Source organism: Sinorhizobium sp. NFACC03 (assembly GCF_900103435.1).
GTDB lineage: Bacteria > Pseudomonadota > Alphaproteobacteria > Rhizobiales > Rhizobiaceae > Ensifer.
Genome location: NZ_FMXF01000046.1, coordinates 1 through 40408, shown reverse-complemented (window position 1 = coordinate 40408; position 40408 = coordinate 1). Strand labels below are relative to the sequence as shown.

Annotated in this window: 38 protein-coding genes and 2 pseudogenes; 20 read left to right on the top strand and 20 right to left on the bottom strand. The window is 62.9% G+C overall.

The window, feature by feature from the left end; translation table 11 throughout:
• Positions 1-403 (bottom strand): annotated as a pseudogene (locus tag BLU35_RS32290) (hypothetical protein); the annotation flags it as partial.
• Entirely contained in the window at positions 400-1053 is a 654-nt protein-coding gene (locus tag BLU35_RS32285; RefSeq protein WP_093236166.1) for a N5-glutamine methyltransferase family protein, read from the bottom strand. The gene BLU35_RS32285 and the pseudogene BLU35_RS32290, both read right to left, overlap by 4 nt.
• Positions 1054-1324: 271 nt before the next feature.
• Here BLU35_RS32285 and BLU35_RS32280 point away from each other — a divergent pair, with 271 nt between their 5' ends.
• From BLU35_RS32280 to BLU35_RS32230, 11 genes are all read left to right on the top strand, one after another.
• On the top strand, positions 1325-2647 hold the full coding sequence (locus tag BLU35_RS32280; RefSeq protein WP_093236161.1) for a lipopolysaccharide biosynthesis protein: 1323 nt from the start codon (positions 1325-1327) through the stop codon (positions 2645-2647).
• Positions 2637-3785 carry a GNAT family N-acetyltransferase gene (locus tag BLU35_RS32275; RefSeq protein WP_093236160.1) on the top strand — a complete coding sequence of 383 codons (1149 nt, stop codon included), beginning with the start codon at positions 2637-2639 and terminating at the stop codon, positions 3783-3785. Before BLU35_RS32280 ends, BLU35_RS32275 begins: the two co-directional genes overlap by 11 nt.
• A gap of 209 nt (positions 3786-3994) precedes the next feature.
• The gene (locus BLU35_RS32270) at positions 3995-5530 is read left to right on the top strand and encodes a GumC family protein (RefSeq protein ID WP_502688199.1); all 1536 of its coding nucleotides are present in this window, start codon (positions 3995-3997) and stop codon (positions 5528-5530) included.
• Between the two features lie 13 nt (positions 5531-5543).
• The gene (locus tag BLU35_RS32265; RefSeq protein ID WP_093236158.1) at positions 5544-6872 is read left to right on the top strand and encodes an O-antigen ligase family protein; all 1329 of its coding nucleotides are present in this window, start codon (positions 5544-5546) and stop codon (positions 6870-6872) included.
• Positions 6865-7626, top strand: a complete 762-nt coding sequence (locus tag BLU35_RS32260) for a polysaccharide deacetylase family protein (RefSeq protein ID WP_093236157.1) — start codon at positions 6865-6867, stop codon at positions 7624-7626. Before BLU35_RS32265 ends, BLU35_RS32260 begins: the two co-directional genes overlap by 8 nt.
• Before the next feature lie 9 nt (positions 7627-7635).
• Entirely contained in the window at positions 7636-8895 is a 1260-nt protein-coding gene (locus BLU35_RS32255) for a glycosyltransferase family 4 protein (RefSeq protein WP_093236156.1), read from the top strand.
• A 325-nt stretch (positions 8896-9220) separates the two neighbouring features.
• Positions 9221-10321, top strand: coding sequence for a glycosyltransferase family 4 protein (locus BLU35_RS32250; protein ID WP_286161699.1), 1101 nt, complete (start codon positions 9221-9223; stop codon positions 10319-10321).
• A gap of 139 nt (positions 10322-10460) precedes the next feature.
• Positions 10461-10823 (top strand): VanZ family protein, encoded by a 363-nt coding sequence (locus BLU35_RS32245; protein ID WP_093236154.1) that lies wholly within the window; start codon positions 10461-10463, stop codon positions 10821-10823.
• Between the two features lie 81 nt (positions 10824-10904).
• Positions 10905-11903, top strand: coding sequence for a glycosyltransferase family 2 protein (locus BLU35_RS32240; RefSeq protein WP_093236165.1), 999 nt, complete (start codon positions 10905-10907; stop codon positions 11901-11903).
• Positions 11904-11932: 29 nt separating this feature from the next.
• Positions 11933-14068, top strand: a complete 2136-nt coding sequence (locus BLU35_RS32235; RefSeq protein ID WP_093236164.1) for a glycoside hydrolase — start codon at positions 11933-11935, stop codon at positions 14066-14068.
• 80 nt (positions 14069-14148) lie between these two features.
• On the top strand, positions 14149-14568 hold the full coding sequence (locus BLU35_RS32230) for a CBS domain-containing protein (protein WP_093236153.1): 420 nt from the start codon (positions 14149-14151) through the stop codon (positions 14566-14568).
• Between the two features lie 71 nt (positions 14569-14639).
• Here BLU35_RS32230 and BLU35_RS32225 read toward each other — a convergent pair whose 3' ends face one another.
• The 6 genes from BLU35_RS32225 to BLU35_RS32200 form a co-directional block, all read right to left on the bottom strand.
• A complete protein-coding gene (locus tag BLU35_RS32225; RefSeq protein WP_093236152.1) occupies positions 14640-15347 on the bottom strand; it encodes an OmpW/AlkL family protein in 708 nt (235 codons plus the stop codon).
• A gap of 192 nt (positions 15348-15539) precedes the next feature.
• Entirely contained in the window at positions 15540-16286 is a 747-nt protein-coding gene (locus tag BLU35_RS32220; RefSeq protein ID WP_093236151.1) for an ABC transporter ATP-binding protein, read from the bottom strand.
• Positions 16280-17092, bottom strand: a complete 813-nt coding sequence (locus BLU35_RS32215) for an ATP-binding cassette domain-containing protein (protein ID WP_093236150.1) — start codon at positions 17090-17092, stop codon at positions 16280-16282. Before BLU35_RS32215 ends, BLU35_RS32220 begins: the two co-directional genes overlap by 7 nt.
• Positions 17089-17940: an ABC transporter permease gene (locus BLU35_RS32210; RefSeq protein ID WP_093236149.1), complete on the bottom strand. Its 852-nt coding sequence runs from the start codon at positions 17938-17940 to the stop codon at positions 17089-17091. Before BLU35_RS32210 ends, BLU35_RS32215 begins: the two co-directional genes overlap by 4 nt.
• Positions 17937-18902, bottom strand: a complete 966-nt coding sequence (locus BLU35_RS32205; protein WP_093236148.1) for an ABC transporter permease — start codon at positions 18900-18902, stop codon at positions 17937-17939. Before BLU35_RS32205 ends, BLU35_RS32210 begins: the two co-directional genes overlap by 4 nt.
• Before the next feature lie 217 nt (positions 18903-19119).
• Positions 19120-20664 (bottom strand): ABC transporter substrate-binding protein, encoded by a 1545-nt coding sequence (locus BLU35_RS32200; RefSeq protein ID WP_093236163.1) that lies wholly within the window; start codon positions 20662-20664, stop codon positions 19120-19122.
• Between the two features lie 469 nt (positions 20665-21133).
• Here BLU35_RS32200 and BLU35_RS32195 point away from each other — a divergent pair, with 469 nt between their 5' ends.
• From BLU35_RS32195 to BLU35_RS35400, 7 genes are all read left to right on the top strand, one after another.
• Complete coding sequence (locus BLU35_RS32195; protein WP_093236147.1) at positions 21134-22213, top strand: LacI family DNA-binding transcriptional regulator; 1080 nt, start codon at positions 21134-21136, stop codon at positions 22211-22213.
• Positions 22210-23232, top strand: a complete 1023-nt coding sequence (locus tag BLU35_RS32190) for an ABC transporter substrate-binding protein (RefSeq protein ID WP_093236146.1) — start codon at positions 22210-22212, stop codon at positions 23230-23232. The genes BLU35_RS32195 and BLU35_RS32190 overlap by 4 nt, the downstream gene beginning before the upstream one ends.
• A 102-nt stretch (positions 23233-23334) precedes the next feature.
• On the top strand, positions 23335-24162 hold the full coding sequence (locus BLU35_RS32185; RefSeq protein ID WP_093236145.1) for an ABC transporter permease: 828 nt from the start codon (positions 23335-23337) through the stop codon (positions 24160-24162).
• On the top strand, positions 24159-24938 hold the full coding sequence (locus BLU35_RS32180; protein WP_093236144.1) for an ABC transporter permease: 780 nt from the start codon (positions 24159-24161) through the stop codon (positions 24936-24938). The genes BLU35_RS32185 and BLU35_RS32180 overlap by 4 nt, the downstream gene beginning before the upstream one ends.
• On the top strand, positions 24931-25959 hold the full coding sequence (locus BLU35_RS32175) for an ABC transporter ATP-binding protein (protein ID WP_093236143.1): 1029 nt from the start codon (positions 24931-24933) through the stop codon (positions 25957-25959). Before BLU35_RS32180 ends, BLU35_RS32175 begins: the two co-directional genes overlap by 8 nt.
• Before the next feature lie 6 nt (positions 25960-25965).
• Positions 25966-26886, top strand: a complete 921-nt coding sequence (locus BLU35_RS32170; protein ID WP_093236142.1) for a nucleoside hydrolase — start codon at positions 25966-25968, stop codon at positions 26884-26886.
• A gap of 26 nt (positions 26887-26912) precedes the next feature.
• Positions 26913-28670, top strand: a complete 1758-nt coding sequence (locus BLU35_RS35400; protein WP_176907529.1) for an adenine deaminase — start codon at positions 26913-26915, stop codon at positions 28668-28670.
• Positions 28671-28805: 135 nt separating this feature from the next.
• On the opposite strand, the gene BLU35_RS32160 is transcribed toward BLU35_RS35400, so the two are convergent.
• Complete coding sequence (locus tag BLU35_RS32160; RefSeq protein WP_093236162.1) at positions 28806-29981, bottom strand: M20 aminoacylase family protein; 1176 nt, start codon at positions 29979-29981, stop codon at positions 28806-28808.
• A 172-nt stretch (positions 29982-30153) separates the two neighbouring features.
• Between BLU35_RS32160 and BLU35_RS32155 the strand changes: the two genes are divergently transcribed.
• Both BLU35_RS32155 and BLU35_RS32150 read left to right on the top strand, forming a co-directional pair.
• Positions 30154-30855 (top strand): phosphoribosyltransferase, encoded by a 702-nt coding sequence (locus BLU35_RS32155; protein ID WP_286161698.1) that lies wholly within the window; start codon positions 30154-30156, stop codon positions 30853-30855.
• A 145-nt stretch (positions 30856-31000) separates the two neighbouring features.
• Positions 31001-31402 (top strand): VOC family protein, encoded by a 402-nt coding sequence (locus BLU35_RS32150; RefSeq protein WP_093236139.1) that lies wholly within the window; start codon positions 31001-31003, stop codon positions 31400-31402.
• A gap of 119 nt (positions 31403-31521) precedes the next feature.
• On the opposite strand, the gene BLU35_RS32145 is transcribed toward BLU35_RS32150, so the two are convergent.
• The 11 genes and pseudogenes from BLU35_RS32145 to BLU35_RS32095 form a co-directional block, all read right to left on the bottom strand.
• The gene (locus BLU35_RS32145) at positions 31522-31980 is read right to left on the bottom strand and encodes a DUF411 domain-containing protein (RefSeq protein WP_502688200.1); all 459 of its coding nucleotides are present in this window, start codon (positions 31978-31980) and stop codon (positions 31522-31524) included.
• A 90-nt stretch (positions 31981-32070) separates the two neighbouring features.
• On the bottom strand, positions 32071-32364 hold the full coding sequence (locus BLU35_RS32140; RefSeq protein WP_093236137.1) for a copper-binding protein: 294 nt from the start codon (positions 32362-32364) through the stop codon (positions 32071-32073).
• Between the two features lie 27 nt (positions 32365-32391).
• Positions 32392-32877 (bottom strand): cupredoxin domain-containing protein, encoded by a 486-nt coding sequence (locus BLU35_RS32135; RefSeq protein ID WP_093236136.1) that lies wholly within the window; start codon positions 32875-32877, stop codon positions 32392-32394.
• A 50-nt stretch (positions 32878-32927) separates the two neighbouring features.
• Positions 32928-34265, bottom strand: a complete 1338-nt coding sequence (locus BLU35_RS32130; protein WP_093236135.1) for a multicopper oxidase family protein — start codon at positions 34263-34265, stop codon at positions 32928-32930.
• A 14-nt stretch (positions 34266-34279) separates the two neighbouring features.
• Positions 34280-35743: a TolC family protein gene (locus BLU35_RS32125; protein ID WP_093236134.1), complete on the bottom strand. Its 1464-nt coding sequence runs from the start codon at positions 35741-35743 to the stop codon at positions 34280-34282.
• Entirely contained in the window at positions 35740-35970 is a 231-nt protein-coding gene (locus BLU35_RS32120) for a hypothetical protein (protein WP_093236133.1), read from the bottom strand. Before BLU35_RS32120 ends, BLU35_RS32125 begins: the two co-directional genes overlap by 4 nt.
• A 199-nt stretch (positions 35971-36169) precedes the next feature.
• Positions 36170-36562 (bottom strand): hypothetical protein, encoded by a 393-nt coding sequence (locus BLU35_RS32115; protein WP_112948611.1) that lies wholly within the window; start codon positions 36560-36562, stop codon positions 36170-36172.
• Between the two features lie 96 nt (positions 36563-36658).
• Positions 36659-37129, bottom strand: a complete 471-nt coding sequence (gene cueR / locus BLU35_RS32110; protein ID WP_058323520.1) for a Cu(I)-responsive transcriptional regulator — start codon at positions 37127-37129, stop codon at positions 36659-36661.
• A 102-nt stretch (positions 37130-37231) separates the two neighbouring features.
• Positions 37232-39748 (bottom strand): heavy metal translocating P-type ATPase, encoded by a 2517-nt coding sequence (locus tag BLU35_RS32105; protein ID WP_093236131.1) that lies wholly within the window; start codon positions 39746-39748, stop codon positions 37232-37234.
• 95 nt (positions 39749-39843) lie between these two features.
• A pseudogene (locus tag BLU35_RS32100) lies at positions 39844-40095 on the bottom strand (IS110 family transposase); the annotation flags it as partial.
• A gap of 17 nt (positions 40096-40112) precedes the next feature.
• On the bottom strand, positions 40113-40408 hold a 296-nt coding region (locus BLU35_RS32095), incomplete at its 5' end, for a transposase (RefSeq protein ID WP_176907527.1).

Sequence of the window (40408 nt, the reverse complement as noted above, 5' to 3'; positions counted from 1 at the left end):
CCCGAAGCCGTGTCCACATCTGCATCGAGACGTCGCTTGCGGTTTCGCTGAAGGAAAGATCCTGTGGTCCGGCCAGAAAGGCCTTGAGGATGCGCGCTCCGGCCAGGGGATCGTTCTCGCGTTCCTCGACCATCAGCGAGCCGCAGATGGCCGCGCGCAGCCGGCGGCCATTCAGCACCATTGGCAGGACGTTGACGCCGACAAATCCGGAAATGACGCCCTTGTCGTTCACGTGTACGAGGGGGCGTATCTGCGGATCGCAGCCGGGCGCATCGAGGTAAAGCTGCTGCATGTAATCGGCAAGTGCCGGCGGCGGTGTGCCCTGGTCGTTGCGGAACACCCGCTGGAACATGCCTGCGATCGCTGGGATGTCCGCGCGTTCGAGCGAACGGATTTCGCTCATTTGGGTAAGCTTCCGGCCCGGTCGTCGACTTTCCTGACGATCGCGACGCGCGGCTTGCCGTCGCGGTCGGTTGCGAACGTCACCGGCTCATAGGTCTTGATGCGCGACAGAAGGGCGGCCGCCTGTCGATCCTGGCCCTCGCCAAACTCGAACAGCAGCCAGCCACCCGGCTTCAGAAAGGCAACGGCGTCGCGGATCAGCCGCTGGTGAATGGATATGCCATAGGGGCCGCCATCAAAGGCTTCACGCGGCTCGCTTTCAAGCAGGTGCGCCCGGTCTCCCTCCAGACGTCCGGTCGAGATGTAAGGCGGATTGCAGACGATCATATCGACCGCGCCTTCGAGATTATCGCCTTCGAAGGCGGCGAAGAGATCACCTTGCCGGATGGAGACACGTGCGCCGGTCTCGAGCCGGTTGACGTTGCGGCGCGCCAGCGCAACGGTGCTGTCCGTGAGGTCGGCGCCCCAGACGCGGGCAGACGGGACATCGTTGGCGATACCGAGTGCGAGATTTCCAGAGCCGCAGCACATGTCGATGACGGTCGGTGCCGAAGGGCCATCCGCGAGGATCGACACGGCTTTTCTTCCGAGGAGTTCCGTTTCCTCGCGCGGGACGAGAACGTCGGGTGCCAGTTCAAGCTCCACGCCCATGAAGCGATGCAGACGGATATGATTGTCGTTGTGCGGCACGGCCACCCCCTCGTGTCCTCGGTCGAATTGTTCCTGGATAAATCTGTAGACGCGCAGTGCTGCAGACTATTGTAATCGGGTAAATGAAGCTCAAATGCAATTGCGGCGCATGTGTTAACCGCGCAATCATCTCTACCTGCTACCTTGCGCAGCGATCAAAGGCGATTGCTCGCTGTCATTGAGTGCACTTTGCGCAATGAACGGTGCGGGTTGGTGTCAAGGGCAGATCGGAATGGCTTCGGAAGGTGTGAAGGAACGCGCGCACAGACCGTTCCTCTCGATGATCATGTCCTATGCTGCATCCGGCGGCAGCCTCGTCATCGGGGCCGCCGCCCAGCTTCTGACGTTTGCTATCCTGGCGCGCTGGCTCGGTGTGCATGAATTCAGTGTTTTCGTCGCAATTACCGCTGTCGCCAACATCGCCGTGCACCTGTGCGGTCTTGGCGCGATGGAGTGCCTGGTGCGCCGCGTGGCGCGCGATCGCAGCATGTACGCGCGCATGCTCGGGCACAATATTCTGCTGACCGCCGTGACAGGCGTGATCCTGGTTCTGCTCGGCGCTGCCGTCCTGCCATTCTTCTTCACGTTGTCACCGAATCCCGCGACCAATGTCGCGGTGATCACGCTGATGCTCATCACCAACATCGTCTTCGTTCGCATCATCGTGCTGGCGGAGCAGATCTTCCTCGCGCATTCGAATTTTGCCTCGGCAAACAAGGTGGTCGTCGGCTTTGCCGTGGCGCGCACCATTGCCGCCGCGCTCGCCTGTATCGCGTTCGGAGTAGCGACGGTCGCCTCCTGGGCGGTGTGGCAGTTCATCTGTCATGTGCTCGTGGCTGTCGGGTGCTGGCGCGCCGTCAAGGGGCTGGGGCGTCCGACCTACGGCATGGTCCGTGAAGAGCTGCCGCTGGGCCTCTATTTCAGCATCCCGTTCATCCTGCGTGCCGTCAGGCAGAATGCCGACCTACTGGTTTTGAGCCTGGTGGCGACTGCCGAGGTCATGTCGAGCTACAGCGTCGCGCGGCGTATGCTGGAGAGCAGCTATCTGTCGGTCGAAGCGCTGAACCGGTTGATCTATCCCGGCTCCGCGAAGGCGACTGCAACCGGGCTGCATCATGCGTTCGAACGTGTGCGCAAGGTGCTAATTGCCGCCACCTCGATCAGCATCGCTGCCGCTATTGCGGTCTTTGTACTCGCTCCAGTCCTGCCTTATCTTTTCGGCAAGGATTACGTGTCGCTCGTTTCCTTCGCCCGCATCCTCTGCTGGGTCGTGGTGCCGCTTGCCATGTGGACGGTTGCAATGGAGGCACTCGGCGCATCGGGTCACCATCCGGCGCGCGCCTCGGTCATGGGCCTCGGCAGCGTGCTCGGCGCCGCGCTGACTGCCTGGGCCACCTGGTATGCGCCGCCGACCGGAACCTTCGTCTCCTTCTATGTCATCGAAATTGCGATGGTCATCGTGTCCTGGACCGTCTTTTTGCGCTTCGTGCGGAATGATCGGGAGCAGGCCGCTGGCGGTGCGTCTCTGGCAACGAGGATGGCCCATGAAACTTGAGGCCGAAAACATCCAGGCCGCAAGGCCGCTCGGGCGGGAAATGCCGCGCCTGGGCAACGTAAGGGCCATGGAGCCGCGGGATATTCCCATCGTCAGCAGCATGTTCACCCGGATCTTTCGCAAGCGCCAACAGGCGGCGAGCGAAGAGCTTCAGCGGTATCTTGAGACCACCTTCTTCGGCAGCCCGCTCTATACCCCGGAAACCGGTAGCATCGTCTATGACGACGGGACCGGCGGCATCGGCAGCGCCATACTGGCGCTCCCGATGGAGTTCACGGTCAATGGCCGACATACGGTGGCGAAACTGCTTTGCGCCTTCATGTCCGAAGGCAAGGCCGGCGCAGTCGGCGCGGCCTGCCTTGCCCGCGCCATGCGCGCCGCAAAACAGGACATGTGCTTTTCGGACAATTCGTCGCCGGTCAGTGCGGACCACTGGGTGGCAGGCGGGGGCGTCGTGCTTCCGATACAGAGCCTCGATTGGCGCCGTTCCTTCCGGCCGCTCAAAGCCTGGGCTCTGACGATTGGCCGACAGGCACCGCTCCTCCGGTCGCGCGTCGTCCTGGGGCCGCTTGCGGTTGCCGATCGAATCTTGCGCCGCCGTCGCCCCCGGACGAAGCCGGATGCGCGAGCCGGTTGCGCGACGCGCGCCATTGATCCCGCGGCCTTTGTCGAATGCGCCGAGCCGATGCTCCAGCGTTTTGCCGTCAGGCCCGTCTGGTCCCGCAGTGAATTCGACTGGCTGACGGCCGTCGCCAGTTTGAACAGCACTCTGGGGGAACTCCTGAGCCGTGAGGTCGTGGATGAGGGCGGGCGTGTGATCGGCGCCTATCTCTATTTCGGCAAGGCCGGTGAGACGGCGACGGTGCTCAACATCGTCTGCGAGGCAGGCCGTGAGTTCGACGTCGCCGCGCAAATGTTCCATTCGCTTGATGCGGAGGGCTACGCGCTTGCCACCGGCAGCGCGCAGCCTTTCCTGATGAACGCGATCTCTCGCCAGAGATGGCTCTCCTTCCATCATCGCGGCTACTTCTGCATGGTGACCCGGCACGCGGATCTCAAGGATGCCGCGCAGCGCAACGATATCTATGTCGGCGGACTGGCGTCGGAGAGCTGGAGCCGGTTGCTGACCGACTTCTGAACCCGCGCGTTAAGCGGCAAGCCCTGCCGTTTAACGGAATATTCACCCTACAACCTTAATTCTGCGTTAGAAGGCGGCTCGCGGGGTCACGATCTTCGCGTCTTGATGGGCGTGCGTGAGGGATGCTTATGTACAGGCCGGATGAGGCCGAAAAACGGAGGCCCAGCCAGCCGGCGCACGATCAGCGTGCACCGGCCGCGAGAGGCTCGTTGCTCGATCTGCTGTCGTCTGACTTGCCCGAAGCGGAGCAGGTGGCCGAGGAGCCCGCGAATGCGCGCTTGCAACTCGACGAGCCCTTGGAAACGTCGCGGCTGCAGCCCAGGGCCGCTGTGGCTACTCCACCGGTGCGTCGCGAAAGTTACTTCCCCGGGTTGAATGAACTCGGCAACGTCGGCGTCGATGATATCATCGGCTGGCTGCGCGACGGGCTCTTCTGGATTGTCGTTGCAGTGATGCTCTGTGTGGCCGCCGCGCTCGCCTATGCGGTGACGGCGACGCCGCGCTACAATGTCTACACCGACATCGTTGTCGACCCCTCCAATCTCAATGTCGTCAGCGACGACGTTTTCACCTCCAACCCGCAGCGCGACGCGCAACTGCTGGAGGTCGAAAGCAAGCTTCGCATTCTTACATCGCGCAACGTGCTGTCGCGCGTGATCGACCAGTTGCGCCTTGCCGAGGATCCGGAGTTCGTGAAGCCCTCGGCCTTCGGTTCGCTGAAGAACCTCTTTTCGACGAAGGCGGAGCAGCAGGCAGGAAATGAACTTGCCGCGATGCGGGCGCTATCGGAGCGCGTCGAAGCCCGGCGCGAGGAGCGCTCCTTCGTCGTGGTCATGAAGGTCTGGAGCGAGGAGGCGGCAAAGGCGGTGACACTGTCCAACACGATCGTCGCGGCCTTTGAGCAGGAACTGTTTCAATCTGCCGCCGAGAGCGCCGGCCGTGTTGCCCAGAACCTCAATGCACGGCTCGACGAATTGCGCCACAATGTCACCGAGGCTGAACGCGCCGTCGAGGATTTCCGCCGCAAGAATGGTCTGCAGTCCACCAATGACGGCCAGCTCGTCAGCAATCAACTTTCGAACGAATTGAACACGCAGGTTCTCGACGCCCAACAGCGCTTCATCCAGGCGGATACGCGCTACCGGCAGATGAACGATGCCATCGCTCAGGGCCGAACCGCGAGCGCCTCGGAGTTCGAATCCGTCAACATGACGAACCTGCGCGAGCAATACAACGTGCTGCAACAGCAGATCGCCTCGATGCAGCGCACCTATGGTGAGCGTCATCCGCGTCTCGTCAATGCCCGCTCCGAGCGCACGACGCTGGAAGGGGCGATGACCGACGAAGCGCGCCGCATTCTCGATCGTGCTAAGGCGGACATGGATCGCGAGCAGCAGGCGTTTGCTGCTCTGCGGGCCAAGGCGAGCGACGAGAAGTCCAACGTGTTTTCCGATAACGAGGCCCAGGTTCAGCTTCGAGACCTCGAACGCGATGCCCGCGCCAAGGCCACCATTTACGAGACCCACCTGGCGCGCGCCCAGCAGATCACCGAGCGCCAGCAGATCGACACGACCAATGTCCGCGTGATCTCGCGCGCGCTGCCGCCGAATGCGCGGAGCTGGCCGCCACGGACATTGATCCTGCTCGCGGGCGGCGCGATCTTCGGTCTCGCACTTGGTATCGGCCTGGCCCTGACGCTGGGGCTCTGGCGTTTCCTGCGCGGACGCCGGCCCGCAGTGGCCTGAGAGAGGGGACGGCATGACGAGCGCCGTCTATCGCGAGGAGAGCCCGGCGGACCTGATCCGCGTCCGCGTCGGGACCATGCTCTTCATGGCGACGTTCCTGTTTTTCTGGATAACGACCACGCCCTTTATCGACCTGACCGGGGCGGCAGTGCTGGATCCTTCGGCCGGCAACTCCAACCGCTTGAACCAGATCGTATCGCTTGCACTCTTCGCGGGCATGTTCGCCTATGGGCTGGCGCATCCGATGCGGGGCACCATCCTGCAGCCGCGGCCATTGCTGGTTGTGCTCTACATCTGGTTCATGTTCGTCTCGGCTATATCGGCCTATCCGATGTTCGGCATCAAGGGGACCGTGCTCGCCGTAATGGTGACGATCAACGCCAGCATTTACCTGCTGCTGCCGGCTTCGGAGCGACATTTCGCCAAGATGCTCGGTATCGGCACCCTTTTCATGCTGGCCGTCGCCTACTACGGTATTCTCTTCAAGCCGACCCTGGCGATCCACCAGGCCTCCGAGCTGCGCGAACCGATGAACGCCGGCCTTTGGCGTGGTCATTTCCCCCACAAGAACAGCGCCGCAGCGGCCATGGTGATTGCCGCCTTCTTCGGCCTCTTCGTCATGAACGTCTGGTCTCGCTTGGCCGGGCTGGTTATCGTCGTTCTGTCGTTCAACTTCCTGCTCCACACCGGCGGCAAGACTTCGACCGCCATGCTGCCGGCGATCGTGCTGCTTGCCTGGGTTTTCGAGCGGTTCCGCTTCCTGCGCATCCCGATCGTTATCGGCGGGGTCGGTCTGTTCAATCTCTTCGCCGTCGGCTCCGCGGTGTTCAAGCCACTCAGCGATTTCGTCACCGAGCTTGGCATCGATGCGACCTTTACCAATCGCGCCGATATCTGGCGCTTCGCCTTCACGGCGCTCGCCGAACAACCGATCACCGGCTACGGCTTCAAGGCTTTCTGGCAGACGTCCGAACTGGTCAACAGCGGCGGCTCGATCGAGACCTGGGCTGTGGCGGCCGCAAATGGTCACAACTCCTATCTCGATATCGCCCTGACGACGGGTTTTCCCGGATTGTTGCTGACGGTGATCTGGCTTTTGGTTCTGCCTCTCCGCAACATAGCGCGCCTGGCACCGGCCGTGGAGCATTCGCATCTGACCCGGCTTTACATCCGCGTCTGGCTCTACACGATCTTCAACGCCGGCCTCGAAAGCCTGTTTTTCGAGGGCGGCAACCTGCTGTGGTTCACATTCCTCTTTTCCCTTTACGGCCTGCACCTACAATCGCGCGCGGTTCTTTCAGTGGCCCCGCAGCAGGTAAAATCCGGAGCCGTCTATGCCTGATCTCCTGCAAACCGTCGACGGCCTTGTCGATCGCGCCGCCAACCGGTTGATCTGGCGCTTCGCGGCCAAGCCGCGCGACGTTGTGACCGATGTTCCACTCGTTTCCTTCACCTTCGATGACGTGCCGGATACTGCGCTTCATAACGGTGCCGCGATCCTCGAACGCCACGGTGCGCGGGGGACATTCTACATCGCCGGCGGATTGGCCGATCGCGTCGAGGTTGATCGCACTCTGATCTCAGCGCAGGGATGCGCCGATCTCGCCGACCGCGGCCACGAAGTCGGCTGCCATACCTTTTCACATAGCAAGATCAGGCGCCTGGGTGCTGCCGGTCTTGCTCGGGATCTCGACCGCAATGCCGATTATCTGAAGCGCAGCGGTGTCGGGCCGGCAGCGACGAATTTCGCCTTTCCCTACAATGCCGCCTGGCCGCTGTCGCGCCGGGAACTGGGTCGGCGCTACCGCACCTGCCGCGCCGCTGGCGAAAGCATCAATCGCACCGCCGTCGACCCGTTGATGCTGAAGGCAGTGGAGATCCGTCAGCCGGAAGCGGATGCGCGCGCACTGAGCGGTTGGATCGACGATGTGGTCGCCCGCCCCGGCTGGCTCGTGTTTTTTACCCACGACATCGCCGCGCGTCCGACGCCCTATGGCTGCACGCCGGAAACCTTCGAACACCTCGTTCAATACGCGGTCGCAAAGAGATGCGTGGTCGTGCCCGTCGAGCGGGTGCTCGACAGGCTCGGCTGGTAGGAGAGCGCCATGTCTGGCCAACGAAACGGCAACAACAGGCTGCTCGCCATCAACAACTACTTCTATCGCCGCGGCGGCGCCGAAGCGGTTTTTTTCGACCATATGAAGATGTTCGGCGACATCGGCTGGGACGTGGTGCCCTTCGCCATGGAGCATGAGGACAACGAGCCTTCGCCATGGTCCGACTATTTCGTCTCCGAGATCGAATACGGGCGGCGCACCAATCTGCTGCGCAAGGTCGTGCAGGCGGCGAGCGTGATCTATTCGCGCGAGGCGCAGCGCAATGTCGACCGGCTGATCCGGAGTGCCCGGCCCTCGATCGCCCATGCGCACAATGTCTACCATCATCTGTCGCCGGCGATCTTCTCGACGCTGAAGCAAGCCGGCATCCCTGTCGTCATGACGGCGCACGACCTGAAGCTTGCCTGCCCCTCCTACAAGATGCTGCGTGACGGAGCCGTCTGCGAGGACTGTCGCGGCGGGCACGTCTACAACGTGTTGCGCCACCGCTGCATCAAGGGAGAGGTGACGCTGAGCGCGGTGGTGCTTGCGGAAACGCTGGTCCACCGCGCGCTCGGTCTCTACCGCAACCAGGTGGACCGCATCGTCGTGCCGAGCAAGTTCTACGTCGACAAGTTGGTCGAGTGGGGATGGCCGCGGGAGCGCATGGTCCACATTCCGAACTTCGTCGACGTCGAGGACTATTCCGACCACTGGACAGAGGGCGACTACTTCGTCTTCGCCGGACGTCTGGCGCCGGAGAAGGGGTTGGGGACGTTGATACGAGCGGCGGCATCGTCGCGCCAGCGCCTGGTGATTGCCGGAACCGGGCCCGAAGAAGCGATGCTTCGCGCGCTCGTCGAGCAGACGGGGGCCGATGTCACATTCGCCGGTTATCTCTCGGGCCAGGCCCTGCACCGTCTGATTGGGGAAGCACGCGCCCTGGTCCTGCCGTCTGAATGGTACGAGAACGCACCGATCAGCGTGCTTGAAGCCTATGCGTTGGGACGACCCGTCATCGGCGCATCGATCGGCGGTATTCCCGAAATGATCCGGGAAGGTGAGACCGGGATGACGGCAAAACCCGGTGATGCCGACGATCTCGCGCGTGCATTGACGCGGATGGCGGCGCTCCCTTCCTCCGAACGTGCGGCCATGGGGGCATCGGGCCGGCGCTGGGTCGCCAGTGAATTCTCGGCTGCCGCCTATCGCGACAGAACCCTGGACCTCTATGCATCGCTCGGGGCGGGGGAGGGCCGGCGCCGTTAACCGTCGCGCGCAATTTGTAGTAAAGTGGGCTCGCCGTATGGTTTCTGGTCAGTTATATAAGTGGCCAATGAAATATTTACTTGGTTGATAAGTATTTCGCCGTGAAATCCTGTACGGACAACTTTCGAGGCGACGCATGAGCAGTAACTCTGATGTCTCGCGAAGTCACCGCCAGCAGCCGGTGATTGCACAGGAGATGGCACAATCCGGGCTGTCCGAGGGACGCGCGCAGATGCCCCGGCGCGGCGCGGCTCTGTCTGGGAGGCAGCGGGCTCTGGCCGTCCAGAGTGGAGCTGTTGCCGCCAGAGGCGAGCGCAAGCGCGTGATGATGCTGGGCTTGCGCGGTATTCCGAACGTCCAGGGCGGTGTCGAGAAACACGTTGAAATGCTCGCCAGCAAACTCCTGGGCTACGGCTGGGATGTCGAGGTCGTCGGGCGTCGGCGCTATCTTCAAGAAAGCGACTGCTACGCCTGGAACGAGGTCGAGGTCATCCCTCTCTGGTCGCCGCGCCGCATGGCGCTGGAGGCGCTGGTTCACACGTTCCTCGGCGTATGTCTTGCCGCCTGGCGGCGGCCGGACGTATTGCATATCCACGCCATCGGCCCGGCATTGATGACGCCGCTTGCACGCGTTTTCGGATTGAAGGTTGTCGTCACCCATCATGGCTACGACTACGACAGGCAGAAATGGGGCGCCTTTGCCAGGCGCACGCTGAAGCTCGGCGAGTTCTTCGGCATGCGGTTTTCGAACGGGCGCGTGGCGATATCGCAGGATATCGTTCAAACCATGCGCGCGCGCCACCATGTGTCGATGACGCTGGTCCCAAATGGTGTCGCGATTACGCTGCCCTCCGGCAACGCCGGCATCCTGCGTGAATTTGGCCTGGCGCCGCGACGCTACATCCTGCTCGCCGCACGATTGGTTCCGGAGAAGCGGCAGCTCGATCTCATCAGGGCCTTTGCGAAATGTGGGCTGGCGGATGTCCGGCTCGTAATCGTCGGTGGCGCGGAGTTCGAGACACCCTATGTCCGGGAGATGAGAACCCTCGCCGCCGAGGTGCCGGGGGTGGTGCTTACCGGCTTCCAGTCCGGCGATAGACTGGCAGAACTCTTCGCCAATGCCGCCCTGTTCGTGCTGCCTTCAAGCCATGAGGGCATGCCGATCGCGCTGCTGGAGGCGATGGCCTACGGCCTGCCCTTGCTGGCAAGCGATATCATTCCCAACCGGGAACTGGACCTTGCGCCCGACGAGTACTTTCCGCTGGGCGATATCGATGCGCTTGCTGCCGGCATCACCGCAAAGCTTGCTGCGCCACTCAGCGATGACGATGTGCGGGAGCGCGCGGCCCACGCGGAAGCTACCTACAGTTGGACAAACGTGGCGCAAAAGACTGCGGCGGTGTATAGCGCATTGCTGGCGAAATAGGCCGACGTTCGCGTCTGCCCGTGTCTTCGCCAATCAAGTACGACAGCGCGCCTTGCACGTTTGGACGGGCAGGCGGGCGCCGTCGTGGTCCGTTCGACGATTGCCGTGCCTTGCACGCCGCCTGGAAGACAAGCTGACAATGAACCTCAAACGCGCCGCCGGCCTTTTCGCATGGCTCCTTTTTGCCGTGATCGCCTATTCGACGATATCTCCCCTCGAATTGCGTCCGCGCATCGGGCATCTCGTTCATCTCGAGCGGTTCGGCGCTTTCGGCCTACTGGGGCTGCTGTTCGCGATCGCCTATCCGAAGCACCTCGTGCGTGTCTTGGTTCTCGTGCTTGCCACTGCGATCGGCTTCGAACTTTTGCAGATGATTTCGGCGGATCGCCATGCACGGGCGGCTGATGTCGCCGTCAAGCTTTTCGGTGGTGCCTGCGGCGTCTTCGGCGGCTGGTTCCTCTTTCGCTATCGGTTGCCATTGCTGCGCTTGCTGGGGCGGTAAACCAAAACGCAAAATATCGCGGGTAAGATCGCCCGCGACTTGGGCGCGGTTGTCGACGCGCTGTTGATATGGGGGGAACGCGTGGCAGTATCCGTCATCATCAAGACGCTGAACGAAGAAAAGCGCATCGCCGCGAACATCGAGAGCGCGCTTGTCGCGCTCAAGACGGTCGGCGGTGAGGTCATCGTTGCCGATAGCGGTTCCTCCGATAGAACCATAGAGATTGCCTCCCGCTATCCGGTCGTCATCGCCCAGATCAGCCCGCCGGCGCTTCCAAGTTGCGGGATCGGTCCGCAGCTCGGTTTCCAGTATTCCCGCCACGAGCACATCTGCCTGCTCGATGGCGACATGCTTCTGGACAGCGATTTCCTTGAGGTTGCCGAGGCGTTCCTGGCCGACAATCCCAAGGTCGGCGGCGTCACCGGTCATGTCCAGGAGATGCTGACTTCCAACCTCGAATTTGCCCGGCGAGTAACGCGCAATGCGCCGGAGAACCGCATCGGCGCGATCGACCGCATGAACGGCGGCGGCCTGTATCGCCGCTCGGCGATCCAGGCGGTCGGTTACCTCTCCGATCGCAATCTCCACGGCTACGAGGAGTTCGACCTCGGTATCCGGCTGCGCAGTGCCGGCTGGAAGCTGCATCGCCTCGACCGCCGCTTCGTCCAGCATTTTGGCCACACGGACAATTCCTACCGGCTGCTCGTCCGCCGCTGGAAGAGCAAGTATCTGTTCGGCATTGGCGAGCTGCTGCGCGCATCGCTTGGCCGGCCCTATTTCCTGCAACTCATCAGGGAGCTGCCGGAGCTCAAGCTTTGGGCGCTGGTCTATCTCTGGTGGGCGGTTTCGCTCGGCTTGCTGCTTTTCATGCCCAACAAGGCGCTCGCGCTCGGCGTGGTCCTTGCGATCCTCGCCGGCGTCGTCGGGCTCATGAGCCTGCGCAAGGGAGGCATCAGCATGGGGCTCTACACCGTCGTTGCCTGGTTCTTCCATGCGGCGGCCCTGCCGGTCGGCTTCTTCCGGGCGCGCCGGAAGCCCGATGCGCCAATCGAGAGCAAGCTGCTCGGAGCCCCGGCGTGAAGGGGCGTCGGCTGCTCGCTGTTGCGGCAATGCTTCTCGCATTCGGTTCGCCCATGCGCGCATCCGATCTGTGGCTTCCCGTGCGGGAAGTCTCACTCGAACTCAAGGCTGGCAGCCCGCTCGACTTTTCCTCATTTCTGCCGAACGGGGCGATCGATGCGGATCATCGCCTTGTCGCAGGCGCCAATGGCCGGCTCGCGTTCGCGAGCTCGCCCGAAAAACCTGAAAGGATGCTCTGCGCGTCACTCGCCTGGAGCCCGGCCTCCGGCGGTTTTCCCGATCACGAAACGGCCGATCGCTACGCCCGGCAGTTGGCGATGCACGGCTACAATCTCGCTCGACTGCATTTCGTCGATGCCAGCCTGATGTTCGGCCGCGACAAGGATTTCGACTTCGACCCCGAGACCCTCGACCGTATTCACTATCTGCTAGCGGCGCTGAAGCGCAACGGCATCTACTGGATGGTCGATGGCCTCTCGTCGCTGCGCGGCGTCTATGGCGGCTTTGACGACCGTTGGGACGATGGAGGAAACCTCAAGCTCGAGCTGCTTGTGGATGACCGGGCGTTCGATCACTGGAAGCGCATGCAGGAAACGATCCTTGCGCGCGTGAACCCCTATACGGGCGTCGCGCCCATCCGCGACGATGCCCTGGCGATCGTCATTCTCGCCAACGAGAACGGGATGGAGTTCGACGCTGTCGTGCACGATCGGCCGGGAAAAGCGCCTTACGATCCGTTGCTCGCCAAGCCCTTCAATAACTGGCTGGCGAAACGCTATGGCTCCACCGAAGCGTTGGCCAAGGCTTGGCCCGATCTTCGCTCCGATGAGACGATCGAGACGAGATCGGTCGAGCTTCCCGCAGACCGCTACGGCGACAGCGCGCGTCTGCGGGATCTGCAGGCTTTCTTCATCGAGACGGAACGGGCCACAACCGCACGAATGAGCGAGGTGCTGCGCGGGCTTGGCTACCGCGGCCTGATCAGCAACTACAACAATTGGCCGACGGTCCAGGCGTCGCTCAGCCGACGCGACCTCGAAGCCGTGACCATGAATACCTATCACGACTGGGTCAGCGGCTACGCGCCGGGCAGCAAAACCACCCAGGCCAGCTCGATTGCCGACGGGGTGAACTATATCCGGATGATCGCCGCAGCGCGCTGGCTCGGCAGGCCCTTCGTGGTCAGCGAGTACGATCATCTCTTCTGGAACCGCTACCGCTACGAGGCGGGGCTGGCGATGCCGGCCTACGCAGCACTGCAAGGTTGGGACGCGCTTTGCCGCCATGGTCACGGGCCGATCGTTCTTACCTATGGCGAGCCCTTCGCACACAAGAAGGCAATGCTTCCCTATGCGATCGCCCTCGATCCCGTCGCCCGTGCCGGCGAGACGCTGGCAGCATTGCTTTACCGCCGCGGGGACGTTGCGACATCGGACGTAACCGTTCCGTTTGCCGTGCGTGGTGAAGAGGATCTATCTGACGACATGCAGGCGCGGGAGCCGGAATATCTGACGGATATTGCACTCATCGGGCGGATCGGACTTGAGCACGTAAAGGATCTCGACAAAACACCTGCCGTGCTGCAATCAAGTCAGCAAAACAGTGAAGCGTTGCTCGGGAGCCTGCGCCACAGCGGCGCGCTCCCGGGGGGCAATGGCACGAACGTCGATGCCGGCATCTATCAGAGCAGCACAGGCGAGATCGTGCTGAACCGTTTTGCCGGGCAATTGCGAGTTGCAACGACCGCAACCGAAGCCGCAGCCTTCTCGTCGTTGCGGGCGCCTATCGATCTCGGCGTCCTGCGCATCGAAGGGGCCAATGGCAATGGGCTCGCCGCCGTCTCGGCGCTCGATGGCGAAGCATCCCTGAGCAAGAGCCGCCGTCTCCTCTTGATCTTTGCGACCGATGCGCAGAACACCGGCATGACATTTCGCGACACCGAAGAGAAGGTGATCGAGGATTTTGGGCGTTTGCCTGTCCTGATCCGGGAAGGCTATGTGGACCTTTCGATGGAGCGAAGCGCTGCGAGCTGGAGCGTTTCGCCTGTTGGTCTCGATGGGACTGCGCATGCGCCCGTCGTGAAGGGGAAGGGCGCCGTGGCCTTCCGTCTCTCAAACGACGTTCCCTCCGGTCCGACGACCTATTTCCTTCTCGAGCTGCAATAGAAATCGTCTGTCGCCAGTGGATCAATGAATGGCCACGATGTCAGCTTATTCTCCGCCGCTTTCAAGCACAGGAGGGTACGATGAAAATATCGGAAGCCATGCATCCCGGCGCTCGCTGGATCTCTCCCGAAACAGATATCAAGACGATCGCGCGCATCATGCGGGATGAGGACATCGGCGCCTTGCCCGTCGGCGAAAACGATCGTCTGATCGGTATGGTCACGGATCGCGACATCGCCTTGCGTGCCTTTGCCAATGGGCGCGATCCCGCTTCGATGACGGCATGCGACTTGATGACCAGGGATATTGTTTACTGCCGCACCGGTGAGACGATCGAACACGCCGTCCACCTGATGGAGGCGAAACAGATCCGGCGTCTGCCTGTAATCGACGAGGACAAGCGCATGGTCGGCATGCTGTCACTGGGCGACATATCCCATGCCAGCAGCCGGCAGCTGTCAGGTGAACTTGCGCGGGCAGTCACGGCTCATCACCTCTAACATCCTGCCTCTACAGTTGCGGCGCCTACTACGGCGCCGCAAACGGTTTCTCGCGTCGCTCCGCGAACGGATCAGAACCGGTAGCTGATACCGGTGCCGATCAGCCACGGGTCGAGCTTGACCTTGCCGCTGACCGCGCCGGCGCCAGGTAGCGTTGCGTTGGCCTCAGGCTCAAGGAACAACTTCTTGACGTCGAAGTTCAGACCCCAATGGTCGTCGAGCTTCATGTCGACGCCCGCCTGCAGCGCCACGCCGAAGGTGTTTTTCATGTTGAAGCTCGAGAAATCGCCGCGGGGCTTCTCGTTGTAGAACATCGTGTAGTTCACACCAGCGCCGACATAGGGCTTGATCTCGTCGGTGACGTTGAAGTGGTACTGCAATGTCAGCGTCGGCGGCAGCAGCCACGCCTTGCCGATTTCGCCGAGACCGGAGATCGAGCCGCTGCCACGCGCCGTGTGCGGCGTCGTGCCGAGGACCAGTTCAGCCGCGATGTTGTCGGTGAAGAAGTAAGTGATGTCGAGTTCCGGCACGACGGAATTGCTGACGCCGACCTTTTCGCCATCAAGCGCTGTGCCATTCAGGGAGAGCGAGGCTTTGTCGTCGGGCAGGACGGCCAGCGCGCGGGCGCGGATCATCCATGGGCCCGGCTCGCTGGCGAGAGGCATTTCCGGTGCCGCGACCGCGCTCGGCTCGGAGAGATCTGCCGCCGTCGCGTTCGCGAGCGGCGCCGCGAGTACGGCAAAGACGACGGCAGATGGCAAGATGGCGCGAGTAGGCATGATTTCCGGACCCCCAGAAGAAATTGAACATCGCCGGTCAGGGCGTTCGGCCACAGGGTATCTGCGGCCGGCGGCACTATGCTCACGATGTGCGTCTCAGGGGTTGTCCTGGATCAATGCGGCCACGAATCACCAAGTCCTTGGGGATAAAGGCGGATTCGTCTGAACCCACGAACTTCGTGCAATCCCTTGTCAGGCCGGCATGCGCGGAATGCTGGCAAGCAGCCGCTGCGTATAGGGGTGCTTGGGTGCAGCCAAAATGTCGCGGGTCTTGCCGCTTTCGACCACTTTGCCGCGCTCCAGGATGACCATTTCCTCACAAAGTGCTGCGACGACGCCGAGATCGTGGGAGACGAACACCAGCGTCAGCTTTTCCGAAAGCGTCTTAAAGAGCTCGACGATGCGGATGCGGGTCGAAAGATCGAGCGCACTGACCGCTTCGTCGGCGAGCACGATCTGCGGACGGGCGACGATCGCACGGGCAATAGCGATGCGCTGGCGCTGGCCGCCCGAGAATTCGTGCGGATAGCGGCGCATCGCGTCAAGCGGCAGGCCTACCGCTTCGAGCGCTTCGGCGACCGTCTGCGTGCGATCGCCCGGGATCCGCAACGACCTGAGCGGCTCGCCGATGATGTCGATCACCCGCTGGCGCGGGTCGAGGGACGAATAGGGATCCTGGAAGACCGGCTGCACCGCGCGGCGATAGCGGCGCATGAAGCTGCCATCGCCGGGGTCTAGCACATCGTCGCCGAATTGGATGGTGCCGCTCGTCGGGCGAACAAGCCCGAGCATCAGGCGAAGAAGCGTCGTTTTGCCCGATCCGGATTCGCCGACGAGGCCGACGCTCACGCCACGGCGGACCGAGAGCGAGACGTCGTTGAGAATGGTCTGCTGGCGGGAGTAGCCGAAGCGGACGTTTTGAAGATCGAGCATCATGATCCCGTTGTCCCCAGCGCTTCGTCGAACAGGCGGGCGGCTTTGACCAGGGTCTTGGTATAATCGTGTTGGGGCTTGTCGAAGACCGTGCCGACCGCGCCTTCCTCGACCGCAATGCCGTTGCGCAGCACGATGACGCGTTCCACCACCTGGGCAACCACGGGCAGGTCATGGCTGATGAACAGGAGGGACATGCCGGTCTCGCGGACCAGTCGGTCGAGCAGCGCGAGGATTTCTGCCTGCGTCGTGACGTCGAGCGCCGTTGTCGGTTCATCGGCGATCAGCAGTTTCGGGCGGCAGGCGAGCGCCATGGCGATTGCCACGCGCTGACGCTGGCCGCCTGACACTTCGTGCGGATAGGAGTTGATGATGCGTTCCGGCTGCGGCAGCGCCACTTTGTCGATGAGGTCGCGGACTTCGCGCTGGACGGTATCCTTCGATGCCTTGCCGTTCTCCCGCTCCAGTCGGCGGCGAACCGGTTCGGCGATCTGCCGGCCGATCTTCATCAGCGGGTCGAGTGCTGTCAGCGGCTCCTGAAAGACGACGGCGGCGGCAGCGCCGCGCAGGCGGTTCAGGACCCTGTCGGTGGCGCCGACCACCTGCTGGCTGTCAAGCTCGATCGAACCGCTTATGCGGATCGACACGGGCAGCAGCCCGGTCGCAGCCATGGCGGTCATCGACTTGCCTGAGCCGGACTCGCCGATCAGGCCGATGCGCTCGCCCGGCTGGACCGCAAAGGAAAGATCGGAAACCAGCGGCTTATCGCCGGCGTGGATGTTGAGATCGCGAATGCTCAGGAGCGGTTTCATCGCGATCTCCCGCGTGTCGGATCGGCGATGTCGCGCAGGCCGTCGGCGAGAAGGTTCATGCCGATGACAAGGGCGACCAGGGCGATGCCGGGAGCAATCGCGCCGATCGGCGCCGTATAGACGGTGCCCTGCGCTTCCTGCAGCAGCCGTCCCCAGGAGGCGTTCGGCGGCGGTGCGCCGAGACCAAGATAGGAGAGCGACGCCTCGGCGATGACGGCAAGGCCGAACTGCAAAGCGAAATTGACCGAGAGCGTCGGCCAGATATTGGGAAGCACGTGGCAAAGGACGACGCCGGCCCAAGAGGTTCCCGATGTTCGCGAGGCGACGATATAGTCCTGGCGCAGTACGCGTTTGGCGAGGATGCGGGTCAGCCGCGCGACGATGGCGGAGATCGCGAGGCCAAGGGCCAGGATTGCCGTCCACAGGCCGGCGCTGTCGCTTGCCGCGACCACCAGCATGGCCAGAAGCAGGGTCGGGAAGGCGATCAGGATGTCGAGGGTAGCGGCCATCACATCGTCGGCAAGGCGCGTGGCGAAGGCGGCGAGAACGCCGAGGCAGACGCCGATCGCGGCGCCGATCGCCACGGCCCCGGTGCCGACGAGCAGCGCGGTGCGCGCGCCGATCATCAATTGGGTCAAGAGGTCGCGTCCCAGCCGGTCGGTCCCGAGCCAATGCAGCAGCGATGGTGCTTCGAGCCGGTCACCGGAGGCGTTCAGCGGATCGTAGGGCGTCCAGAACAACGTCAGGACGGCGACGGCGAGGTTGATGCCGACGAGAGCGAGGCCGACGCTTAGCGCCAGCGAGTGTTGGCGCTTTTGGCCACCGGTGGATGCTTCTACCGGGCTCATGCGCTGCCTCCAACGGCGCGCTCGCGCAGGCGCGGATCGATCAGCCGCTGGGTAAGATCGGCGCCAAAGCCGATCAGCAGCACCAGCAGCGTCGAGATGAACAGCACGCCCTGGATGTTGGGATAGTCACGCTGCTCGATCGCGAGCAGCAGCATCGAGCCGAGACCCGGCAGCGCGAAGACACGCTCGATGACGACGGCGCCGAGCAGGGTCGTGGCAAGCTCGATGCCAAGAATGGAGACGATCGGCACGGCGCCGTTGCGGATGCCGTGGCGAACAAGCGCTTCAGGAAAGCTGGCGCCGAGGGCGCGCGCGGTGCGCAGGTAATCGCTGCCGAGAACATCCTGTGTCGCCGAACGCACGTAGCGCAGCAGCGATGCGCCCATGACGAGCCCGATCGTCAGAACAGGCAGCGCCAGCGCATAGAGCACCTGTCCCTCATTCTGCCAGCCGCGGCGGGGAAAGCCGCCTGATGGAAACAGCCGGAAGGTGACGGCAAAGACAGTGACGAGCAGGATGCCGACCCAGAAGACCGGAATGGCGATGCCGAGCTGCGAGACCGTCGAGATCAATCCACCATACCAGCGGTCGGCCTTGACGGCCGAGAGAATGCCGAGCGGCACCGCGATCAGAATGGAAAGCAGGAAGCCCATCAGCGCCAGCGGTACGGTGACCGTTAGCCGCTCGGCGATCTCCTCGATCACGGGCTTGCCACTGACGAAGGACGTGCCGAGATCGAAGCGGGCGAGGCTGCCGGCAAAACGAAGAAACTGCTGCCAGAGCGGCAGGTTCGAACCGACCTGTTCGCGGGCCTTTTCGATCTGCGCGGCGTCGGCGCCGACGGACAGCAGCGCATTGGCCGGGTCGCCGGGGAGCAGGCGCAACAGCACGAACAGCACCACCGCCGCGATCAGCAGGGACAGGATGAGGATGGCAAAGCGGCGGACGAGATAGGTGAGAATGGCTGCATTCCTTTCTTCTCACGGGGTCCCGCGATCAGAGAAGTTGGCTTTTGCATCAAAACGGAGAGGGAGGCTAGAGCGGCGGCTCTATTTTAGTGTGGCCTGTATCGGACTGGCCGAAACGGCTCGGGCGAGGCCAAGCAAGCTTGCGGAACGCAAAGCCCCCGGATTGGATCCGGGGGCTCTTCATTGCCGCGAAAAGCGGAAGTCGTTTCGCTTACTGCTCGCTCTTCTTGATGCCGTAGGCGAAGAACTGCGAGTTCAGACCATTCACCGGGTAGCCTGACACAGCCGAGCTCGAAACGACGATCTGCGGATAAAGATAGAGCCAGTTGCTGGCGGCATCCTCGGCGATGATCGTGTTGGCTTCCTTGAGCTTGGCGGTCTGCTCGTCGGTGTTGGCGGCGGCTTCCGACGCCTTGATCAGGTCGACAACCTTGGGGTTGTTGTAACCCCAGTAGAAGTCCGGGTTGCCGTAGAAGACGATGTCGCGGTGGTTGACGTGCTCCTGCAGCGTCGCCTGGAAATCATGTGCCTTGTAGACCTTCGTGTACCACTCGTTGGCGGTGATCACGTTGATCTCGACCTTGATGTTGACCTTGGCGAGTTCGCTCTGGATGAACTGGGCGACGATCGGGTGCGGGTCGTAGTTCGGCGTGTCGAGCTTGAAGGTGAAGCCATCGGCGAAACCGGCTTCCTTCAGGAGCGCCTTGGCGCTTTCGACGTCATAGGTGTCGACGGCGGTGAGGTCCACGTACCAGGGATCGGTCGGCGGCACGAAGGAGCCGATCAGCGTGCCGTACTCGCCCCAGATCGAGGTCAGCAACTTCTTGTCGTCGATGGCGCGGGCGATCGCCTTCCTGACCTTGACGCTGTCAAAGGGGGCGACGCGGTCGTTGAAGGCAAGCAGTTCCTTGGTGGTCGACTGGCCGGCAGTGACGGTGAAGTCAGGATTGTCCTTGAACTGGGCGATCGAATCCGGGCTCTGGACGCTGGTGATGATGTCGACGGCGCCGGTCAGAAGCGCATTGTTGAGCGCGGTCGCATCGGTGAAGTACTGGAAGACGACTTCGCCGTTGGTGGGAGCGCTGCCCCAGTATTTGTCGTTGCGGGTCAGCGCCAGCGACGAGCCGCGGCGCCATTCGTCGAGGCGATAGGGGCCGGTGCCGTCTTCGCTCGCGTTCAGGTCCTTCGCCGCGTCGTTGACGATCCAGACATAGCTCAGATTGTAGGGGAGCGAGATCGAACGGGTCGACAGCTTGACGACGACGGTTTGGTCATCGGGCGTCTCGATCGCGCTGATCGTCGAAAGGCTCTTCTTGCGCGAACTCTTGGATTGCTCGGCGGTCACGCGCTCGATGCTGTACTTCACGTCGGCTGCGGTGAGCGGGTCGCCGGAATGGAAGGCAACGCCAGGACGAAGCTTGAACGTATAGGTAAGGCCGTCGTCGCTGACGCTCTGCTCGGCAACGAGACCCGGCTGGACGTCGCCGGCATCGGTCAGCGTGAACAGCGCTTCGTAGACATTACCGTTGAAGGCTTCGTTGATGCCCTGACCGGCGCCGGCGGTGTTGTCGAGGTTCTGCGGCTCGTAGAGCGAGCCGATGGTGATCGAGGCGTTGGGGTCAAACTTCGCGTCCTCGGCGAAGACGGCCGTGCTCGACGAGAGGGCGAGCGCCAGCGTGGCGGCTGCCAAGGCTGTCCCTCGCGCCCGGCGGACCTGTCCCGAGGTCTTGCCAAAACCGATGATAGTGCCAGTCATGTTCCCAAACTCCTGCATTGTGCCTGTCACGCGGATCGCGTCGCCACCTAAATGTACGCACCGGATGATTGCGATGCATCATACTTATTCCCTAGTAATTTAGTGGGAAAATTGGTTTCTTTTGTCCGCCGAAGTTGAAAATTGTACCCGCAGCCCGGGCGCATGGGCAGACGCGCATTTCGCTTTCCGGCGTCACGCGAACTGTCGAGATATATCAGAAGGTCTTTGTGAATCCGTATGACTCCGCCGGGTCCCGTGCCATCTCTCGCATTTGGTCTTGAATCTCTGCAGCGGCCGCTGCGTGCGAAGTGGGGCGTCGTTTGGTATGCTGGTTGCCGATTGTTGTTCGCGAAGATCCTCTCTCAAAAATTGTAAAATGTGACGTGTCGACAAAAGGATTCGACACCCAGGAGATTCTGATATATCGCATGATTAATCGTTTAATCATGCGATAGCGGAAACCACGGATTTGGCGCGTTCCGGACCAAAACTAACGAGGATTGCCAGAACGCTCGGCGTGTCCGCGGCCACGGTTTCGAACGCGCTCTCGGGCAAGGGCCGCGTCTCCGCCGAAATGGTGGAAAAAATCCGCGCGACCGCCGCCGAACTCGGCTACGTGCCGAGCCAGGCGGGCAGGGCGCTGCGCACCGGGCGCACCGGTGTGCTCGGCCTCGTGCTCCCCGATATCGCCAATCCGCTCTTCCCGCAGATCGCCCAGGCGATCGAACTGGCGGCTTCTTCCTCAGGCTATGGCGTGCTGATTGCGGACTCGCGCGGCGACGTCTCGACCCAGACCAAGGCGATCGAGCGACTGATCGATCGCGACGTCGATGGATTGGTGATCGTGCCTCGGCGCGGCACCCGCATTGCCGATGTCGGCTGTCCTGTTGCCGTCATCGATACGCCCTCGACGCCGGGTAACACGGTCGCCGCCGACCACTGGGGCGGCGGTCAGCAGATTGCCGAGCATCTGAAGGCGCTCGGGCACCGCCACGTGCTGATCATCGGCAACAATCCTGCCTCGAATGTACAGAACGACCGCGCCGGCGGCATCCGTTCGGTTTTCGGCGCGGGGTTTCACACCGATACGCTGTGGATCGAGCCGCTGGAGAAAGTGTCCGGCAAGGGCTGTCCGCTCGGGCTCGCCGAGAAGGTGGCGGAAGGCTACACCGCGTTTGCCTGCATCTCCGATCTCCATGCGCTCCGGGCACTGACCGAATTGCAGCGCGCCGGCATCAATGTGCCGGAAAAGGCGAGCGTGACCGGTTTTGACGATCTGATCTGGTCGCCGGTTATCACTCCAGCGCTCACGACCGCGCGCATGGACATGACCGAGATTGCCGCGATTGCCGTTGCCGCGCTCGTCAAGGCGATCCGCGAGCGCGATCCGTTCGATCCCGAGATCGGCGCACCGGTCACGGCCGAGAAATCGAAAGTGCCGATGCATCTGGTCGTCAGGCAATCGGCCGCAGCACCGCCCGCGCTTCAACCCGTACATACCACTGCCACCGCAGCCACATCCGTCACCGAAGGAGGACACCAGCCATGAAGAAATTCCTGCTTGCCTCGAGCGCGCTCTTGCTCGTCGGCGCCCCTGCCGCGTCTGCTCAGGAAAAGACGCTCACCATTTCCGTCTACGGCTTTGCCCAGGACGCGTTCAAGGAACTGGTCTACACGCCGTTCGAACAGAAATGTGGCTGCAAGCTCGTGGTCGAAACAGGCAATAGCGTCGAGCGCCTGGCGAAGATGGAAGCCAACAAGGCAAGCCCGGTCGTCGACATGGCCGTCGTTTCGATGGCTGACGCGCTCTCAGCCACGCGCGCTGACCTGATCGAAAAGATCGATACTTCGAAGCTCACGAACTTCAACAAGCTCTATGACCTCGCCAAGGACCCGAACGGCGACGGCATGAGTGTCGGTTACACCTTCTACGCGACCTCGATCGTTTATCGCTCGGACAAGATGGAAGTGAACTCCTGGGCCGATCTTCTCGACGAGAAGAACGCCAGCCACGTCGCCTTCCCGAACGTCACCACCAACCAGGGCCCGCCGGCGCTCTACATGGTCGGCGAAGCCATCGGCAAGAACACGCCGGATCTCAAGGAGGCGATCGCCGCCGTCGGCGCCAAGAAGGACGACATCGTCACCTTCTACGTCAAGTCCTCGCAGCTCGTGCAGCTGATGCAGCAGGAAGAGATCTGGGCCGCACCGATCGGCCGTTTCTCCTGGGAAGGCTTCACCAAGCTCGGCCTGCCGATCAAGTGGGCAACGCCGAAAGAAGGCCAGACCGGCGGCATGAACGTCATGGTGCTGACGAAGGGCGGCAAGAACCGGGATCTCGCACTTGAGTTCATGGACTTCTGGCTCTCGACCGAAATCCAGACGGCACTTGCCGAAAAGCTGGTCGACAGCCCGGCCAACAAGGACGTCAAGGTCTCGCCCGAGATCGCCGAGAACCTGACCTACGGCGAAGAGACAGTGAAGAACCTGAAGCTGATCCCGTCGGCCGTTGCCCTGGACAACCGCGAAGCGTGGCTGTCGGAGTGGAATGCGCAGGTCGGCCAGTAATCCAAACGACTGAACTCCACCGGCCGGCCCTGACGGCCGGTGGACGCGCTGCGCGCCTGCGACGGGTAGGCCGTGCCAACGAATGCCTTGAAAGGAAGAAGGATGTTCCAGAACCGCGCCGAAGCCCTGGCGCTCGCTCTGCCCGCAGCGGTCTTTGCGGCGATCGTCTTTCTGGCGCCGGTGGTGATCCTGCTGTCGGAAGGCTTTCGCAACGCCGACAGTTGGTCGCTCTCCGCCTATACGACCTTCTTTTCCGATCCGCTGAACCGCACCGTCTTCCTGCGCACGTTCCGATTGGGCCTGATGGTCACCGCCGTCTCGGCGGTCATCGGCTACGCTGCGGCCTTTGCCATCGTCAATCTTACGCCGCGCAACAAGGGACAGATGATCGGCCTCGTGGTTCTGCCGCTGATGATCTCGTCGGTCGCCCGCACCTATGCCTGGATCGTCATCCTCGGCCGCACCGGCATCGTCAATCAGGCGCTGCAGCTCGTCGGCCTTTCCGACGAGCCGATCCGCTTCCTCTTTACTGAGACCGCCGTCTTCATCGGCCTCTTGCAGCTGTTCCTGCCGCTGATGATCCTGTCGCTGATCAGCGCGCTTGAAAACATGCCGAAGGATGCGATCCCCGCCGCGCGCGTTCTCGGCGCCAACTGGTTCCAGGTGTTCTTCAAGGTGATCCTGCCGCTGACCAAGGAGGGCCTGGTGATCGGCGGAACACTCGTCTTCACCGGGTCGCTGACGGCCTACATTACGCCTGCGATCCTCGGCGGCTCGAAGGTGCTGATGCTCGAAACGCTGCTCTACCAGCGCGTCACCGTCGCCAACGATTTCGTCGCAGCGAGCGTCATCGCCTTCATTTTGATCGTCATGAGCTTTGCCGCCAATCTTCTTTTGAAACGGCTTGCCACCGCGAGGAACAAGCGATGACACCCCGCGTCTTTTCACCCCTTGTGCTCTTCCTGGTGATTGGCTTCCTGATAGGGCCGTTCTTCATCATCGTCGCCGCCTCGCTTTCCGGCGGCGAGACGCTGGCCTTCCCACCGCAGGGCTTCTCGCTCAAATGGGTCGCCAAGGTCTTCACTGTCGAGAGCTTCCGCGAGAGCTTCGCGATCTCGATGCTTTTGGCGATTGGCGGCACCGCCGCGGCGCTTGTGCTTGGTGTCCCCGCCTCCTATGCCCTTTCGCGCTACAAGCTGCCCTTCGGCGAAACCATCCGCACGATCGTGTCGCTGCCGATCATCGTGCCGGGCATCATCGTCGGCCTGGCGCTGCTGCGCTACATCGTCGTGCCCTTCGGTTTCAACATCACGCTGACCCTGTTCCTGGCCCACACCGCGCTCGTGCTGCCCTATGCGGTGCGCGTCGTCTCGGCAAGCCTCAACAATCTTCGCGCCGACATCGAGGAGGCGGCCGTGCTGCTCGGCTCCTCGCGCGCCGGCGCCTTCTTCCGGGTGGTGATGCCGAATATCCGCAGCGGCATCCTGGCCGCCTTCATCCTCGGCTTCGTCACGAGCTTCAACCAGGTGCCGGTGTCGCTCTTCCTCTCGGGCCCCGGCGTGCGCACGCTGCCGATCGACATGCTCTCCTACATGGAGATCACCTACGATCCGTCGGTCGCCGCCCTCTCGGCACTGCTCGCCTTCATGTCCATCGGCATCGTCTTCCTTGCCGAACGATTCCTGGGATTCTCTCGCTATGTCTGACGCCGCCTTCCTCAGCCTTGAAAAACTGACGCTCGCCTATGGTGATACCGTTGCGGTGAAGGACCTCGACCTTTCGATCCGCAAGGGCGAACTGGTGGCGTTCCTCGGCCCCTCGGGCTGCGGCAAGACGACGACGATGCGCTCGATCGCCGGCCTTTTGTCGCCGGCCTCCGGCGCGATCAGGCTCGACGGCGCCGACATCACCCGGGTCTCTGCGAACAAGCGCTCGGTCGGCCTCGTCTTCCAGTCCTATGCGCTGTTCCCGCACCTGACCGTTTTCGAAAACGTCGCCTTCGGTCTGCGCCTGAAGAAGCTGCCGGCGTCCGAGATCGAGAGCAAGGTAACGGCCGGGCTGAAGTCGGTCGGGCTTTCCAAGTTCTCTGCCCGCAAGCCGGGCGAACTCTCCGGCGGCCAGCAGCAGCGCGTCGCGCTCGCCCGCTCGATGGTGATGGAACCGAAGGTGCTTCTGCTCGATGAGCCGCTGTCCAACCTCGACGCCCGTCTGCGCCTGGAAATGCGCACCGAGCTGCAGCGGGTGCAAAAAGAAACCGGCGTGACGATGATCTTCGTCACCCACGACCAAGGCGAAGCGCTGTCGCTCGCCGACCGCATCGTCGTCATGCTGAACGGCGCGATCGAGCAGATCGGCACGCCGGAGGATATCTACAACCGGCCGATTTCGCGCTTCGTTGCCGACTTCGTCGGTTTCGAAAACATCTTTGCCGTCGAGGGCGGCAAGCTTAAGGCCGGCAACGGCCCAATCGATCTTTCCGGATCCCTGCCGCCTGACACGGCAGGGCTTGCGTGGCGTCCGCGCATGGTGACCCTGGGCTCAGGTCCTTTCCAGGGCACCGTGCGCGGAGCCTCTTTCTCCGGCGGCACGCGGGAGTATCTGCTCGATACACCGCTCGGCGCCATTAAGGCGGAAGAAGATGCTGTGTTGGCAGCGCGTGAAACCGGCTCTACGATCGCCTTCGACCTGCCGGTTGACAAGGCTGCGCGCCTGAAGAAGTTCGGTTGACGTCAGATGGGTGTCTGGATCGATACGGACATGGGGTTCGACGACATTGCCGCGGTGCTCGTCGTCCTTCATGCCGGTGAAGAAATCGACGGTGTTTCCCTCGTCTTCGGCAACACGCCGATAGATCAGGTGAAACGCAACGCCGCCAGTGCCGCACTCGCCTTCGGCTGGAATTTTCCCATCCATGAGGGCCGTGCCTTGCCAGTGCTTGGCAGGCTCGAGACTGCCGAACGCATCCTCGGCGAGGCCGGCATGCCGACGGCCGGACTGACGCTGCCGGCAGGTGACGCGCAGCTGCCGAGCGATGCCTTTGCCGCGCTCTCGACCTGGCTCGAAGGGGAGGGGCCAAAGCGCGTTATCGCTCTCGGGCCGCTCACCAACCTTGCGGCCATTTGCCTTGCCCGCCCGGACCTTGCAGCCCGCATTACCGATCTCACCTGGATGGGCGGCGGCGTCACCAGCGGGAACCACACGGCATCCGCCGAATTCAATGCCTTTGCCGATCCGGAAGCGCTTGCCATCGTGCTCGCGCACGGCCTGCCGCTGCGCATGGTCGATCTCGATCTCTGCCGCAAGGTCTTTGCCTATCCGGACGACGTTGCGCCGATCCGCTCGGCCGGAGGCGTGAATGCCGCGCTGATCGCCGATCTGCTTGCTGGATACATCTCGATCGGCACCAGCCGCGGCCGCCCGGGCATGGCGATCTACGACCCCTGTGCTGCAGTGGCCTTCGTCAATCCCGGCGCGATCTCCTTCCGCAGCGCTCGCATCAATGTCGAGCTCGGCGGCGCGCTCACCCGCGGCCGCACCGTCGTCGAAACGCGCGAAAGCCATGCGATCTTCAATGCCGAATACGCTGTCGACCCCCATGTGGAGACGACGCGTGCGCAGATTCTGGGTGCCCTGATGAAGGAGGCTCAGAAGTGAGTTTTGTCGAGCAGCCTCAAGACTTGATGGATGCGGCGCTCCGCACCCGCGCGGTGGCGGCGGCGCGTGGAGGCGAACCGTTCGACATGCTGATTGTTGGCGGTACGCTGGTCGACGTGGTGACGGGTGAACTCCGCCCGGCAGATGTCGGTGTTGTTGGGCCGCTAATCGCGAGCGTTCACGCGCCGGGCGTACGCAAGGATGCGGCGACCATCATCGACGCGACCGGTGCCTTTGTTTCTCCCGGCCTGATCGACACCCATATGCATGTCGAAAGCTCGATGGTGACGCCAGCGACCTATGCAAATACGGTGCTGCCGCGTGGCGTCACGACAGTCGTCTGGGATCCGCACGAGTTCGGCAATGTCAACGGCATTGCCGGCGTGCGCTGGGCCGCGGATGCCATTGCCGGGTTGCCCTTGCGCACAGTACTTTTGGCGCCGTCCAGCGTGCCCTCCGCACCCGGCCTGGAGCTCGCCGGCGCAGATTTCAGCGCCGATGTGATTGCCGACATCCTGAGTTGGCCAGAAATCGGCGGCATCGCCGAGATGATGAACATGCGCGGCGTCATCGACGGCGAAGCGCGGATCAGCGCAATCGTCCAGGCCGGGCTTGCCGCCGGCAAGCCGGTCAACGGCCATGCGCGGGGTCTCGCCGGCGCCGATCTCCAGGCTTTCGTCACTGCGGGCGTCAGTTCCGACCATGAGCTCGTATCGGGCGACGATCTACTGGCCAAGCTGCGCGCCGGTCTATCGATCGAATTGCGCGGCTCGCATGATCATCTGCTGCCAGAATTCGTTGAGGCACTGAACACGCTCGGCCACCTGCCGCAGACCGTTACGCTCTGCACCGACGATGTCTTTCCCGACGATCTCGATCACTCGGGCGGATTGGACGACGTAGTGCGGCGGCTTGTGCGCTACGGGCTGAAACCGGAATGGGCGCTTCGCGCCGCGACGCTGAACGCCGCCACCCGTCTCGGTCGTCCGGACCTCGGCCTCGTTGCCCCCGGGCGGCGGGCGGATATCGCGATCTTCGAGGATCTCCAGGGCTTTCGCGCCCGTACGGTGATCGCGGGCGGTAAGCAGGTGGCCCTGGCGGGGCAGATGATCGACGCCGTGCCGAAGGCCGACGTCCAAGCGCTTGCCGGTACGATGAAGATCGAGCCGTTGCGCGAGACGGACTTCGCCATTTCCGCAACCGGCTCAAAGGTGCGTGTCGCCACGATCGACCGACCGCGCTTCACCCAATGGGGCGAGGTCGTGGCCGAAGTCGACAATGGCTTCGTCGTTCCGCCGCAGGGCGCGACACTGATTGCCGTTGCTCACCGCCATGGCCGCGCCGACAGCAAGCCGCGCGTCGGCCTGCTTACCGGCTGGGGAGCGTGGCGCGGCGCATTCGCGACGACCGTTTCCCACGACAGCCACAACCTCACGGCCTTCGGCGGCAATTCCCGCGATATGATGGTGGCGGCCAATGCCGTTATCGCTGCCGGGGGCGGCATGGCCGTGGCATCCGCAGGCAAGCTCGACGCGATCCTGCCTTTGCCGCTGTGTGGCCTCGTCTCCGATGCGCCCTTGGCCGATGTGTCATCCGGCTTTGCCGCGCTGCGTGATGCTGTCGGACGGATCGTCGATTGGCAGCCGCCCTACCTCGTCTTCAAGGCCTGTTTCGGAGCGACGCTTGCCTGCAACGCAGGCCCGCACCAGACCGATCGCGGTATTGCCGATGTGTTGACGGGAAAGCTGATGGAAAGTCCCGTTCTCGACGTGCTTGATATGTAGGCCACATTGGCCGCCGCATGGGCGGCCAATGCCATGATCGCTCGAATCCGTGGCACGTATAAAGCCTCAGTTCAAAGGCGTTCTCAGCTTCTCCGATATTACGCGATCGTGAAGCGGTTGCTCGCGGCCGGAGTGCTACTCGGCGCGCGGCAACTCTTGCTCCACCAACGTCGACCAGAACGCAACGCCCGGCCCGATCGCCGCATCATTGAAATCATAGGCGGTGTTGTGATGCAGCGCGCCATCGACGGCGGGGCCGTTGCCGAGCCAGACGTAGCAGCCGGGGGCTTCGAGCCCAAAGAACGCGAAATCGTCGCCCGCGGTCGAGGGCGGAAATGCCGTTCGGGTCTTTTCGCCGAAGACGGCTTGAGCCGCCCTCAGAGCCCGGGCGGTCGCATCGCCATCGTTGACGACGGGCGGAATGCGGCGTTCGAATTCGTAGTCGACCGCAATCCCGTACATTTCCGCCGCACCGCGGGCCAGTCGCCCGATCTCCGTTTCGAGCTGGTCGCGCACTTCAGGCGTATAGGCGCGCGCCGTGCCGCCGATTTCGACGATGTCGGGGATCACGTTGAGTGCCTTCGGATCGCCGGCGCGTACGGAGCAGGCGCTGACGACGGCCGGCTGCAACGGGTCGACGACGCGGCCGACGATCGACTGCAGCGATGCAAGGAAAGTACCGGCCGCCGTTACCGGATCGCGGCCGAGATGCGGTTTGGCGCCATGGGTGCCGACGCCGCGGAAGGTGAGCCGCCAGCTATCGGAGGAGGCAAGCTGCGGTCCGGCAACGACTGCGATTTCGTCCGGATCGAGGCCGGGCATGTTGTGCAGGCCATAGACGGCATCGCAGGGGAAAAGCTGGAAGAGCCCGTCCTCGACCATGCGTTTCGCCCCGCCGCGGCCTTCCTCGGCCGGTTGGAAGATGAAGTGCACGGTCCCGGAGAAATTGCGGGTCTTTGCCAGATGGCGGGCGGCGCCGAGAAGCAACGTGGTGTGGCCGTCATGGCCGCAGGCATGCATCTTGCCGGTTTCGCGGGACTTGTAGGGTCGGTCGGCGACTTCAGGCATGGCGAGTGCGTCCATGTCGGCGCGAAGACCAATCGAGCGCGTGCCGTTGCCCACCTGCAGGGTGCCGACGACACCGGTTTTTCCGAGGCCCCTGTGAACTTTCAGCCCTGCGACTTCAAGCCATTTGGCAACGAGATCGCTGGTACGTTTCTCCTCGAAGCCGAGCTCCGGATGGGCATGCAGATCGCGACGGAAGTCGGTGAGGAAGGCAAGGTCGTCAGTAATTCCGTCAGGCAGGCGCATCGGCAGGCATTCCCATGTTTCATCCGGCAAAGGAGCTTGTGAATTCCGCGCGCTTTGCTCAGCCCGTGGCGCCCTTTCGGTTTGATCGAAGTCGCAAACGGTATAGACGAAAACGGCCGGAACCAGAACAGCAAGCCGGCTTTTTTGATCGCCTTTCATTTCGGGCGAAAACGTGCAGACGAGGACCGGACCGATGCAGCCCCACGACTTCTGGCAGGAGGTCTACCCGCCGAAAAGTTTCGACATTCAGGCGGGGTATCGCGATTTCTTCCCGGCAACGCTCGGCGACGGGCGCCAGATCCTGCTGCCGATACGCCCGCTTTCCGATGGCAGGCATGCGCTCGCTTCGCTGATTGTCAATCAGGCAAGCTTTGCGGTTGAAGATGCGCTGGCAACCGAGCTTGCGGCAAAGCTTGCCGCCTTCGAGCCCGATGTCGTTGCCGGCCTGCCGACATTGGGCCTGACGCTTGCGTCCGCCGTCGCCCGCAAGCTCGGCCATAGCCGCTATGTGCCGCTCGGTACATCAAGAAAATTCTGGTACGTCGACGACCTGTCGGTGCCGCTCTCCTCGATCACGACGCCGGACCAGAAGAAGCGGCTCTATGTCGATCCGCGCATGCTTCCACTTCTCGAGGGGCGGCGTGTGGCGCTGATCGACGACGTCATTTCCAGTGGTACATCTATCCTTGCGGGCCTGACGTTGATGAACACCTGCGGCATCGAGCCGGTCGCGATCGGCGCCGCCATGCTGCAGACCGAGCGCTGGCGCCAGCCACTTGCAGCACTCGCGCCACATTGGCCGGAACGAGTCGTTGGCGTCTTCCAGACCCCGATGCTCGCGCGCAGCGACGCTGGCGCTTGGCAGGCGGCCTGACAGCGTAGAGATCACGAACAGGCGCGCAACCATGAAATGGCCGAGCCCGAGAGGGCTTCGCGAACGGCATTCTCTTTGCCATCTTTCAACGTGAAAACTTTAGGCACGCTTCGATCCGAGCGGCAGTCTTCGCGAAAGGAAGTCCATGCGCTTCGTCAATCCGATCCCTTTCGCCCGAGACATCGCCCGGTCGCGGGAATTCTACGAGAAGGTGCTCGGCCTGACAGTTCGCGAGGACTTCGGAAACTTCGTCCTCTTCGAGAGCGGCTTTGCCATCCACGAAGGCCGCTCGCTCGAACGAACAGTCTGGCGGGAAGAACTTGCCTCGGCGGAACCCTATGGGCGAGGAAACCTGCTCCTGTATTTCGAACACGATGATGTCGACGCAGCTTTCGCACGCATCGCGCCCCATGTGGAACTGATCCGTCCGGTCGAATGGCAGGATTGGGGGCAGCGCGTGTTCCGTTTCTATGATCCGGATGGGCACGCCGTCGAGGTCGGGGAGCCGCAGCAGTTGGGATCCACGGTCGAACTGGAGAAGCACTAGCTTCCTGCGAGGCTGAGCTTCATTGGGGGCCAGACGCTTCCGACGAAAGAGGAAGCGCCCAGGTTTGATGCTTGCGAGGCGCTTCGGGGCCGAAGCGCTGCCGCTTTGCAGCCAATGCCCTAATTCGTCGGACGAACCTGATAGTAAACCGTCGACTTCGCACCGTTTGCCTTGGCGATCGTATAGACGTCGTAGGACGCCTGCGGATCATTGCCCATGCCGAGCGAGCCAGAGGGCATGCCAGGAACTGCGATGCCGGCAATATCAGGCCGCTCAGAGAGAAGCTTGTGGACCGCCTCCAGCGGCACATGCCCCTCGATGACATAGCCGTCGATGACGGCGGTATGGCAGCCTTCCACGTCGGCGGGCACCGCGAAGCGCGTCTTGATCGCCGACATATCGGCCTCGTCGTGCACCTCGACCGTGTAGCCGGCCGCCTCCATCGCCTCGGCCCCTTGCTCGCAGCAGCCGCATTGCGGATCCTTGTAGATCGCCATGGTGCCGGCCGCCGCCGCGGCGGCTGTCGCAAAGAGGGTGATGCCTGCGATTGCGCCTGCAACGAAATGTCTGCGTAACACGTCCATTGGACGCTCCTTTCCGGTTCTGCCTGACTATAGCATCGTGCCGGCCCGGGCGGGGTGATGTCGACCCGGGCCGTTTGTCGCAGGTTACTTGACTTCGGTCACCGTCAGCTTGCCGTTGACCCGGTCGGCGACGAATTCGATCGAGGCGCCTTCCTTGAGCTTGGCGAGCACCGCGTCGTCGCTGACGCGGAAAACCATGGTCATGGCCGGCATGTCGAGGTTCTTCAGGTCTTCATGATCGATCGTCACCTTCTTGGCCTTGGTATCGATTTTCTTGACGACGCCCTTGGTGAACTCCGCCGCGTGTGCGGGAAGGGCAAAGGTGGCGGCGGAGGCAGCGAGCGCAAGCGCTGCAAAGAATGTACCTACGGTCTTCATGGTCAGATCCTTTTCTATGATCGGGGGTTACTTCTTCACGACGTCGAGCGGCCCATGCATGCCGGCGTCGTAATGGCCGGGCACCAGGCAGGCGAACTCGAAGGTGCCGTCATTGGTGAAGGTCCAGTAGATGTCGCCCGACTTGCCGGGCTCGAGCCGGATCGCGTTCGGGTCGTCGTGCTCCATGTCGGGGAACTTCTCCATGGTGACCTTGTGCTCCTGGATCGTCGCCTTGTCGTCGAGAACGAATTCATGGGCCAATTCGCCGGCATTCTTGATCGCGAAGTGGACCGTCTGGCCCTGGCGGACTTTGATGGTGGCCGGCGTGAAGATCATCTTGCCGTCGTCGGTTTCCTTCATCGTAACGCGGATCGTCTGCGTCGCCTTCTTGCTGTCACCGGGCTCGCCGACGGACACTTTGTCGTGGCCGCCCGCGTGGCTGCCCGATGCGAGCGCCTGAGAGGAGAAGGCAGAGGCGACAACGAGCGCCAGAGCGAATGCTGTTTTCTTCATCGTGGTTTTCCTGGTCGATTTGAGAGAGTTCATAACAATCAGCCGTGTCGTCATGGTTTCGGCGTGATCACGGTCTTGGCATCCTTTGCCCGTGTCAGATCCGGCAGGTCGCCGGTCCACTCCCAGGCTTGCGTCTCCGGCGGGTTTTCGTACCAGCCAGGGTCGCTGTAATCCCCGGCAGAGATGCCTTCGCGCACCTTCACCACCGAGAACATACCGCCCATTTCCAACGCGCCGTGCGGACCCCAGCCGGTCATCATCGGGATCGTGTTGTCGGGGAGCGGCATTTCCATCTCGCCCATGTCGGCCATGCCGGCCGTTCCCATGGGCATGTAGTCGGGCTTGACCTTGCGGATCTTCGCCGCGACCGATGTCTTGTCGGCGCCGATGAAGGTCGGGATGTCGTGGCCCATCGCATTCATCGTGTGGTGCGACTTGTGGCAATGGATCGCCCAGTCACCCTCATACTTGGCGTCGAACTCATAGGCGCGCATCGCGCCGACGGGAATGTCGATCGTCACCTCCGGCCAGCGCGCCTCCGGGCGCACCCAGCCGCCGTCGGTGCAGGTTACCTCGAAGTCGTAGCCGTGCATGTGGATCGGATGGTTGGTCATGGTGAGGTTTCCGACCCTCACCCGCACCCGGTCGTTCTTGGAGACGACCAGCGGGTCGATGTCCGGAAAGATCCGGCTGTTCCAGCACCACATGTTGAAGTCGGTCATTTCCATGATGCGCGGAACGTAGGTGCCGGGATCGATGTCATAGGCATTGAGCAGGAACACGAAGTCGCGGTCGACGCGCATGAAGTCCGGGTCCTTCGGATGCACCACGAAGAAGCCCATCATGCCCATGGCCATCTGCACCATCTCATCGGCGTGCGGGTGGTACATGAAGGTACCCGACTTCACGAGGTCGAACTCGTAGACATAGGTCTTGCCCGAGGGGATGTGCGGCTGCGACAGGCCGCCGACGCCATCCATGCCCGAAGGCAGGATCATGCCGTGCCAGTGAATGGTGGTGTGTTCCGGCAGCTTGTTGGTGACGAAGATCCGAACGCGGTCGCCTTCGACCGCTTCGATCGTCGGTCCCGGCGACTGGCCGTTGTAACCCCAGAGATAGGCGGTCATTCCATCCGCCATTTCGCGTTCCACCGGCTCGGCGACGAGGTGAAATTCCTTGACGCCGTTGTTCATGCGGTGCGGCAGCGTCCAGCCGTTGAGGGTGACGACCGGGTTGTAGTCAGGTCCGCTCGTCGGCACGAGCGGCTTCTGGGTCGCGGCATTGTCCATGCTTGCCGCTTCGGGCAGGCCGGAGTTGGAGGTTTGCGCCCATGCGGCGGTGGAAACGAGAGCCGCGCCGGCACCAAGGAAGTGTCTTCTGTTGAACATGATCCTATTCCTTCTCAATGCCCTGCAGCGCCGGCTTCCGCCGTCGCGGGGGCCGCCGTTGCTTCGGCTGCTCCGCCTGATCCGCCACCGTGGATCGCCGTCATCAGATCGGTGTCGGCGAGCCAGAAATCGCGTTTCGCGTTGACTGAGAGAACGGTCGAGTCGACCCTCGCCCTGACATCGGCCAGCAGTTCGAAGGTGCTGGTGATCATCCCGTTGTAGCTAAGCGTCGCCTCCTCCTCGATCTTGCTGCGCAGCGGCACGACGCTGTTGCGATAGTGGCGGGCGATATCGTAGCGCGAGCGATAGGCCTCATAGGCCGAGCGCGCCTCGGAGCGGATGTTGACCGCCTTTTCGGCAAGCAGGTTGGCCGAGCGCATGTGGGCAAGCTCTGCCTTGCGCATGCGCGCGTTGCCGCTGTCGAAGATCGGGATGACGAATTCGAGCTCGAACTGGCCCGTCGTCTCGACCTTGGTGCCGTGATCCTCTTGCTCCCGTTCCGCTTCCGCACCAGCGACGAGTTCCAGATCGGTGACGAAGCGGGTCGCCTCGGTCAGCTTGTAGGATTTCGCCACCCCTTCCAGATCGAGGCGGGCGATCTGCAGATCGACGCGTCGCTTCAGCGCCTCCGCCTCGATGCTATCCTTGCGGGCAAGCGTCTTCGGCAGGTCCGGCAGGCGGTTCGGCACCTGGTAGTCGACATCGGATCCCCACAGGCCCATCAGGCGCGTGAGGTTCTCCTTGGCAAGTCTGGCGGCAAGGCGCGCCTCGGCTGCCTGTCCTGCCAGTTCGGCGTTGAAGACATGCTCCCGCGCCTGCGCGCCCTTGCCCATGGCGCCGGTCTCACCCAGTTTGGCGGCGAGTTCGGAGGAGGCGTCTGCGGCAATCTGAGCACGGCTCAGCTGGCTGACGGTTTCCCACGCAGCGACGGCCTCGATCCAGGCGCGACGGGTTTCAGCGGCAAGTTCCAGGGTCCTGAGCGCTGCTGAAAGTTGCGCCTGGCGAAAGCGAGCATCGGCAATGGCGATGGTCTTGTCGCGGGTCAGAAGTGCCAGGATGTTGGTGGTAACCAGGCCCTCGATTGCGCGGTAGGCTTCGAGTTCCGGCGCGCCGATCCCGGACGTGCCGATCGATACCGTCGGATTGAGGAACAACGTCGCCTGCCAGGCGTCCGCCGAGGCATCACCAAGATCGGCGTAGGCCGCTTGAAGACCCTTGTTGTTGAGAAGCGCGATCTGGACGGCGGTATCGGCGTCGATCGTCTTGCGCTTCAAGAGCGCCTTGACCTCGGCATTGACCTTGTCCGCCTGTGCTCGGTTCTGGATCCAGACGCTTTTCTTGGTCGCAGCTGTCGCAACCTTCGCATCCACCGTCGTAAAGCCAGCGTCCCTGGCCGAATATTCGGCGTTGGTCGCGCAGCCTGCGAGCACGAGCAGCAGGCCGATGAGGGCCGCCAGCTTGATCTTGCGGCTCATCATGACGCGTCTCCCTTCTTGGGCGACTGGACGTCGTTCAGCGGACCCCACGGCTTCGGGCCGATCGGCTCGCGCTGGGTGTAGCCCGAGATCGGGCTTCGGTACTGCGTGTTCCGAATGCCGCTCGAGCTGTCGGCGGCATCGGCAAGGCCTGAGACCTCGGCAGGCAAGGTGGCAGCGCATCCGCCCAGGATCATGGGCAGGAGCGCCATGGAAAACAATCGATTCATGGTCAAACCTGAAATGTGAATGGCAGAGGTCGGCGACCGACCGGCAACAGTCCGGGCGGGCCTCGTCGCGGACCGCGCTACAGCGCCGTGCGCCTCAACGGGCGCGCAAGGGCCGCTGTGCTTTGCATTGCTGCAGGCTCTTGCCCTTCAATCGGCTACGACCAAAGGAAACATGCAGTAGCGGTCACGAATTCAGAAGTCAGGCTCTTGGGGGGCGATGAAGGCCGTCGAGCTCACCTGGGGTCAGCTGCGGCTGCGGTCCGAAGTTGCGGATGGAGCGCGGGAAAACGGGATGGCTGGCGCCGGTATCGGCAAGGACTGCAACGGCGGCACAGAAGGTCTTGCAGCAATCCTTCTTGTCGGCCTTGCCGCTATCCTGGGTCGGCTTCACCTTGCCCTTGTCGAGGCTCGGGCAATGCTCGGCCGCTGCCTGGATCGGGTTGTCCGAGGACGCTTCGATCTGCATCGCGCCATGCGCGGCCGCGTGTGTCATGCCGGATGCGGTGGAATAGGGCAGCAAGGCGAGCGACACCGCGATCGCCAGCTTCAACACAATCAGCAAACGCAGATATGTGGTTCGCACCTTTTCCATAGTCGATCCGTAGAAACGCTCGCGATTCCTGTCAATGCCGCCTGCGCTTCGCACCGTCACAAATGCGTGAGACTTTGCCGAGCGCATGGGACCACGTCATCCGCGGCGCCGGTTGCGAACAGGATCGATGCCGGCCGTGCCGAAACGGGCGGGCTCCGCCTGCTTTGCTGGGGTGTTCCCGGCATCGGCCAGATCGTCAAGAATAGGACAGTCCGGGCGTCCGTCGCCATGGCAATGGGCCGCGAGATGCTTGAGCGTCCGGCTCATCGCCTTCAGCTCCTCCGCCTTGCGTTCCAGGATCTCGACATGTTCGAGGGCGATCTTCTTGACCTCGCCGCTGGCACGCGACCGGTCGCGCCAGAGCGCCAGGAGGTCGGCCATCTGCTCGACGGTGAAGCCGAGATCGCGTGAGCGGCGGATGAAACGCAGCGTATGGACGTCGTTGTCGCCATAGTTGCGGTAGCCGGCTTCACTGCGGTCGGCCGGCGGGATCAGGCCGATCGTCTCGTAGTAGCGGATCATTTTCGTCGAGACGCCGGAGGCGCGTGAAGCTTCGCCGATATTCATGATTTCATCCTTGCAGCCGCCTTCGCGGCCATTCCCTTCGAATATAAGGGCTCTCCCCGGCTTCCGCCATGCTGTGGCAGGAAGCCGGGGAGAATGTCGATCTTACGCCGCGCGTCCTGCCGCTACCGGGCGAAACGCTCTCAGTCGCAAGGCGTTGCCGAGCACGAAGACGCTCGACAGCGCCATGGCGCCGGCTGCAAAGATCGGCGACAGCAGGAGCCCATAGGCGGGATAGAGCGCGCCGGCGGCAACCGGGATCAGCACCGCATTATAGGCGAAGGCCCAGAACAGGTTCTCCTTGATGTTGCGGATCGTTGCCTTGGACAGTGCGATCGCATTCGGGACGCCGAACAGATCGCCGGACATCAGCACAACGTCGGCGCTTTCGATGGCGACATCCGTGCCGGTGCCGATCGCCAGCCCGACATCGGCTTCGGCCAGCGCCGGCGCGTCGTTGATGCCGTCGCCGACGAAGGCGACCGCGCGTCCGCCTTCCTTCAGCTTCTTCAGCGCTGCGACCTTGCCGTCGGGAAGGACCTCGGCGATGACCTCGTCGATGCCGAGCTTGGCGGCAATGGCTTCGGCGGTGCGGCGGTTGTCGCCGGTGATCATCGCGACTTTCAGGCCGAGATCGTGCAGCATACGGATCGCCTGCGGCGTCGTTTCCTTGATCGGGTCGGCAACTGCGATGATCGCCGCCAGCTTGCCGTCGATCGCCGCATAGAGCGGGCTCTTGCCTTCGGAACCCAGGCGGGTCGCCTGCTCGGCGAAAGCGGAAACGTCGAGCTTCAACTGCGCCATCAGCCGGTCGGCGCCGACATGGACGGTGCGGCCCGTGACTTCGGCGCTGGCGCCGAAGCCGGGGATGGCCTCGAACTTCGCCGGCTCGGCGATTGCCAGGCCCTGTGTCTTTGCTGCCTCGACGATTGCTTCGGCGATCGGATGCTCGGAGCGGGTTTCGACGGCGGCGACCAGTGCCAGAACGGTATCGCGGTCGAAGCCTGCTGCGGTTTCTAGGTCGGTCAGTTCAGGCCGTCCCTTGGTCAAGGTACCGGTCTTGTCGACGGCGATGACGGCGGCATTGCGCAGCGTCTGCAGTGCCTCGCCCTTGCGGAAGAGTACGCCCATCTCGGCGGCGCGGCCGGTGCCGACCATGATCGACGTCGGGGTGGCAAGGCCCATGGCGCAGGGGCAGGCGATGATCAGCACTGCGACGCCGTTAACGAGCGCGAAGGTCAGGGCCGGATCGGGGCCGAAGACCAGCCAGATGCCGAAGGTCAAAAGCGCGATGGCGATGACTGCGGGCACGAACCAGGCGGTGACGCGGTCGACCAGCGACTGGATCGGCAGCTTCGCACCCTGGGCCTGTTCGACCATGCGGATGATCTGCGCCAGCACCGTGTCGGCGCCGACCTTGGTGGCACGGAAGGTGAAGGAGCCGGTCTTGTTGATCGTGCCGCCGACCACCTCGCTGCCGGCGATCTTTTCAACCGGAACCGGTTCGCCCGTGATCATCGATTCGTCGACATAGGAGTTGCCGTCGATGACGCTGCCGTCGACCGGCACCCGGTCGCCAGGGCGCACCAGCACGGTGTCGCCGGTGGTGACGTCGGAGAGCGGGACCTCGATCGTCTCGCTGTTACGGACCACGCGGGCGGTCTTTGCCTGCAGGCCCATCAGATGCTTGATCGCTTCGGATGTCCGGCCCTTGGCGCGTGCTTCGAGGAAGCGGCCGAGCAGGATCAGGGTGACGATGACGGCCGCGGCCTCGTAGTAGACGTTGGCAGTGCCGTCAGGCAGCAGATCCGGCGCAAAGGTTGCGACGACCGAATAGATCCAGGCCGCCGACGTGCCGATCGCGACCAGCGAATTCATGTCCGGCGCCAGGCGGAAGAGGGCGGGGACTCCCTTCTCATAGAAGCGCAGGCCCGGGCCGAACAGCACCATCGTCGTCAGCACGAACTGCAGATACCAGCTTTCCTGCATGCCGATATTGGTCATGACGAAATCGTGCACGGCCGGGATGAAGTGCGAGCCCATTTCGAGCACGAAGATCGGCAGCGTCAGGACGCCGGCGATCAGCAGCGAGCGTGCGAGCCGTCGGGTCTCCTGTTCGCGCTTCTCGCCTTCGTGGTCGACGCTTTCGTCGCCGGTGATGCGCTTGGCGGCGTAGCCGGCAACGCGCACTGCCTCCTCGAGCGCGGCGGCCGTTGCGATGCCCGTCGTAACGTGTACGGAGGCGCGCTCGGTCGCAAGATTGACATTGGCTTCCGTGACGCCCGGCACCGCCTTCAGCGCCTTTTCGATGCGGGCGACGCAGGAGGCGCAGGTCATACCTTCGATGGTGAGCTCGATCGTATCTTCGGCGGCGCCGTACCCTGCGTTTTCGATCGCCTTGACGATGTCGGCGGACTTGGTGCTGGCATCGAAGCGAACATCGGCGCGTTCCGTTGCGAGGTTGACCGAGGCTTCGGTGACACCGGGCACGGCGCGGATCGCCTTTTCAACGCGGGAGACGCAGGACGCACAGGTCATGCCCTCGACGGGTATGCTCGCACTCAGCGCGGCCGCGGAAATCGCTTCGAGATTGTTCGTTCTAATGGGGGTCACCGATCCCATGATCGTGCTCCTTTCGCTGTCTTTGTCACAAGATGGAGCTTCCAACGATGGGAAGGTCAAGGGCGTTGCCGAACTTTCTCCGCTGCGTTCCCACCGAGGGCTTCGCCGTCGATCCTGTCGGTCTTCGCCCGCCGCCGACGGCGCGAGATTGCAATCGAGGCCAGATCGACGACGTGGCTTTCGATCCCCTCGGCCTCCAACACCCGATGGATCCAAAAGCCGTCTAGCCCAGCCTCCTGGACGACAATGATCGGAAAGCACCGCCCGGTGCGCGCCCGCGCCTTCCTCTTGAGTTCAGCAAAACGTCCCAGCATGCCGGCGACGTCGCCAGCCGCCACCGCATGCTTATACGGCCCCTCACTGATCAAAACTCATTGGCCCATTCTCTGCGGCCGATAGACATGATGCGCCAGGGCTGGCTTTCGAGCTTTCGCCAGGCATCGCAGCAATGATCGACGATGTCGTCGTAGGATTTGAAGACGCGGTTTGAGAGCCAGTTGTCGCGCATGAAGTGCCAGAGGTTTTCAACCGGGTTGAGCTCCGGCGACTTCGGCGGCAATGGCAGGATGGTGATGTTTTCGGGCACGACGAGATTGTTGGACATGTGCCAGCCTGCCTGATCCATGATGAGGATAGCGTGCGCGTCGTGATCGACGTGCC

Excerpts from the sequence above, each read along its gene's own strand:
- BLU35_RS32285 (WP_093236166.1), bottom strand. The coding sequence starts at position 1,053 with ATGGGCGTGGAGCTTGAACTGGCACCCGACGTTCTCGTCCCGCGCGAG.
- BLU35_RS32280 (WP_093236161.1), top strand. The coding sequence starts at position 1,325 with ATGGCTTCGGAAGGTGTGAAGGAACGCGCGCACAGACCGTTCCTCTCG.
- BLU35_RS32275 (WP_093236160.1), top strand. The coding sequence starts at position 2,637 with ATGAAACTTGAGGCCGAAAACATCCAGGCCGCAAGGCCGCTCGGGCGG.
- BLU35_RS32265 (WP_093236158.1), top strand. The coding sequence starts at position 5,544 with ATGACGAGCGCCGTCTATCGCGAGGAGAGCCCGGCGGACCTGATCCGC.
- BLU35_RS32260 (WP_093236157.1), top strand. The coding sequence starts at position 6,865 with ATGCCTGATCTCCTGCAAACCGTCGACGGCCTTGTCGATCGCGCCGCC.
- BLU35_RS32255 (WP_093236156.1), top strand. The coding sequence starts at position 7,636 with ATGTCTGGCCAACGAAACGGCAACAACAGGCTGCTCGCCATCAACAAC.
- BLU35_RS32250 (WP_286161699.1), top strand. The coding sequence starts at position 9,221 with ATGATGCTGGGCTTGCGCGGTATTCCGAACGTCCAGGGCGGTGTCGAG.
- BLU35_RS32245 (WP_093236154.1), top strand. The coding sequence starts at position 10,461 with ATGAACCTCAAACGCGCCGCCGGCCTTTTCGCATGGCTCCTTTTTGCC.
- BLU35_RS32235 (WP_093236164.1), top strand. The coding sequence starts at position 11,933 with ATGCTTCTCGCATTCGGTTCGCCCATGCGCGCATCCGATCTGTGGCTT.
- BLU35_RS32230 (WP_093236153.1), top strand. The coding sequence starts at position 14,149 with ATGAAAATATCGGAAGCCATGCATCCCGGCGCTCGCTGGATCTCTCCC.
- BLU35_RS32225 (WP_093236152.1), bottom strand. The coding sequence starts at position 15,347 with ATGCCTACTCGCGCCATCTTGCCATCTGCCGTCGTCTTTGCCGTACTC.
- BLU35_RS32215 (WP_093236150.1), bottom strand. The coding sequence starts at position 17,092 with ATGAAACCGCTCCTGAGCATTCGCGATCTCAACATCCACGCCGGCGAT.
- BLU35_RS32210 (WP_093236149.1), bottom strand. The coding sequence starts at position 17,940 with ATGAGCCCGGTAGAAGCATCCACCGGTGGCCAAAAGCGCCAACACTCG.
- BLU35_RS32200 (WP_093236163.1), bottom strand. The coding sequence starts at position 20,664 with ATGACTGGCACTATCATCGGTTTTGGCAAGACCTCGGGACAGGTCCGC.
- BLU35_RS32190 (WP_093236146.1), top strand. The coding sequence starts at position 22,210 with ATGAAGAAATTCCTGCTTGCCTCGAGCGCGCTCTTGCTCGTCGGCGCC.
- BLU35_RS32185 (WP_093236145.1), top strand. The coding sequence starts at position 23,335 with ATGTTCCAGAACCGCGCCGAAGCCCTGGCGCTCGCTCTGCCCGCAGCG.
- BLU35_RS32180 (WP_093236144.1), top strand. The coding sequence starts at position 24,159 with ATGACACCCCGCGTCTTTTCACCCCTTGTGCTCTTCCTGGTGATTGGC.
- BLU35_RS32175 (WP_093236143.1), top strand. The coding sequence starts at position 24,931 with ATGTCTGACGCCGCCTTCCTCAGCCTTGAAAAACTGACGCTCGCCTAT.
- BLU35_RS32170 (WP_093236142.1), top strand. The coding sequence starts at position 25,966 with ATGGGTGTCTGGATCGATACGGACATGGGGTTCGACGACATTGCCGCG.
- BLU35_RS35400 (WP_176907529.1), top strand. The coding sequence starts at position 26,913 with ATGGATGCGGCGCTCCGCACCCGCGCGGTGGCGGCGGCGCGTGGAGGC.
- BLU35_RS32160 (WP_093236162.1), bottom strand. The coding sequence starts at position 29,981 with ATGCGCCTGCCTGACGGAATTACTGACGACCTTGCCTTCCTCACCGAC.
- BLU35_RS32150 (WP_093236139.1), top strand. The coding sequence starts at position 31,001 with ATGCGCTTCGTCAATCCGATCCCTTTCGCCCGAGACATCGCCCGGTCG.
- BLU35_RS32140 (WP_093236137.1), bottom strand. The coding sequence starts at position 32,364 with ATGAAGACCGTAGGTACATTCTTTGCAGCGCTTGCGCTCGCTGCCTCC.
- BLU35_RS32135 (WP_093236136.1), bottom strand. The coding sequence starts at position 32,877 with ATGAAGAAAACAGCATTCGCTCTGGCGCTCGTTGTCGCCTCTGCCTTC.
- BLU35_RS32130 (WP_093236135.1), bottom strand. The coding sequence starts at position 34,265 with ATGTTCAACAGAAGACACTTCCTTGGTGCCGGCGCGGCTCTCGTTTCC.
- BLU35_RS32125 (WP_093236134.1), bottom strand. The coding sequence starts at position 35,743 with ATGATGAGCCGCAAGATCAAGCTGGCGGCCCTCATCGGCCTGCTGCTC.
- BLU35_RS32120 (WP_093236133.1), bottom strand. The coding sequence starts at position 35,970 with ATGAATCGATTGTTTTCCATGGCGCTCCTGCCCATGATCCTGGGCGGA.
- BLU35_RS32115 (WP_112948611.1), bottom strand. The coding sequence starts at position 36,562 with ATGGAAAAGGTGCGAACCACATATCTGCGTTTGCTGATTGTGTTGAAG.
- cueR (WP_058323520.1), bottom strand. The coding sequence starts at position 37,129 with ATGAATATCGGCGAAGCTTCACGCGCCTCCGGCGTCTCGACGAAAATG.
- BLU35_RS32105 (WP_093236131.1), bottom strand. The coding sequence starts at position 39,748 with ATGGGATCGGTGACCCCCATTAGAACGAACAATCTCGAAGCGATTTCC.